Origin of the sequence: Bradyrhizobium jicamae (genome assembly GCF_018130215.1) — a bacterium.
In the GTDB taxonomy this organism is placed as follows: Bacteria; Pseudomonadota; Alphaproteobacteria; order Rhizobiales; family Xanthobacteraceae; genus Bradyrhizobium; species Bradyrhizobium jicamae_A.
Genome location: NZ_JAFCKQ010000014.1, coordinates 56,015 through 112,674, shown reverse-complemented (window position 1 = coordinate 112,674; position 56,660 = coordinate 56,015). Strand labels below are relative to the sequence as shown.

The 56,660-nt window shown below is 64.3% G+C and carries 53 protein-coding genes and 1 pseudogene (1 of these 54 cut by a window edge); 35 read left to right on the top strand and 19 right to left on the bottom strand.

Annotated elements, in window-relative coordinates:
• Positions 1-173: 173 nt before the first annotated feature.
• The 12 genes from JQ586_RS17720 to JQ586_RS17665 all read left to right on the top strand — a co-directional run bounded on the left by JQ586_RS17720 (position 174) and on the right by JQ586_RS17665 (position 11,954).
• Positions 174-512 (top strand): P-II family nitrogen regulator, encoded by a 339-nt coding sequence (locus tag JQ586_RS17720; RefSeq protein WP_212395884.1) that lies wholly within the window; start codon positions 174-176, stop codon positions 510-512.
• 75 nt (positions 513-587) lie between these two features.
• Positions 588-1,907 (top strand): ammonium transporter, encoded by a 1,320-nt coding sequence (locus tag JQ586_RS17715; protein WP_409334509.1) that lies wholly within the window; start codon positions 588-590, stop codon positions 1,905-1,907.
• Between the two features lie 91 nt (positions 1,908-1,998).
• Positions 1,999-2,313 carry a helix-turn-helix transcriptional regulator gene (locus JQ586_RS17710; protein WP_212395883.1) on the top strand — a complete coding sequence of 105 codons (315 nt, stop codon included), beginning with the start codon at positions 1,999-2,001 and terminating at the stop codon, positions 2,311-2,313.
• Positions 2,310-2,666, top strand: coding sequence for an SRPBCC domain-containing protein (locus JQ586_RS17705; RefSeq protein ID WP_212395882.1), 357 nt, complete (start codon positions 2,310-2,312; stop codon positions 2,664-2,666). The genes JQ586_RS17710 and JQ586_RS17705 overlap by 4 nt, the downstream gene beginning before the upstream one ends.
• A gap of 37 nt (positions 2,667-2,703) precedes the next feature.
• The gene (locus JQ586_RS17700) at positions 2,704-3,309 is read left to right on the top strand and encodes an ATP-dependent Clp protease proteolytic subunit (protein WP_212395881.1); all 606 of its coding nucleotides are present in this window, start codon (positions 2,704-2,706) and stop codon (positions 3,307-3,309) included.
• Between the two features lie 343 nt (positions 3,310-3,652).
• Positions 3,653-3,991: a P-II family nitrogen regulator gene (locus JQ586_RS17695; protein ID WP_212395880.1), complete on the top strand. Its 339-nt coding sequence runs from the start codon at positions 3,653-3,655 to the stop codon at positions 3,989-3,991.
• A 34-nt stretch (positions 3,992-4,025) separates the two neighbouring features.
• Positions 4,026-5,474 carry an ammonium transporter gene (locus JQ586_RS17690; RefSeq protein WP_212395879.1) on the top strand — a complete coding sequence of 483 codons (1,449 nt, stop codon included), beginning with the start codon at positions 4,026-4,028 and terminating at the stop codon, positions 5,472-5,474.
• A gap of 195 nt (positions 5,475-5,669) precedes the next feature.
• On the top strand, positions 5,670-6,074 hold the full coding sequence (locus tag JQ586_RS17685) for a GFA family protein (protein ID WP_212395878.1): 405 nt from the start codon (positions 5,670-5,672) through the stop codon (positions 6,072-6,074).
• Positions 6,075-6,378: 304 nt separating this feature from the next.
• Positions 6,379-7,605: an aminotransferase class I/II-fold pyridoxal phosphate-dependent enzyme gene (locus tag JQ586_RS17680; RefSeq protein WP_212395877.1), complete on the top strand. Its 1,227-nt coding sequence runs from the start codon at positions 6,379-6,381 to the stop codon at positions 7,603-7,605.
• 16 nt (positions 7,606-7,621) lie between these two features.
• Positions 7,622-10,102: a DNA translocase FtsK gene (locus tag JQ586_RS17675; RefSeq protein WP_212395876.1), complete on the top strand. Its 2,481-nt coding sequence runs from the start codon at positions 7,622-7,624 to the stop codon at positions 10,100-10,102.
• Positions 10,103-10,199: 97 nt separating this feature from the next.
• Positions 10,200-11,009: an outer membrane lipoprotein carrier protein LolA gene (locus JQ586_RS17670; protein WP_212395875.1), complete on the top strand. Its 810-nt coding sequence runs from the start codon at positions 10,200-10,202 to the stop codon at positions 11,007-11,009.
• A gap of 129 nt (positions 11,010-11,138) precedes the next feature.
• Positions 11,139-11,954, top strand: coding sequence for an exodeoxyribonuclease III (locus JQ586_RS17665; RefSeq protein ID WP_212395874.1), 816 nt, complete (start codon positions 11,139-11,141; stop codon positions 11,952-11,954).
• A 6-nt stretch (positions 11,955-11,960) separates the two neighbouring features.
• On the opposite strand, the gene JQ586_RS17660 is transcribed toward JQ586_RS17665, so the two are convergent.
• Positions 11,961-12,401, bottom strand: a complete 441-nt coding sequence (locus JQ586_RS17660; RefSeq protein WP_212395873.1) for a cyclic nucleotide-binding domain-containing protein — start codon at positions 12,399-12,401, stop codon at positions 11,961-11,963.
• A 55-nt stretch (positions 12,402-12,456) separates the two neighbouring features.
• Positions 12,457-13,143 (bottom strand): response regulator transcription factor, encoded by a 687-nt coding sequence (locus tag JQ586_RS17655; protein ID WP_044539278.1) that lies wholly within the window; start codon positions 13,141-13,143, stop codon positions 12,457-12,459.
• A gap of 244 nt (positions 13,144-13,387) precedes the next feature.
• On the opposite strand from JQ586_RS17655, the gene JQ586_RS17650 reads away from it, so the two are divergent.
• Positions 13,388-13,927: a L,D-transpeptidase gene (locus JQ586_RS17650; RefSeq protein ID WP_212395872.1), complete on the top strand. Its 540-nt coding sequence runs from the start codon at positions 13,388-13,390 to the stop codon at positions 13,925-13,927.
• An 89-nt stretch (positions 13,928-14,016) separates the two neighbouring features.
• On the top strand, positions 14,017-14,802 hold the full coding sequence (locus tag JQ586_RS17645; RefSeq protein ID WP_212395871.1) for a 2-keto-4-pentenoate hydratase: 786 nt from the start codon (positions 14,017-14,019) through the stop codon (positions 14,800-14,802).
• A gap of 9 nt (positions 14,803-14,811) precedes the next feature.
• On the opposite strand, the gene JQ586_RS17640 is transcribed toward JQ586_RS17645, so the two are convergent.
• A complete protein-coding gene (locus JQ586_RS17640) occupies positions 14,812-15,516 on the bottom strand; it encodes a YggS family pyridoxal phosphate-dependent enzyme (RefSeq protein ID WP_212395870.1) in 705 nt (234 codons plus the stop codon).
• A 107-nt stretch (positions 15,517-15,623) separates the two neighbouring features.
• Between JQ586_RS17640 and JQ586_RS17635 the strand changes: the two genes are divergently transcribed.
• A complete protein-coding gene (locus JQ586_RS17635; RefSeq protein WP_212395869.1) occupies positions 15,624-17,315 on the top strand; it encodes a diguanylate cyclase domain-containing protein in 1,692 nt (563 codons plus the stop codon).
• A 226-nt stretch (positions 17,316-17,541) separates the two neighbouring features.
• Positions 17,542-20,778 (top strand): efflux RND transporter permease subunit, encoded by a 3,237-nt coding sequence (locus JQ586_RS17630; RefSeq protein WP_212395927.1) that lies wholly within the window; start codon positions 17,542-17,544, stop codon positions 20,776-20,778.
• Positions 20,779-20,811: 33 nt separating this feature from the next.
• On the opposite strand, the gene JQ586_RS17625 is transcribed toward JQ586_RS17630, so the two are convergent.
• The gene (locus tag JQ586_RS17625; protein ID WP_212395868.1) at positions 20,812-21,993 is read right to left on the bottom strand and encodes an ABC transporter substrate-binding protein; all 1,182 of its coding nucleotides are present in this window, start codon (positions 21,991-21,993) and stop codon (positions 20,812-20,814) included.
• 118 nt (positions 21,994-22,111) lie between these two features.
• Here JQ586_RS17625 and JQ586_RS17620 point away from each other — a divergent pair, with 118 nt between their 5' ends.
• The 4 genes from JQ586_RS17620 to holA all read left to right on the top strand — a co-directional run bounded on the left by JQ586_RS17620 (position 22,112) and on the right by holA (position 28,013).
• Positions 22,112-23,002, top strand: a complete 891-nt coding sequence (locus JQ586_RS17620; RefSeq protein WP_212395867.1) for a LysR family transcriptional regulator — start codon at positions 22,112-22,114, stop codon at positions 23,000-23,002.
• A gap of 787 nt (positions 23,003-23,789) precedes the next feature.
• On the top strand, positions 23,790-26,438 hold the full coding sequence (leuS, locus tag JQ586_RS17615) for a leucine--tRNA ligase (protein ID WP_212395866.1): 2,649 nt from the start codon (positions 23,790-23,792) through the stop codon (positions 26,436-26,438).
• Positions 26,425-26,976: an LPS assembly lipoprotein LptE gene (gene lptE, locus JQ586_RS17610; protein ID WP_212395865.1), complete on the top strand. Its 552-nt coding sequence runs from the start codon at positions 26,425-26,427 to the stop codon at positions 26,974-26,976. The genes leuS and lptE overlap by 14 nt, the downstream gene beginning before the upstream one ends.
• 8 nt (positions 26,977-26,984) lie before the next feature.
• Complete coding sequence (gene holA, locus JQ586_RS17605) at positions 26,985-28,013, top strand: DNA polymerase III subunit delta (protein ID WP_212395864.1); 1,029 nt, start codon at positions 26,985-26,987, stop codon at positions 28,011-28,013.
• A 107-nt stretch (positions 28,014-28,120) separates the two neighbouring features.
• On the opposite strand, the gene JQ586_RS17600 is transcribed toward holA, so the two are convergent.
• The 7 genes from JQ586_RS17600 to hemJ form a co-directional block, all read right to left on the bottom strand.
• Positions 28,121-29,008 carry a ParB/RepB/Spo0J family partition protein gene (locus JQ586_RS17600; protein WP_212395863.1) on the bottom strand — a complete coding sequence of 296 codons (888 nt, stop codon included), beginning with the start codon at positions 29,006-29,008 and terminating at the stop codon, positions 28,121-28,123.
• Positions 29,009-29,152: 144 nt separating this feature from the next.
• On the bottom strand, positions 29,153-30,004 hold the full coding sequence (locus tag JQ586_RS17595; RefSeq protein WP_212395862.1) for a ParA family protein: 852 nt from the start codon (positions 30,002-30,004) through the stop codon (positions 29,153-29,155).
• 31 nt (positions 30,005-30,035) lie between these two features.
• Complete coding sequence (gene rsmG / locus JQ586_RS17590) at positions 30,036-30,701, bottom strand: 16S rRNA (guanine(527)-N(7))-methyltransferase RsmG (protein WP_212395926.1); 666 nt, start codon at positions 30,699-30,701, stop codon at positions 30,036-30,038.
• A gap of 122 nt (positions 30,702-30,823) precedes the next feature.
• Entirely contained in the window at positions 30,824-32,707 is a 1,884-nt protein-coding gene (gene mnmG, locus JQ586_RS17585) for a tRNA uridine-5-carboxymethylaminomethyl(34) synthesis enzyme MnmG (protein WP_212395861.1), read from the bottom strand.
• Between the two features lie 190 nt (positions 32,708-32,897).
• A complete protein-coding gene (mnmE, locus tag JQ586_RS17580; RefSeq protein ID WP_212395860.1) occupies positions 32,898-34,232 on the bottom strand; it encodes a tRNA uridine-5-carboxymethylaminomethyl(34) synthesis GTPase MnmE in 1,335 nt (444 codons plus the stop codon).
• A 310-nt stretch (positions 34,233-34,542) separates the two neighbouring features.
• Positions 34,543-35,808, bottom strand: a complete 1,266-nt coding sequence (gene rho / locus JQ586_RS17575; RefSeq protein ID WP_021078151.1) for a transcription termination factor Rho — start codon at positions 35,806-35,808, stop codon at positions 34,543-34,545.
• A gap of 250 nt (positions 35,809-36,058) precedes the next feature.
• Entirely contained in the window at positions 36,059-36,481 is a 423-nt protein-coding gene (gene hemJ / locus JQ586_RS17570) for a protoporphyrinogen oxidase HemJ (RefSeq protein WP_212395859.1), read from the bottom strand.
• Positions 36,482-36,926: 445 nt separating this feature from the next.
• Here hemJ and JQ586_RS17565 point away from each other — a divergent pair, with 445 nt between their 5' ends.
• Genes JQ586_RS17565 through dnaQ form a run of 4 tightly spaced genes read left to right on the top strand, consistent with a single transcriptional unit; the run spans position 36,927 to position 39,756 of the window.
• A complete protein-coding gene (locus JQ586_RS17565) occupies positions 36,927-37,763 on the top strand; it encodes a pyruvate, water dikinase regulatory protein (RefSeq protein ID WP_212395858.1) in 837 nt (278 codons plus the stop codon).
• A gap of 10 nt (positions 37,764-37,773) precedes the next feature.
• The gene (locus JQ586_RS17560; RefSeq protein ID WP_212395857.1) at positions 37,774-38,382 is read left to right on the top strand and encodes a Maf family protein; all 609 of its coding nucleotides are present in this window, start codon (positions 37,774-37,776) and stop codon (positions 38,380-38,382) included.
• Positions 38,383-38,412: 30 nt separating this feature from the next.
• Positions 38,413-39,012: a dephospho-CoA kinase gene (gene coaE / locus JQ586_RS17555; protein WP_212395856.1), complete on the top strand. Its 600-nt coding sequence runs from the start codon at positions 38,413-38,415 to the stop codon at positions 39,010-39,012.
• 27 nt (positions 39,013-39,039) lie between these two features.
• Positions 39,040-39,756 carry a DNA polymerase III subunit epsilon gene (dnaQ, locus tag JQ586_RS17550; RefSeq protein WP_212395855.1) on the top strand — a complete coding sequence of 239 codons (717 nt, stop codon included), beginning with the start codon at positions 39,040-39,042 and terminating at the stop codon, positions 39,754-39,756.
• A 20-nt stretch (positions 39,757-39,776) separates the two neighbouring features.
• On the opposite strand, the gene secB is transcribed toward dnaQ, so the two are convergent.
• The gene (gene secB, locus JQ586_RS17545) at positions 39,777-40,265 is read right to left on the bottom strand and encodes a protein-export chaperone SecB (RefSeq protein ID WP_212395854.1); all 489 of its coding nucleotides are present in this window, start codon (positions 40,263-40,265) and stop codon (positions 39,777-39,779) included.
• A gap of 423 nt (positions 40,266-40,688) precedes the next feature.
• Between secB and JQ586_RS17540 the strand changes: the two genes are divergently transcribed.
• The 3 genes from JQ586_RS17540 to JQ586_RS17530 all read left to right on the top strand — a co-directional run bounded on the left by JQ586_RS17540 (position 40,689) and on the right by JQ586_RS17530 (position 43,565).
• Positions 40,689-41,393 (top strand): Tim44/TimA family putative adaptor protein, encoded by a 705-nt coding sequence (locus JQ586_RS17540; protein ID WP_212395853.1) that lies wholly within the window; start codon positions 40,689-40,691, stop codon positions 41,391-41,393.
• Between the two features lie 145 nt (positions 41,394-41,538).
• Complete coding sequence (locus JQ586_RS17535; RefSeq protein WP_409410996.1) at positions 41,539-42,975, top strand: murein transglycosylase A; 1,437 nt, start codon at positions 41,539-41,541, stop codon at positions 42,973-42,975.
• The gene (locus JQ586_RS17530; RefSeq protein ID WP_212395851.1) at positions 42,972-43,565 is read left to right on the top strand and encodes a Smr/MutS family protein; all 594 of its coding nucleotides are present in this window, start codon (positions 42,972-42,974) and stop codon (positions 43,563-43,565) included. Before JQ586_RS17535 ends, JQ586_RS17530 begins: the two co-directional genes overlap by 4 nt.
• On the opposite strand, the gene JQ586_RS17525 is transcribed toward JQ586_RS17530, so the two are convergent.
• The 4 genes from JQ586_RS17525 to hslV all read right to left on the bottom strand — a co-directional run bounded on the left by JQ586_RS17525 (position 43,562) and on the right by hslV (position 47,255).
• A complete protein-coding gene (locus JQ586_RS17525) occupies positions 43,562-44,692 on the bottom strand; it encodes a hypothetical protein (protein ID WP_212395850.1) in 1,131 nt (376 codons plus the stop codon). The genes JQ586_RS17530 and JQ586_RS17525 overlap by 4 nt on opposite strands.
• 149 nt (positions 44,693-44,841) lie before the next feature.
• Positions 44,842-46,146: an ATP-dependent protease ATPase subunit HslU gene (gene hslU / locus JQ586_RS17520; RefSeq protein WP_212395849.1), complete on the bottom strand. Its 1,305-nt coding sequence runs from the start codon at positions 46,144-46,146 to the stop codon at positions 44,842-44,844.
• Between the two features lie 63 nt (positions 46,147-46,209).
• Positions 46,210-46,695, bottom strand: coding sequence for a GNAT family N-acetyltransferase (locus JQ586_RS17515; protein WP_212395848.1), 486 nt, complete (start codon positions 46,693-46,695; stop codon positions 46,210-46,212).
• 2 nt (positions 46,696-46,697) lie between these two features.
• The gene (hslV, locus tag JQ586_RS17510; protein ID WP_212395847.1) at positions 46,698-47,255 is read right to left on the bottom strand and encodes an ATP-dependent protease subunit HslV; all 558 of its coding nucleotides are present in this window, start codon (positions 47,253-47,255) and stop codon (positions 46,698-46,700) included.
• Between the two features lie 172 nt (positions 47,256-47,427).
• Here hslV and hisB point away from each other — a divergent pair, with 172 nt between their 5' ends.
• From hisB to coaA, 7 genes are all read left to right on the top strand, one after another.
• Positions 47,428-48,021, top strand: a complete 594-nt coding sequence (gene hisB, locus JQ586_RS17505) for an imidazoleglycerol-phosphate dehydratase HisB (RefSeq protein WP_212395846.1) — start codon at positions 47,428-47,430, stop codon at positions 48,019-48,021.
• 40 nt (positions 48,022-48,061) lie between these two features.
• Positions 48,062-48,592: a DUF2628 domain-containing protein gene (locus tag JQ586_RS17500; RefSeq protein WP_212395845.1), complete on the top strand. Its 531-nt coding sequence runs from the start codon at positions 48,062-48,064 to the stop codon at positions 48,590-48,592.
• Entirely contained in the window at positions 48,589-49,239 is a 651-nt protein-coding gene (gene hisH / locus JQ586_RS17495) for an imidazole glycerol phosphate synthase subunit HisH (RefSeq protein WP_212395844.1), read from the top strand. Before JQ586_RS17500 ends, hisH begins: the two co-directional genes overlap by 4 nt.
• Positions 49,236-49,976 (top strand): 1-(5-phosphoribosyl)-5-[(5-phosphoribosylamino)methylideneamino]imidazole-4-carboxamide isomerase, encoded by a 741-nt coding sequence (gene hisA / locus JQ586_RS17490; protein WP_212395843.1) that lies wholly within the window; start codon positions 49,236-49,238, stop codon positions 49,974-49,976. The genes hisH and hisA overlap by 4 nt, the downstream gene beginning before the upstream one ends.
• A gap of 9 nt (positions 49,977-49,985) precedes the next feature.
• A complete protein-coding gene (hisF, locus tag JQ586_RS17485) occupies positions 49,986-50,762 on the top strand; it encodes an imidazole glycerol phosphate synthase subunit HisF (RefSeq protein WP_212395842.1) in 777 nt (258 codons plus the stop codon).
• Between the two features lie 82 nt (positions 50,763-50,844).
• Entirely contained in the window at positions 50,845-51,168 is a 324-nt protein-coding gene (locus JQ586_RS17480) for a phosphoribosyl-ATP diphosphatase (protein ID WP_212395841.1), read from the top strand.
• Between the two features lie 15 nt (positions 51,169-51,183).
• The gene (gene coaA / locus JQ586_RS17475) at positions 51,184-52,140 is read left to right on the top strand and encodes a type I pantothenate kinase (RefSeq protein WP_212395840.1); all 957 of its coding nucleotides are present in this window, start codon (positions 51,184-51,186) and stop codon (positions 52,138-52,140) included.
• Positions 52,141-52,190: 50 nt separating this feature from the next.
• Here the strand turns inward: coaA and JQ586_RS17470 are convergent, their stop codons facing one another.
• From JQ586_RS17470 to JQ586_RS17460, 3 genes and pseudogenes are all read right to left on the bottom strand, one after another.
• The gene (locus tag JQ586_RS17470) at positions 52,191-54,440 is read right to left on the bottom strand and encodes an ATP-binding protein (protein WP_212395839.1); all 2,250 of its coding nucleotides are present in this window, start codon (positions 54,438-54,440) and stop codon (positions 52,191-52,193) included.
• A 120-nt stretch (positions 54,441-54,560) separates the two neighbouring features.
• A complete protein-coding gene (locus JQ586_RS17465; protein WP_212395838.1) occupies positions 54,561-55,028 on the bottom strand; it encodes a hypothetical protein in 468 nt (155 codons plus the stop codon).
• Between the two features lie 117 nt (positions 55,029-55,145).
• Positions 55,146-56,048: pseudogene (locus JQ586_RS17460) on the bottom strand (YifB family Mg chelatase-like AAA ATPase); the annotation flags it as partial.
• 147 nt (positions 56,049-56,195) lie between these two features.
• Here JQ586_RS17460 and JQ586_RS17455 point away from each other — a divergent pair.
• A protein-coding gene (locus tag JQ586_RS17455) for a hypothetical protein (protein ID WP_212395836.1) crosses the window boundary here: on the top strand, positions 56,196-56,660 show its 5' portion. It continues 543 nt past the right edge of the window; 465 of the gene's 1,008 nt are visible here — the first part of the coding sequence; its start codon is at positions 56,196-56,198; the stop codon falls past the right edge of the window.

The following is a 56,660-nucleotide window of genomic DNA, read 5'->3' as shown; positions in this document are numbered from 1 at the left end:
CGTACAGTGACGCGGTTCACCGGCGGCATACGTTTTCCCCTTCAACCTGCAACTTTTTTGTGCCATTTGCCCAGAAAGATGCCAGATTTGACGGACGCAAATGTTGCTCTGCCGGCGGGTTCCGCACCGACCACCTCAAGAAGCCGACCTCCTCGAGAAATGAAGGCCTGACCATGAAGCTCGTCGTCGCGATCATCAAACCGTTCAAGCTGGATGAGGTGCGCCAGGCGCTGACCGCGATCGGCGTCCATGGCATGACGGTGACCGAGGTGAAGGGCTATGGCCGCCAGAAGGGCCACACCGAGATCTATCGCGGCGCCGAATATGTCGTGAACTTCCTGCCCAAGCTCAGGATCGAGATCGCCGTCAATTCCGAGCTCGCCGAAAAGGCCGTCGCCGTCATCACCCAGAACGCGCGCACCGGCCAGATCGGCGACGGCAAGATCTTCGTCACGCCGATCGACCACGCCCTGCGCATCCGCACCGGCGAGACCGATCAGGACGCGCTGTAAGATCCTTCCTATCGCGATCACCGCCGGCAACGACGCCGGTGGGACAAGAAACGATACACACGCCGGGGAACAATGATGGGGGCACGGGCTCTTCGTGCGGCTAAACTCGCTGCGCCGATCAATGCTGCAATGATGTTCGCACTGGGGACGCCCGCGTCAGCGCAGGATTCGACGGCCGGTTCAGCCATCAACCCCGCCGACACCGCCTGGATGATCGTCGCCACCGCGCTGGTGCTGATGATGACGATCCCGGGGCTCGCGCTGTTCTACTCCGGCATGGTGCGCAAGAAGAACGTGCTGGCGACGATGGCGCAGAGCCTCGCCGCGGTCGCGATCGTCTCGATCCTGTGGGTCACCTTCGGCTATTCGCTGAGCTTCGTCGGCGACGGACCGTGGCTCGGCGGGTTCGGCCGCTGGTTCCTCGCCGGCATGACGATGGACAGTGTCAACCCGGCGGCAAAGACGATTCCGGAAGCGCTGTTCATGCTGTACCAGATGACGTTCGCGATCATCACGGTGGCGCTGGTGGCCGGCTCGGTCGCCGACCGCATGCGTTTTTCCGCCTATCTGCTGTTTTCGATCGGCTGGTTCATCTTCGCCTATGTGCCGCTGGCGCACTGGGTGTGGGGCGGCGGCTTCCTCGCCCAGGCGGGCGTGATGGATTTCGCCGGCGGCCTCGTGGTGCACCTCTCCGCAGGCATGAGCGGCCTCGTCGCGGCCAAGGTGATGGGCAGCCGCCACGGCTATGGCAGTGACAACCTGTCGCCGTTCGACCTGTCGCTTGCGGTGATGGGCACAGGCCTGCTCTGGGTCGGCTGGTTCGGCTTCAACGGCGGCTCGGCGCTGGCGGCCAATTCGCGTGCGGTGATGGCGATCATCGCCACCCATCTTGCGGCCTGCGCCGGCGCGCTGACCTGGGGCGCGATCGAATGGGCCAAGCGGCGCAAGCCGTCGGTGCTCGGCATGATCTCGGGCGCGGTCGCCGGGCTCGGCACCATCACGCCGGCCTCCGGCTTCGTCGCGCCATGGCACGGCGTCATCATCGGCGTCATCGCAGGCCTCGTCTGCTACTGGGCCTGCACCTCGCTGAAGCACCGTTTCAAATATGATGACTCGCTCGACGTGTTCGGCGTCCATGGCATCGGTGGCCTGACCGGCACGCTGCTCGCCGGTATCTTCGCGAGCTCTGCAATCGGCGGCACCGCCGGCCTGATCGAGGGCCATCCGCAGCAGCTCCTGATCCAGCTCTACGGCGTCGCCGTCACCTTCGTGTGGTGCGGCGGCGTCACCTTCGTGCTGCTCAAGCTGGTCAGCGCTTTCGTGCCGCTGCGGGTTTCGCTGCAGCAGGAGCTCGAGGGCCTCGACATTTCGCAGCACGGCGAGGCGTTGCAGTAGAGCGCCTTGTGCCGGGCTGTTTCGCGACGACGGCCAACCTTCGCGTCGCTTCGGGCTTGCGCAACACATAAGCACGTGCTTATGTGTCGACATGATCGAAACCGACATCTTCAAGGCGCTGGCCGACCCGACCCGCCGAAAGGTCTTTGAGAAGCTCGCCGGCGGCAGCCTGAACGCCAGCGCCTTGCGCGACGGAATGGAGATCAGCCAGCCGGCGATGTCGCAGCATCTCGCGGTGCTGCGCGGGGCCGGGCTCGTGCGCGAACAGCGACAGGGCCGCTTTGTCAACTACGAGGTCGACCCGGACGGTATCGCCAGCATCGGGACATGGCTTGCGCGCTACCGCGCCTACTGGCCGAAGCGCATCGAAGCGCTCGCCGACCTGCTGAAGGACATGGATCAATGAGCGACGCAATCAAGCCTGATCACGCCGACGCGGCCCTGGTGCTTGAATACGACCTCGATGCACCGCCCGACAAAGTCTGGCGCGCCGTCACCATTCCCGCGCTTCGCGAGCGCTGGCTTCCCGATGCCGACCTCGCCGCAGCCGAGCCCGAATCGTCGGTGCCGGGCGAAGAGGTGCGCTATCGGCTGCGCGATCCCGAGCCACCGTTTCGCGAGAGCCACGTCACCTTCCGGATCGAACCGAACGAGGCCGGCGGCACCCGCTTTCGCATCATTCAGGACGCGCGCGACGAACGACGAAAGCTGCCGCAGGCGGCCAACACCAACGGTCGCGCCCTGATGCGCGCGGCCTGACAATCAGTTTCCTCCCCTGCTGAAACGGAGGTCGCCGATGCGCGACATGATGCAGCTCGTCCCCATGGTCGTTGAGCAATCCAGCCGCGGCGAACGCTCGTTCGACATCTATTCGAGGCTTCTGCGCGAACGCATCATCTTCCTGAACGGCGAAGTCAATGACGCCATGTCCGGGCTCGTCTGCGCGCAGCTGCTGTTCCTCGAGGCCGACAACCCGAACAAGCCGATCAACCTCTACATCAACTCCTATGGCGGCGTGGTCACCAGCGGGCTCGCGATGTACGACACCATGCAGTTCATCAAGGCGCCGGTACATACGCTGTGCATGGGCACCGCGCGCTCCATGGGGTCGTTCCTGCTGATGGCCGGCGAGCCCGGGCACCGCGCCGCCCTTCCCAACGCCAGCCTTCACGTGCATCAGCCGCTCGGCGGCTTCCAGGGCCAGGCGACCGACATCCTGATCCATGCCACCGAAATGCAGGAGACCAAGCGGCGCATCATCCGGCTCTATGCGCAGCATTGCGGACACTCCGAAGCGGACGTGGAGCGCACGCTCGACCGCGATCATTTCATGAGCGCGCAGCAGGCGCGCGAATGGGGCCTGATCGACAGGGTCCTCACGGTGCGCGACGCTGCCCAATAGGTCGGCGTCGTCGCGCCGGGGCACGAGTCCCGACCATTATCTAATTACCTCTTCTTTGCCACTGCTCTGGGCACGATTGTGTCCGGAGTCTGTCGCGCTCGCGTTTTAATCAGACGTGACCATATTTTAGGCGCGCCAGGATGTCGCAGCTGCGAAGGCCTCCCGCAAGGCGGGAAAAGGTCCGGATTCATAATCCATTAGCCGAGGCGGCCGATCTGGCACGGCATTTGATTCTAAGGGTCCCGGCTGTGCCCGCGTTGTGGAAGTTCTCCGCGTGGTGGGTGGATCTCAGTCGCAAATCTCCCGGTGTTCGTTGCGCCGGGCCCAAGCGGGGATAGGACTCATGAAAATTGTTATGGCGATCATCAAGCCATTCAAGCTCGAGGAAGTCCGTGATGCCCTGACCGCCATTGGCGTTCACGGACTCACGGTGACGGAAGTCAAAGGTTACGGCCGTCAGAAAGGCCACACGGAAATCTACCGCGGCGCCGAATATGCCGTGAGCTTCCTGCCGAAGATCAAGATCGAGGTCGCAGTCGGCTCCGATCAGGTCGACAAGACCATCGACGCCATCACCTCAGCCGCCAAGACCGGACAGATCGGTGACGGCAAGATCTTCGTCGTCAGCCTCGAGCATGCGGTGCGCATCCGCACCGGCGAGGCCGATGCCGCGGCCCTCTGATTTCAAACCTTTACGACCTCAGGAGTAAAACAACATGACGTTCAAGCGTCCCTATGGCGCGGGACTGGCGGCCCTCGCAATCGGCGTTCTCGCCGCCACCGCCGCCCACGCCGAGCCAACCGTCAACAAGGGCGACAATGCCTGGATGCTGACATCGACGGTGCTGGTGCTGTTGATGACCATTCCGGGCCTCGCACTGTTCTACGGCGGCCTGGTCCGCTCCAAGAACATGCTCTCGGTGCTGGCGCAGGTGTTCTACACCGTCTGCGTCGTCACCGTGATCTGGGCCCTCTACGGCTACAGCCTCGCCTTCACCGGCGGTTCCGACTTCATCGGCGGCTTCTCCAAGGCCTTCCTGATGGGCGTCACGACCGACTCGAAGGCGGCGACGTTCTCGGTCGATGCCAACATCTCGGAGCTGGTTTATGTCTGCTTCCAGATGACCTTCGCGGCGATCACGCCCGCCCTCATCGTCGGCGCCTTTGCCGAGCGCATGAAGTTCGCGGCGATCGCGCTGTTCATCCCGCTCTGGGTCACCCTGATCTACTTCCCGATCGCGCACATGGTCTGGTACTGGGCCGGTCCGGACGCGATCCAGGACGCCGCCAAGGCTCTTGCAGCTGCGGCTGACGGTGCCGCCAAGACCGCGGCGCAGGCCAAGCTCGATGAAGTCAACGCAGATGCCGGCTGGATCTTCAAGCAGGGCGCGATCGACTTCGCCGGCGGCACGGTGGTGCACATCAACGCGGGCATCGCCGGTCTCGTCGGCGCGCTGCTGATCGGCAAACGCACCGGCTACGGCAAGGAGCTGATGGCTCCGCACTCGCTGACCATGACCATGATCGGCGCCTCGCTGCTCTGGGTCGGCTGGTTCGGCTTCAACGCCGGTTCCAACCTCGAAGCCAATGGCGGCGCTGCGCTCGCCATGACCAACTCCTTCGTGGCGACGGCCGCGGCGGCGCTGGCCTGGATGTTCGCGGAATGGATCGTCAAGGGTCATCCCTCGCTGCTCGGCGCGCTGTCCGGCGCGGTCGCGGGCCTCGTCGCGGTGACCCCGGCGGCCGGCTACTCCGGTCCGATGGGCGCAATCGTGCTCGGCCTCGTGGTCGGCGTGGTCTGCCTGTTCTTCTGCACCGTCGTGAAGAACGCGCTCGGCTATGACGACTCGCTCGATGTGTTCGGCGTCCACTGCGTCGGCGGCATCATCGGCGCGCTCGGCACCGGCATCCTGGTCAACCCGGCGCTCGGTGGTGCCGGCATCATCGACTACACCGCGATCCCGCCGAAGGTCGCCGACTACGACTTCGCCGCACAGATGCTGTCGCAGTGCAAGGCCGTCTGCACCACGCTGGTCGTGTCGGGCATCGGTTCGGCGATCCTCTACAAGGTCGTCGACGTGATCGTCGGCCTGCGCGCCAACGTCGAGACCGAGCGTGAAGGCCTCGACATCACCGAGCACACGGAGCGCGCCTACAACATGTGATCTCTCCCGGGACTCTGGCTCCCTCCGGCGCCAGGTCCAGAACTACGGTTCGGGCACATACCCGGCAATGCCCCGACCGTTGAGGGGCTCCAGCGCAAGTTGGAGCCCCTTTCTTTTTCGCCTTCATGAGAAAATAATGTCGGGAAGGCCTGCCATCGCGGAGCGGCATGCCAAACCAATAAAAGGGAGGACGTCATGAAGCTCGAAGGCGGATGCTATTGCGGCCAGGTTCGCTACCAGGCCGAGGGCGAGCCGATGATGGCGGCGCAATGCCTGTGCCGCGAATGCCAGTACATCAGCGGCGGCGGCCCGAACATGTTCATGGCGATGCCGGTCGCGGGCTTCAAATACACCGCAAGCCAGCCCAAGCAATACACGCGCAAGGACCTCGCACGCGCCGTGACGCGCGAATTCTGCCCGGAATGTGGAACGCATCTGGTGACCAGGTCGCCCGGCCTGCCCGCCGCGATCCTGAAGGTCGGCACCTTCGACGATCCTTCGATATTCACCCCGCAACTGACCATATACACCTGCGACAAGCAGGCCTTCCACCACGTGCTCGAAGGCAAGCCGGCTTTCGAGAAGTTGCCGGGGCGGTAGGTAGAGAGCGAGCGAGCGAGCGAACGAAGCGTGTAGCCCGGATGGAGCGCAGCGCAATCCGGGGGCGCTCCATCATCGGATAGGCCTGTCCCGGATTTCGCTTCGCTTCATCCGGGCTACGGGATCCGGCATGGGGCGCAAGCAACCCCGGAACCACGACGCGTAGCCCGGACGTCCTCGCGGATCGCCACCCCGGGGCCGATGGTTAATCGCGTCTTAACCTCGCCCTATCTATGGTGATTTGATCGGTTTACGGTCGAATCTTCCCATCCCCGACCGCAGTGAAAGTGCTGGCGTTTCAACCATGGCAATGACCGCCTCATCCGGCGCGGCGCTGGGCGCCGGCAACCTCGCATCCGCCGGCCAGGCCGAGCGCTCGCCGTTCCTGCGCACAACCGAGCTGCTGGCTCCCTATCAGCCGGCCAAGCCATTGATTACGCTGTCGTTGGGCGAGCCACAGCACCCCGTGCCCGATTTCGTCGGGCCGGTCCTTGCAGGACATACTGCCGAATTCGGCCGCTATCCGATCGCCAAGGGCATCGAGCCGTTCCGCCGGGCGGTCGCGGCCTGGCTGTCGAGCCGGTTCCAGCTGGCCCGCCCGGTCGATCCGGAGAGCGAGGTCATGGTGCTGAACGGCAGCCGCGAGGGGCTGTTCTTCGCCGCGATCACCGCTGCCCGCTACGTCGCCCCGCGCAAGGGCCGGCCCGCGATCCTGATGCCGAACCCGTTCTATCCGGCCTATGGCGCCGGTGCCCGCGCCGCCGGCTGCGAGCAGATCTATCTGCCGACCACGCTCGCCAACGGCTTCCTGCCCGACCTCGATTCGATCGACGAGGCGACGCTGGCGCGCACGGTCGCGTTCTTCATCGCCTCGCCCGCCAACCCGCAAGGCTCGGTCGCCTCGCGTGAATACTTCACGCGGCTGAAGCAGCTCGCCGACCGCTACGGCTTCATGATCCTCTCGGACGAGTGCTATTCGGAGATCTACACCCGCGAAGCGCCGGGCAGCGCGCTGGAATGCGCCGGGCCCGACTTCACCAACGTGGTCGCGTTCCAGTCGCTGTCGAAGCGCTCCAACCTGCCCGGCATGCGGGTCGGGTTCGCCGCCGGCGACAAGACGTTTCTGGCCGCCTTCCACGAGCTGCGCAATGTCGCCGCGCCACAGGTGCCGGTACCGCTGCAGCACGTCGCGGTCGCCGCCTACAGCGACGAAGCGCATGTCGAGGAGAATCGCAGGCTCTACCGGGTCAAGTTCGATTTCGCCGACCAGATCCTCGGCAACCGCTACGGCTACAAGCGGCCCGCCGGCGGTTTCTGCGTCTGGCTCGACGTCTCCGACCGCGGCGGCGACGAAGCCGCTTCCATCAGGCTCTATCGCGACGCCGGTGTACGGGTGATCCCCGGCAGCTACCTGGCACGCGAGCAGGCCGACGGTTCCAATCCGGGCGCGGGCTATATTCGCCTCGCGCTCGTCTCCGACAGTCAATCAACGGCCGAGGCCATGCACCGGCTGGTCGAAACCCTGGGTTAATCGCCAAGCGCGAAGATTGAGCATGCCAGCGATCGAACGTGTCATTCCCCTGGTCGGCCATCTGCCGCACTCGCTCCGCGAGTCGCTGGCGCGGCGGTTACGCGAGCTCATGGGGCTCGGCCTGATCGCGCTTGCCGGCATCCTCGCCGCCGCGCTGATGACCTGGTCGGTGCAGGATCCCTCGCTGAGCCACGCCACCTCGCGCGCGATCCGCAATGTGCTCGGCTATCCCGGCGCGATCGGCGCCGACCTGTTGATGCAGATCCTCGGTCTCGGCGCCATCATGCTGATCCTGCCGGTCGCAGTGTGGGGCTGGCGGATGCTGACGCACCGCCCCTTCGATCGCGAGGCGCTGCGGCTGGGCTGCTGGATCCTCTGCACCGTGATCGCGGCGGGCTTTGCCAGCTGCTGGCCGCACAACACCGCCTGGCCGCTGCCGACCGGGCTCGGCGGCGTGGTCGGCGATGCGCTGGTGCGCGCGCCGGCCGTCGTGCTTGGGCCGCCCGGCTTCTTCTATCGCTTCGTGCTCGGCATCATCCTGTTTTCGGCGATGACGGTGACTTTCCTGTTCGCCTCCGGCTGGGGCGCCAAGGAAAGCGAGCCGGAGCTGGCGTCCATATCGGACGAGGACGAGCCGTTCGTCGAGGAAACAGACGACGATCGCAGTTCGGTCTCGCTGGGCTGGCTGTTCCATGCGCTGATGAGCGCCAAGGCGCGGCTCGGCTGGCTGTTTGCGACCGCGTATAAGTCGCTGGTGTCGAGCGCGCCGCAGGGCCGCGCTGGGGCCTTCGAGCGCCAGGAGCCGAATATCGGTGGCGGCCGCGCCGCGCCGTCGATCGCGCCCCACGCCGAAGACGATGACGACGCACACGAGCCTGCGGAAGACATCGACGATGATGATGACGAGGAGGAAGAGGAAGCTCCCGTCGCCCGCGCGCCGCGCAAGAAGGCGGAACCGCGCGTCAAGAAGAAGTCCTCCGACAGGTTCGAGCTGCCGTCGGTCTCGGTGCTGACCGCGCCGAAGGCAAGCGATCGTCAGCCGCTGAGCAAGGCGGAGCTGGAGGCCAATTCGCGCGCGCTCGAAGGCGTGCTGCAGGATTTCGGCGTGCGCGGCGAGATCGTCAAGGCCAATCCCGGCCCGGTCGTCACGCTGTACGAGCTCGAGCCCGCCCCCGGCATCAAATCGTCGCGCGTGATCGGACTGTCCGACGACATCGCGCGCTCGATGAGCGCGCTGTCGGCGCGTGTCGCCGTCGTGGCCGGCCGCAATGCGATCGGCATCGAGCTGCCGAACGCGCATCGCGAGAAGGTCTATCTGCGCGAGCTGCTGGTCGCGAAGGAAAGCACCGAGTCGGTGGCCAAGCTGCCGCTCTGCCTCGGCAAGACCATCGGCGGCGACCCCGTCATCATCGATCTCGCGCGCACGCCGCACATGCTGATCGCCGGTACCACCGGCTCCGGCAAATCGGTGGCGATCAACACCATGATCCTCAGCCTGGTCTACCGGCTGCGCCCCGATCAGTGCCGCCTGATCATGGTCGATCCGAAGATGCTCGAACTGTCGGTCTATGACGGCATTCCGCACCTGTTGACGCCCGTCGTCACCGATCCGAAGAAGGCCGTCGTCGCGCTGAAATGGGCCGTGCGCGAGATGGAGGAGCGCTACAAGCGGATGGCCAAGCTCGGCGTGCGCAACATCGACGGCTACAATGCGCGCCTCGTCGAGGCCAAGGGCAAGGGCGAGGAGCTGACGCGCACCGTCCATACCGGCTTCGACAAGGAGACCGGCAAGGCGATCTACGAGGAAGAGAAGCTCGATCTCGAGCCGCTGCCCTACATCGTCATCATCGTCGACGAGATGGCCGACCTGATGATGGTCGCCGGCAAGGACATCGAGGGCGCGGTGCAGCGCCTCGCGCAGATGGCGCGTGCCGCAGGCCTGCACGTGATACTCGCGACGCAGCGTCCCTCGGTCGACGTCATCACCGGCACGATCAAGGCGAACTTCCCGACCCGCATCGCCTTCCAGGTGACGTCGAAGATCGACAGCCGCACCATTCTCGGCGAGATGGGTGCCGAGCAGCTGCTCGGCCAGGGCGACATGCTCTACATGGCTGGCGGCGGCCGTATCAGCCGTGTGCACGGCCCGTTCGCTTCCGACGAGGAAGTCGAGAAGGTGGTGCGCCATTTGAAGACGCAAGGCGCACCGGAATATCTCGAAGCGGTCACCGCGGAAGAGCCGACCGACGAGGACGGCGCGGTGTTCGATGCCACCGGCATGGGCGGAGACGGCGGCGGCGACCTGTTCGCGCAGGCGGTTGCGATCGTCAAGCGCGACCGCAAGGCGTCGACGTCCTACATTCAGCGCCGGCTGCAAATCGGCTATAACCGCGCCGCGTCGCTGATGGAGCGGATGGAACTGGAAGGCATCGTCGGTCCGGCGAATCACGCCGGAAAACGTGAAATCCTGGTCGGAGAAGAAGAAGGTCAGTTCTGATCGGGCCCATCATCACGGAAAAGCCATATCTCCTTCGGAAGAGGCGCGATAAAGTCGGGCGAAGCGGGTCGCGTCGAACAGAGACCAGACACATCTGATGGAAAAGCACCTCATTCACCGCCGCTTGCGCCATGCGCTGGCCCTCCTCGTCGCAGCCGCGATCACCGGCGTTGCACATCCCGCCGCAGCGCAGAACGTGCCGACGCCGAAGCCCGCGCCGAAGGGCCGCGACGGCGGCACGCAGATGAGTGCGCAGGACAAGGGCCCGTCGACCACAGGCGCGACCCAGCCGCCGCCGACACCGGTCATTCCCGATCCGCGCCGCAACGTGCCCGCCAATATCTTTCAGACCTTCGACGCCAACCAGAAGGCGCAGGCCGCCAAGGTGTCGGCCTACCTGTCGTCGTTGCAGTCGCTGGTCGGAAACTTCGTCCAGGTCGGCCCCGACGGCACCAAGACCAAGGGCGATTTCTACATCCAGAAGCCGGGCAAGCTGCGTTTCGAATATGACGATCCGAGCCCGATCGAGGTGATCGCCGACGGCTCGTCGGTCGCGGTGCGCGACCGCAGGCTCGCGACCCAGGACATCTATCCGCTGTCGCAGACGCCGCTGCGCTACCTGTTGTCCGATCGCATCGACCTGATGAAGGACACCAATGTCGTCAGCGTCACCGCCGACGACGTCTTCGTCAGCATCACCATCGAGGAGAAGCAGGCGCTGATCGGCACCAGCCGCTTCCTGCTGATGATCGGCGCCAAGGACGGCAAGCTCAAGCAGTGGACCGTCACCGACCCGCAGGGCTACGACACCACCGTCGCCGTCTACAATCTCGACTCGACGCAGAAGCCAGATCCCAGTCTGTTCAAGATCGACTTCACGACCTATCCCGGCGCCTCGCCGGGCTAGAGCATGATCTTTTCGGAGAAACCGCTACACGCTTTTCCGGATCTCTCTGCGCACTCCGCTCTCCCCATCCAACGGCGCTGTGGACAATCGGAATTCGCCGGTCGCGAACCGTGCTAAGACGCGATCCTCATGCGTTTCTCCGTCACCACCTGGAACATCAACTCGGTGCGCCTGCGCATCGACATCGTCGCCAAATTCCTGAAGAGCGCGCGGCCGGATGTGCTGTGCCTGCAGGAGACCAAATGCATCGACGATGCGTTTCCGCTGAAGCGCTTCAAGCGGCTCGGCTACGAGCATGTCGCCCTGAACGGGCAGAAGGGCTATCACGGCGTCGCCATCGTCTCGCGATTGCCGTTCGAGAGCACCGACATCAGGACGTTCTGCGACAAGATCGATTCGCGGCACATATCCGTTTCGTTCGGCGAGAAGGCGCAGCTGGCAAAGCCGCTGGTGCTGCATAATTTCTACGTGCCGGCCGGCGGCGACATTCCCGATCCCGCGCTTAATCCGAAGTTCGAGCACAAGCTGCAATTCCTCGACGAGATGAAGGCCTGCGAACCGCTGCATCCGCGCGGCGATGATCGCCACATCCTGGTCGGCGACCTCAACGTCGCGCCGCACGAGAACGACGTATGGTCGCACAAGCAGCTCCTGAAGGTGGTCTCGCACACGCCGGTCGAAACCGAGAAGCTGCTCGCCGCGCAAACGCACGGCGAATGGTTCGACATCGCGCGCGAGCGGATTGCGATGTCGGAGAAGGTCTACACCTGGTGGAGCTATCGTGCCGCCGACTGGACCGTCGGCGACCGCGGCCGCAGGCTCGACCACATCTGGGTCTCGCGCGCGCTGAAGGACCAGGTCAGCGATTTCAGGATCACCCGCGACGCCCGCGGCTGGGAGCGCCCGTCGGACCATGTGCCGGTGACGGCGGTGCTGGAGGTGTGAGGCGAACTACGTGCTCAGCTTCGCGCCGGCCATCAGAATATCGCTGGCGAGCTGGCTGGTGCGCATCGCGAGTTCGTCGCGCAGGCGGCGGGCGGCGGCGGGGTCGCTTTCCAGCACGCGTTGGAACAGGCTGCGCGCAATGCGGATGACGGAGGTGCGCTCCATCGCGGTTGCGGTCGACGGCCGCTTCATCGCCACGATCAGCGCCAGCTCGCCGATCAGCGCGCCGGGACCGGCGACGATCTCGGCGCCACCTTCCTCGACCCGGAATGCACCGCGCTGCACGACATAGCCGGCATCGGCGTCGTCGCCGGCCTTGAACAGCAGGTCGCCCTGGTTGAAATCGCGTTGCTCGGAGCCGATCGCCAACATGCGCAACGAGGTATCTCCCAACAGACGCATCGTCGGGACCCGCTCGAGCAGGGCTACATCATCGTCGATCGACATTCAGGCCGGGAACCGGGGTGCGCCTCGATTTCACGAATCGTTGAGCGCGAACGTATCACGGCACCAGCTTGTAGCCACCGGCTTCCGTGACCAGGATTTCCGGATTGGCGGCATCCTTCTCGATTTTCTGCCGCAGACGGTAAATGTGGGTCTCCAGCGTGTGGGTGGTCACGCCGGAATTGTAACCCCAGACCTCCTGCAGCAGGGTCTCCCGCGATACCGGCATCTGGCCCGCGCGGTAGAGGAAGCGGAGGATCGCGGTCTCCTTCTCGGTCAGCCGCACCTTCCGGGCGTTGGCCCCGGTAAGCATCTTGGAGCCGGGCCGGAAGGAATAGGGGCCGACCGAGAACACGGCGTCCTCGCTGGCCTCGTGCTGGCGGAGCTGGGCCCGGATGCGGGCCAGCAGCACCGCGAAGCGGAAAGGCTTGGCCACATAGTCGTTGGCGCCGGATTCGAGTCCGAGAATGGTGTCCGAATCGGTGTCATGGCCGGTCAGCATGATGATCGGCGCCTTGAAACCGCCCTTGCGCAGGGAGCGGACCACCTCGCGGCCGTCGGTATCGGGCAGGCCGACATCCATCAACACCAGATCGGGGGAATTGGCTTTGGCGGCGCTGGCGCCCTTGGCGCCGGTGTCGACTGCGGAGGCTTCGAATTCCTCGTGCAGCGACAACTGCTCGACCAGCGTATCGCGCAGATCGGTATCGTCATCCACGATCAAGATCTTGCGGGCATTGGCCATAGGTACGATCCTTCGGGGGCAGCAGGGGCGGACAGAAGCAGACAGCGCCTATGGCCGCAGTTGGGCTAGATAGGGCTTCAGGTAGGCGATTGTTACCGATTCACAAGGCACTGCAGTCTATCCCAAAATCGGCAGGGGCGAGGTGAATGTCCTGTAATGCCGGGGGATAGAACGGGTCGGCCGCTTAAGGCAAGTCAGGATTGGAGCGATTCTGAAAGGAAGGCAAGCTATTTCAATCACTTATATGATAGAAGCCCGTGATCGCCCGCTCTCCGCCATTTGCGTCCGCCCCGCCGCCGGCAACCCGCGCCGGGGTTGGCTGACGGCCGACGGCTGGACCGTGCCGGTGGCGCTTGGCCGAGGCGGCATCCTCGCCAACAAGCGCGAGGGCGACGGCGGCACACCGCGCGGCACGTTCCATCCCCTGCAGCTGTGGTGGCGCGCCGACCGCCACCGGCGGCCAAAATCCCTGCTGCCGAGCCGGCCGATCCGGCCCGAGGACGCCTGGTGCGAGGATCCGGCCGACCGCCACTACAACCAGCCGATCAGGCTCGGTCCGGGCCAGGGCGGCGACCGCCTGGCCCGCGAAGATCATCTCTACGACTTCATTGTCGAGATCGACCACAACGCCGCGCCCCGGATCGCCGGCCGCGGCAGCGCGGTGTTCCTGCATCTGGCGCGTACGAACTTTTCGCCGACGGCAGGTTGCGTCTCCATGACCAAGGCATCGATGCTGCGCCTGTTGCGACGGATGAGCCCGCGGACCAGGATCATCATCGGATAGGTTTACGTACGGCTGCATCACCGTCATTGCGAGCAATGACGGTGATGCAGGTCCAGGACGCAACAAACGACACAGCCCGGAATTCGCCCATGCTTGACACCAGCCAGATCGCCGCAGCGTCAAAAATCCTCCACGACCACTGGCGAGCCGGCACCAAGCTCCGTGCGCTCGTTGATGCGATCCGGCCGCGCGATCGCGCCGACGGCTACGCCGTGCAGGCCGCACTGGAGAAAACCTCGCGCGAAAAATTGTTCGGCTGGAAGATCGCGGCGACCAGCGAAGCCGGCCAGAAGCACATCAACGTCGCGGGGCCGCTGGCCGGGCGCATCCTCGCCGAGACCGTGATCGCCGACGGTGGCATCGCGTCGATGACCGGCAACGAAATGCGCGTCGGCGAGCCGGAATTCGCCTTCCGCATGGCGCACGACCTGCCGCCGCGATCATCGGCCTATTCGGTGCAGGAGGCGCTCGACGCCGTCGGCACGCTGCATCCGGCCATCGAGATCCCGGACTCGCGCTTCGCCGACTTCACCGCCGCCGGTGAGGCGCAACTGATCGCCGACAATGCCTGCGCGCATCTGTTCGTGCTGGGACCTGCGACCTCGGCCGACTGGCGAACGATGGATCTCGTCGAGGAGCGGCCGACGATCACGCTGCGCGGCGAGCGATACACGGGCCACGGCAGGAACGTGCTGGGCGATCCCCGGGTCGCGCTCGCCTGGTGCGTCAACGAGCTGCGCGGGCTTGGACTGATGTTGCGGGCCGGAGAGGTGATCACAACGGGCACCTGCCACCCACCGCTGCCGATCGCGGCGGGTGATGACTTCGCCGCGGATTTCGGCGTGCTCGGAAAGGTGTCGGTGCGGTTCGCGTAAAGCCGATGACTAAGCGTGCGGTACCGTCCTTGTCCCGAAGATCGCCGAGCCCACGCGCACATGCGTAGCGCCCATCTGGATCGCGGTCGCAAAATCCGCGCTCATCCCCATCGACAGATTCTTCAATCCGTTGCGCGCGGCGATCTTGGCGCAGAGCGCGAAGTGCGGCGCCGGCGCCTGCTCGACCGGCGGGATGCACATCAGCCCGGAAATCTGCAGGCCGTACTTCTCGCGGCACGCGGCGATGAATTCATCGGCGTCCTGCGGCGCGACGCCGGCTTTCTGTGGCTCCTCGCCGGTGTTGATCTGGACGAACAGTTCCGGCTGCTTGCCGCGGGATTTGATTTCCCTGGCCAATGCTTCGCAAATGCTGGGCCGATCGACCGAATGGATCGCATCGAACAGCGCGACCGCTTCCTTGGCCTTGTTCGACTGCAACGGCCCGATCAGGTGCAGCGCGATGCCGGGACGGGATTGCAGCAGCGCCGGCCACTTGCCCTTGGCCTCCTGCACGCGATTTTCGCCGAACACAAGCTGTCCGGCGTCGATGATGGGTGAAATGGCGCCGGCGTCGAAGGTCTTCGAGACGGCGATCAGCGTCACCGAGGCGCGATCGCGCCGCGCTTCCTTGCAGGCGCGCGCGACCTCCTCCTGGACGGCGGCGAGCCCGCTTGGTGAATGGGCTGATAATGGCGTGGTCGAGCTTTGCATCATGCTTGTGCCGATTTCTGACAGATAGTGATGTTGGGTCGAATTTTACCAAATTCGGGAAAGGCTTCTTGAAGCCTGCATTCTACCTTGGCGCACGGGCAAGGGAAAAAATGTCTGGCGTCACTTTCAACCGCAACCGGGTCAGACTCAAGACGGTTCTGGGCATACGTGCCCGGCTGACCCTGCTTGCATTGCTGCTGGTCGTCCCCCTGATGCTCGACCGCGTCCGCATGCTCGAGGATTTCAGGGCCAAGCAGATCGCACAGGCCGCCGAGAGTTACGCCAATCTGACCAGCCACGCCGCCGAAACCCAGCGCGAGGTGGTGTCGTCGGTCGAGACCATGCTGAAATCGGCCGCCTATATCCGCGCCTCCGGCGGCATCGCCCGGAGCTGCGAGGTGCTGCGCGCCAGCCTGCCGACCAATTTGCCGTGGATCCTCAGCATCATGTTCGTCTCCAGGGACGGTCTCGTGCAGTGCTCGACCCTCAACGTCCAGGTCGGCCTCAATCTCGGCGATCGCGACTATTTCAAGAAGGCGCAGGACACCCGCAGCTTCGTGTTCAGCGACTATCTGTTCGGCAAGACCAACGGGCGGCCGATGATGATGGCTGCCTATCCCGTGGCCGCGATCAACCCGGAAGAGGACGCGGTCGTCGTCGCCGGCATCAACATCGACTGGCTGTCGCAGATCATGGCCAATCTCGGCGGCCAGCCGGGCATGACGGCCGTGCTGGTCGACTCGACCGGCGTCGTGATCGCCGCGCCGGCGGATCATGCGAACCTGATCGGCCGCTCGCTCGACACCATCCCGCTGATGTCGGCGATCGCGGAGAAGGCGCTGAGCTATGATGCGCCGTCGGGCTCGGTCTCGTTCACGGCATCCGATGGGTCCGATCGCACGCTGAGCTTCGCCAAGATCTCCGGAACGGAGTCGCGGCTGATCGTCAGCATGGATGAAGCCAAGGTGACGGAGGCGATCCGTCAGCAGATCCGCACCGCCTATCTTCAGCTCGGCTTCGTCTGCCTCTTCGTTTTGCTGGGTGCGCTCGTCGGCGCGGAGAAGCTGATCATCAATCCGATCGAGCTGATGACCGGAATGGCCCGACGCTTCGGCGAGGGTGACTGGTCGGCGCGCGTCGCCAAGCGCAAGCTGCCGTCCGAGTTCGTTCCGCTGGCGCGCGCCTTCAACGCAATGGCCGCGCAGCTCAGCCAGCGCGAGCGCGAGCTGCTGGCTTCCAATGATCGCCTCACCGTGATGGCCTCGATCGACGTGCTGTCCGGCCTCGCCAACCGCCGCGGCTTCCAGAGCCGGCTCGACTTCGAATGGATGAAGGCGCAGCAATTAGACTGCGCGCTGTCCCTGCTGATGATCGATGTCGATCACTTCAAGCTCTACAACGACACCTACGGCCATCCCGAGGGCGACGCCTGCCTGACCCGTCTCGGCGAAACGCTGTCCGCCATCGCCGCCGACACGATGGGCTTTGCCGGCCGCTATGGCGGCGAGGAATTCTGCCTGATGCTGCCCAACACCGACGCCGCGCATGCGCTTGCGATCGGCGAGACGGTGCGCACCGCGGTCCTCGGCCTCGGCCTGCCGCATGCGACCTCGAGCCACGGCATCGTCACGGTCAGCGTCGGCGTCGCGACCACGAAGCCGAACGACGTCCAGCGCCCCGGCGACCTGATCGAAGCGGCCGATGCCGCCCTCTATGCCGCCAAGCGTATTGGCCGGAATGCGGTGGTCGAGCATGGCGCCGTCAAGGTCGCAGGTGAAGCCGGGATGGCGCTTGCGAGCTGAAGCCCGATCCACGGGGCGTGGAGCCGTTGGCGCACAACCCTGACCTGATAGACGAAAGTTCAACGAATGCAGCGCCACTGGCGGCGCGCTCGGCAGGATCGTCCAGCGTCCGGCCAATTTGAACTTCAAGACAGAGCCAAACTTCTCTACCATTCAGCGATTGGATGCGTTCGGGGATGCGATTCTCGCCCCCTCCTCGCAGGGTGCTTGGATCCGGAGATAATCTCTGCTCAAGGGGCTTCTCACTTTCAGCCTGACCCGACGCCCGCTGGTGCTGTTGGGCTTGCTCGCCTTTATTGGCGCCGGCGCGTTCGCGTTTTCCAGGCTCAACATCGAGGCCTATCCCAATCCGGCACCGGTGATCCTGGAGATCACTGCGCAATCTGCGGGCCTGTCGGCCGAGGAGATGGAACGCTACTACACGATCCCGATCGAGGTTGGCCTTGCAGCGACGCCCGGCGTCGACGTCATTCGTTCGACCTCATTCTACGGCCTGTCCTTCGTTCGCGTCGTGTTCCAGTACGGCGTCGACTACTACTTTGCCCTCACGCAGACTGCGATCAACCTTCAGCAGAACGTCAGTCTCCCCGGCGGGGTGACGGCGCAAATCCAGGCGACCAGCCTCGTCGGCGAAATCTACCGCTATGAGGTGGTCGGACCGCCGCATTTCGGGCTGAGCAATCTGCGCACGGTCCAGGACTGGATATTGCAACGGCGGCTCCTTTCGGTTCCCGGTGTCGTGCAGGTCAACACCTGGGGCGGCACGACCAAGGAATACGACGTCGACGTCGACCTGGAGAAGCTTGAGACCTACGGCGTGACGCTGCCACAGGTGATTACCGCACTCGGCAACGCCAACATCAATGTGGGCGGTCGCACCATCAACGTGGGGAAGCAGTCCGTGAATGTCCGCGGCGTCGGACTGATGGACAGCGGCGGCGAAACGGATTTGACCCAGGGCTACAAGGTCCAGGACATCGAGAACGTCATGCTCTCGTCGACCAAGGGACTGCCGATATTCGTGAAGGATGTCGCAAAGGTCTCGGTGGGCTATGTGCCGCGGCTCGGCAAGGCCGGTCGCGACCATGACGACGACGTGGTCGCCGCGATCATCATCATGAATCGCACGCTGCACACCAATGACGTCATCGAACGCGTCCGGGCGGAGATCCGGAAGATCAACTCCGACGGCAGCCTGCCTCCCGGCGTGAAACTGGTTCCGTTCTATAACCGCAGCACGCTGGTCGCCGTCACCACCAGCACGGTCCTGCACAATCTGTTGTTCGGCTGTCTGCTGATTTTCTTCATTCAATGGCTGTTTCTCGGCGACCTGCGCAGCGCCATCATCGTGGGCGCCAATGTCCCCTTCGCACTGTTCTTCAGCATCATCATCCTCGTCTTGAGGGGCGAAGACGCCAACCTGCTGTCGGTCGGTGCCGTCGACTTCGGTATCATCGTCGATTCCGCCGTCATCCTGGTCGAGAATGTCTATCGCAACTTCCAGACGGGCGCCCCGGGACAGCAGCAGCTATTCCAGCACCTTGCCGAAAAGCGATGGGGCGACGATCCCACGGGAACCGGACTTCGATCGGCCGACCAGGTATGGACCGACCGGCTGCGGCTCATCCTGATCAGCGCGCTGCAAATCGACAGGGCGGTATTCTTTTCCACGGCGATCATCGTCGCGGCCTTCATCCCGCTGTTCACGATGCAAGGGGTCGAGGGCCAGATCTTCGGTCCGATGGCGCGGACCTACGCCTACGCGCTGGTGGGAGCGCTGATCGCGACATTTACCGTGACGCCGTGTCTCTGTTCGCTGCTGCTCCCGGAACATGTGAGCGAGGCGGAAACGGTGGTGGTACGCAGTCTGCGCCGGATCTACCGGCCGGCGCTGCACTGGTCGCTGCGGAACAGGCCGGTGACGATCGCGATCGGGCTCGTATTCCTCGTCGTCAGCGGCGTGCTCGGCTCGCGCCTCGGCAGCGAATTCCTGCCGACGCTCGAAGAAGGCAATCTGTGGATTCGCGCCGCGTTGCCGCCGACGATGTCGCTCGAAGCGGGCATGCCGATCGTGACCGAGATCAGGGAGATTCTGCTGCGCCATCCCGAGGTCATCACGGTGGTCTCGCAGCATGGCCGTCCCGACAACGGCAGCGATGCGGCAGGGTTCTCCAATGCGGAGTTCTTCGTGCCGCTGAAGCCATTCGACGAATGGCCGGCGGGGGTAACCAAGGAAACGCTCGTCGAGGAGCTGCAGGCCGAATTCGCGCAAAGATTCGTCGGCATCAACTTCAATTTCTCGCAATATATCCAGGACAACGTCGAGGAAGGGCTGTCGGGCGTCAAAGGCGCCAATTCGATCAAGATCGTGGGTCCCGATCTGGCGACCCTCGAACGGATCGCCAGAGAGGCGATGGCCGAAATGGCCAAGGTGCCGGGCATTACCGATCTTGGCGCGTTCTGGGTCCTCGGGCAGGCCAATCTGAATATCAAGCCAGATCGCGAGAAGGTGGCGCGCTACGGCCTGAGCGTCGGCGACGCCAATGCCGTCGTTCAAGCCGCCCTTGGCGGAACGACGGCGACCACACTTCTGGAGGCGGACCGCCAATTCGGCGTGGTCGTGCGGCTCGCACCCCAATATCGCAGCAGCATCGACAGTGTACGCAATCTCAAGGTCGGGGTTCAGACCCCCAATGGCAATGCGTACATTCCCTTGAGCGAGATCGCCTCCATCACGCTCGACACCGGCGCGTCCTATATCTTCCGCGAGCGCAACCAGCGCTTCGTGCCGATCAAATTCAGCGTGCGTGGCCGCGACCTCGCGGGCGCGGTCGAGGAAGCCCAGGAGCGTATCGCCCAGAATGTGAAGCTGCCGACCGGCTATCGGATCGATTGGGCCGGAGAATTCGAATGGCTGCAGCAGGCCAAGAAGCGGCTTGCCATCATTCTTCCGGTCACGTTCGCCTTCATCATGGTGCTGCTCTACGGGCTGTTCAATTCGTTCCGTAACAGCCTGCTGGCGCTGCTCGGGCTTCCGTTCGCGATGAGCGGCGGCATTTTGGGCCTGTACATTTTCGGATTGAATTTCAGCATCTCGGCCGCGATCGGGTTCATCTCGCTGTTCGGCGTGTCGGTGATGAGCGGCATTCTCATCATCCACGGTTATTATCGGGTCGCCGGCAGGGGGGTGAACCCGGCCGACGCCATGTTCGAGGCCGCCGACCAGCAGCTGCGGCCGATCCTCATGATGACGCTGTCAGCCTGCATCGGCTTGCTGCCGGCCGCGCTTTCGACCGGAATCGGCAGCCAGGTTCAGCGACCGCTTGCGACGGTCATCGTGGGCGGAATGCTGATCGGCCCGATCATGCTGCTTGTGATCGTGCCTGCGTTGCAGAGCTACTTCCTCGGACGAGACGAGGTCCATGAACCACGGACACCTCGGGAAGATGCCGAGCCGACATAGCCGGTTGCACAGGCTCGAGAGATTGCGTCATCGCTATCTGTTTGCCAGCTTTGTCGGGTCTGCGACCTCCTTGAACGTTTCGAATTCGACGCTGTAGAGCGCACCCTCCACCTTCTCGACGCGTCGGATATAGATGTCCTGAACGACGTCCCGCGTCTTCGCATCGATCGACATCGGGCCGCGCGGACTTTCCCACGCCATCCCCTTCATCGCCTCCACCAGCGCCGGGCCGTCGGAATTGCCTGCCGTCTTCTTGAGCGCCTCGTAGATCAGATGCATGCCGTCATAGGCGCTGACGCTGATGAAGTTCGGACGCACGTTCGAATTGGCCTTCCGGAACGCAGCCACATAGTCCCTGTTGATCCTTGAGGGATGGTAGGCGGAGTAGAAGCCGGCCGTCACCATGCCGACCATGGCCTCGCTCATGCCCGGCAGGTCTTCATCATCGGCGATGTCACCCGGGCCGATCAGCTTGATGCCGGATTTGTCGAGCCCCCGCTCGACGAACTGCTTGGCGAGGATCGCAGCCTGGCTGGCGGGAACGAAGACAAAGAGGGTGTCCGGATTGGCGTCATGTGCCCGCTGCAAGAACGGCGAGAAGTCCGGATTGACCAGGGGGACCTTGAGGGTCTCGACGACGGAGCCGCCCGCTTGCGTGAATGTCGACGCGAAGACGCCTGACGCCTCGTGCCCGGGAGCCCAGTCCGACGCGATGATGGTGACCCGCTTCGAGCCATTCCGGGCCGCCCATTTGGCCAGCACGCTCGCCTGTTGCGCATGGGTCCAGCTGGTGCGGACGAAATAGGGTGAGCGCTCCGTGACGATGGACGTCCCCGATACCATGACCACGGTGGCGGTCTTGCTCTCGGTGACCAGCGGCGCGATGGCCAGGACGTTCGGGGTCAGGCCGCCGCCGAGAATGGCGACCTTGTCGGTAACGAGCATTTCCTGAGCGATGCGCTTGGAATTGTCCGGGAGACTTGCGTCATCCCTCACGATCAATTCGATCTTGCGACCGGCGACCACGTCGCCGTGCTGTGCCACATAAAGGCGGGCGCCAGCCACGGCCTGCTTGCCGACGGGCCCCAGGACCCCCGTCATCGGCATGATAAGCCCTATCTTGACGACTTCTTGCGCTGCAACCGTGCCGACAGACGGCGCTCCAAGCGCGATGGCTGCTGACAGAGCGAGCAAATGCAAAGATTTCCTGCGCATGGCGGCCTGCCTCCAATAATATGAAAAATATGAGCAATTATCGGGGCCAGCTTGGACTTTCCTGTCCGTCCCTGGCAGCCGCAAGATTGCGTTTGGTGCAGTCAAGAGTGAATAGCTCATGTTCGACTGGGACGATCTTCGGCATTTCCTGGCCGTTGCCCGCCAGGGCAGCACGATCGCGGCCGCAAAGTCGCTTCGCCTGAGCCAATCGACCGTCCATCGCCGGCTGGCCGAGTTGGAGAAGCGGATCGGGCGTCACATCGTCGTCCGTCATGCGACCGGCTATCGGCTGACCGAGTTCGGAGCCGAATTGCGCCCTCTCGTCGAACAGGTTGAGAAGGCGGTCGGCGCGATCGAGCGCTATCTTGCAGCCGCCGATGAAAAGCCAGGCGCCGTTCGAGTCACCTGTTCGGAATCGATCGGCTATCGGCTGGTGCAAACCCGATTGCTCGAGACCTTTCAGGACCGGCATCCCGGAATGCGGGTGGAGCTGGTGATGAGCGACCATTTCCTCGATATCGCCAAGGGCGAGGCCGACGTCGCGATACGAGCCGGGATCCCCAACGAAGAGACGCTGGTCGGGCGCAAGATCGCCGACGTACCGTGGGCGCTCTATGGCAGCCGCGCCTATCTGGAACGAAACGGACGCATCACGGGGATCGAGGATCTCGCCGCTCACGCGGTGATCGGTTTCGATGGCGACATCAAGGACCATCACGCAGCCAAGTGGCTTCGCTCAGTTGCACCCTCGGCAAGAGTCGTGGCCAGCAGCGACACCGTGCCGGGATTGCTCATGAGCGTGAAATCGGGGGCGGGTTTGGCACCCTTGCCGATGCCGCTTGCGGCGAGAGAAACCGACCTCGAGCGCGTGCTTGGGCCGCTGCCGGTGTTGTACTCTCCAATCTACCTGCTGACCCACCCCGATCTCCGGCACGTCCCGCGCGTCAGCGCGTTCTTCGACTTCATCGTCACTGACATCGAACAGGTGCGCTCGGTCTTGACGGGATAGCCGGGGCGGCCGGCGCGCGACTGTGGTACGGAGCGGGCCTCGTCCTATCGTTGATGCGCAAATCACGATCATTGATTTGCCCGACGGCGCAAGCCCCCGTCGCAAAAATAATTCGGTTTATCGTAACGGCAAATCAGTGTATAGAATTTGCCGTCTCACCCGATCGAGGGGCGCTCGCGATCGTCACGAACGTGGTGGTGGGATGCGGTGGACGCCGCATGCGTGACTGACGAGAGCGCATGAGGTGGACGGCGAAATCGTGCAGGCCTGACGCCCTGGTGGCAGGTGTCCTGTCAGCAAGAGACCAAGGTCTCTTGCTGACGGCGGTGACAAGCAAGCCCAGTCTCGCCGGGGAGAGCACGTATAAGCCGTAACCCATCGCGCAGGGAAAGCCGGATTGCTCCGGTTACACCTGTGGTCCTACCCCCGTGCTTTCTACATTGCACGGGGCCCATGGGTGCGATCGGCACCCGGCTTTCCCTGCGCCCTCAGTTCAAGGAGAGGGCGGAACGAGATGCAAAGCTCGGGCAATTCATGTCGCGAGGGTATGAGCGCATGAGTCACTGGCTGCGCCCGAGATTCAGTGTCGTTCCGGCGGCAGTTCCTCAACGGGCCCTAAACCGAGACTTCGGTCAGCGCCCCACCCTCCCCCGCACCATCTGCAGGGGCCCCGTCCCAGCGATGCTCCTTTTGGCACGTCCCAAGCCGTTGACCCCATGGGCGTTTCTGTGGCCTAGTCCGCCGTCCCCAATGGGACCCGAAAACCACCCAAAAACCCTGCGATTTCATGACCTCCGAACGCTACAACGCCCGTGAATCCGAGCCCCGCTGGCAACGCGAGTGGGATGAGAAGGCGATCTTCGCCTCCAAGAACGACGATCCGCGGCCGAAATACTACGTGCTCGAGATGTTCCCCTATCCGTCCGGGCGCATCCATATCGGGCACGTCCGCAACTACACGCTGGGCGACGTGCTGGCGCGGTTCATGCGCGCCAGGGGATACAACGTGCTGCATCCGATGGGCTGGGACGCGTTCGGCCTGCCGGCGGAGAACGCCGCGATCGAGCGCAAGGTGGCGCCGAAGGCCTGGACCTACGACAACATCGCCGCGATGAAGAAGCAGCTCAAGTCGATCGGGCTGTCGCTCGACTGGAGCCGGGAGTTCGCGACCTGCGACCCACGCTACTACAAGCATCAGCAGAAGATGTTCCTGGACATGCTGCGCGCCGGCCTCGCCGAACGCGAGAAGCGCAAGCTGAACTGGGACCCCGTCGACATGACCGTGCTCGCCAACGAGCAGGTGATCGACGGCCGCGGCTGGCGGTCGGGCGCCGTTGTCGAACAACGGGAAATGAGCCAGTGGGTCTTCAAGATCACGAAATACTCACAAGAACTGCTGGATGCGCTCGACACGCTGGATCGCTGGCCCGACAAGGTGCGGCTGATGCAGCGCAACTGGATCGGCCGTTCCGAAGGCCTGTTGATCCGCTTCGCGCTGGATGCGGCAACCACGCCGGCCGGCGAGAGCGAGCTGAAGATCTTCACCACGCGGCCGGACACGCTGTTCGGCGCCAAATTCATGGCGATCTCGGCCGATCATCCGCTGGCGCAGGCCGCAGCCGCGAAGAACCCCAAGCTCGCGGAGTTCATCGCCGACACCAAGAAGATCGGCACCGCGCAGGAGATCATCGACACCGCCGAGAAGCAGGGCTTCGACACCGGCATCAAGGCGCTCCACCCGTTCGACCCGAGCTGGAAGCTGCCGGTCTATGTCGCGAACTTCGTGCTGATGGAATACGGCACCGGCGCGATCTTCGGCTGCCCGGCGCACGACCAGCGCGACCTCGACTTCGTCAACAAATATGCCCTCGGCAACGTGCCGGTGGTCTGCCCCGAGGGCCAGGACCCGAAGACGTTCGTGATCACCGACGTTGCCTATGACGGCGACGGCCGCATGATCAATTCGCGCTTCCTCGACGGCATGACCATCGACGCAGCCAAGGAAGAGGTCGCGAAGCGGCTGGAAAGCGAGTTGCGCGGCAATGCGCCAGTGGCCGAGCGGCAGGTGAACTTCCGCCTGCGCGATTGGGGCATTTCGCGCCAGCGCTACTGGGGCTGCCCGATCCCTGTGATCCATTGCCCCAAATGCGACGTGGTGCCGGTGCCTGACAACCAGCTGCCGGTGACGCTGCCGGAGGATGCGACATTCGACAAGCCGGGCAACGCGCTGGACCATCATCCGACCTGGAAGCACGTCAGCTGCCCGCAATGCGGCGGCAAGGCCGTGCGCGAAACCGACACGATGGACACCTTCGTTGACTCATCGTGGTACTTCGCGCGCTTCACCGATCCCTGGAACGAAGCGGCGCCAACGACGCCCGCGATCGTCAACCGGATGATGCCGGTCGACCAGTATATCGGCGGCGTCGAGCACGCGATCCTGCATCTGCTCTACAGCCGCTTCTTCACCCGCGCGATGAAGGCCACCGGCCATATCGACATGGCCGAGCCGTTCGCCGGCCAGTTCACCCAGGGCATGGTGGTGCACGAGACCTACCAGAAGGCCGACGGCACCTGGGTCACGCCGGCCGAGGTGAAGGTCGAGGTCGGCGGCAATGGCCGTCGCGCGGTGCTGCTGGCCACCGGCGAGGACATCTCGATCGGCCCGATCGAGAAGATGTCGAAGTCGAAGAAGAACACCGTCGACCCCGACGACATCATCGCGAGCTATGGCGCCGACGTCGCGCGCTGGTTCATGCTGTCGGACTCCCCGCCGGACCGCGACGTGATCTGGAGCGACGAGCGGGTGCAGGGCGCCGCGCGCTTCGTGCAGCGGCTGTGGCGGCTGGTGAACGAATCGGCCGAGATTGCGAAGTCGGCACCGGCGGAACGCCCGGCGTCGTTCGGCCCCGAGCCTCTGGCGCTGCGCAAGGCGGCCCATGGCGCGCTGGACAAGGTGTCGTCCGGGATCGAGCGGCTGCATTTCAACGTGTGTCTCGCCCATATCCGGGAGTTCACCAACGCGCTGGCCGATCTGCTGGCCAGGGAAGCCGACAGGCAGGCCGCGAAGGGCGGCAAGCCGGTCCCCGACATCGCATGGGCCGTCAGGGAAGCTGCAACCATCCTGGTCCAGCTGGTTTCGCCGATGATGCCGCATCTTGCCGAGGAGTGCTGGGTGGTCCTCGGCCAGGACGGGCTGGTGTCGGAGGCGGATTGGCCCCAAATCGAACGCGATTTGCTGGTCGAAGACAACGTGACCATGGTGGTCCAGGTCAACGGCAAGAAGCGGGGTGATGTTACCGTGCCACGCACCGCCCAAAATGCGGATATAGAGGCTGCCGTTTTGGCCCTTGATGCGGTAAAGCTGGCCCTGGGCGGCAAAGCCGTCCGCAAGGTGATCGTAGTGCCCATGAGGATCGTCAATGTCGTCGGCTAGGATCAGGATCGTCGCCCGGCTGGTTGCCGTGGCCGCCTTGGCCGCGATGACGGCCGGCTGCTTCCAGCCGATGTATGCCGAGCATACCGACGGCACTCCCGGCCTGCGCGAAAGGCTGATGGGCGTCGAGGTTCCGCCGGTCGACAAGGCCAATGCCTCGCGCGAGGCCCGCGTCGGCGTCGAGATCCGCAATGCGCTCGCCTTCAAGCTTTACGGCAACGCCACCGGAATGGCGCCGACCCACCGGCTGGTGCTGAGATTCAACAGCGGCCGCTCGTCGCTGATGATCGATCCGAATACCGCCTTGCCGACCAGCGAAAACTACAACATCGACGCGCAGTTCAACCTGGTCGAGATCGCAACCAACAAGTCGGTCATGACCGGCACGACCTTCTCGCGCGTGTCGTATGACATGCCGGGCTCCTATCAACGCTTCGCCCGCGCGCGCGCCCTGCGCGATGCCGAGGACCGTGCCGCGCAGGAGATCGCCGACAACATCCAGACCCGGCTCGCCTCCTATTTCGCCACCGGAACCTGATCGCCGCATTGGTCGCGCTTCGCGGAAAAGAGATCGACAGCTTCCTCGCCCGGCCCGACGCCGGCCGGCCGATCATCCTGCTTTACGGACCGGACGCCGGCCTCGTGCGCGAGCGCGCCGACGCGCTGATGGCCTCGGCCGTCGACGATCCCAACGATCCCTTTTCGCTGGTGCGGCTCGATGGCGACGAGCTCGCCGCGGAACCGTCGCGCCTGGTCGACGAGGCAATGACGGTGCCGCTGTTCGGCGGCCGCCGCGCCATCCGCGTCCGCGCCGGCTCGCGCAATTTTGCCAGCGGCGTCGATACGCTCGCCGATTCGCCGTTGAAGGATTGCCGGATCGTCATCGAGGCCGGCGAGCTGCGGCCGGAATCGCCGCTGCGCAAGGCCTGCGAGCGCGCGAAAAACGCCGTCGCGATCGGCTGCTATCCCGACACCGAGCGCGACCTGGCGAAACTGATCGAGGACGAACTGCGTGTCTCGAATCTGCGGCTCTCGCAGGACGCGCGCGCGGTCCTGATGTCGCTGCTCGGCGGTGACCGCCAGGCCTCGCGCAACGAGCTGCGCAAGCTCGCGCTGTTCGCTCACGGCAAGGGCGAGATCACGCTCGACGATGTCATGACTGTCGTCTCCGACGCCTCCGACCTGAAGCTCGACCCGATCGTCGACGGAGCCTTCGCCGGCAACGCCGCGCTGGTCGAGAGCGAGTTCGCGAAAGCGATGGTGGCCGGCACCTATCCCGGCGTGATCATCTCGGCCGCGCAGCGCCAGGCGGCATGGCTGCACAAGTCGGCGCTCGCGATCGCCGATGGGACGCCTGCATCGGCCGTGCTCGAGGGCGGATTTCCGCGACTGCACTTCTCGCGCAAGCCGGCGGTCGAGATCGCCCTGCGCAATTTCAGCGCGCCGCGCCTGGTCACGATCATCGATCAGCTCGCGACTGCGGCGCTCGACATGCGCAAGCAGGCCTCGCTCGCCGCCGTGATCGGACAGCGCGCGCTGCTCTCGATCGCGGCGAATGCGAAGCGAAGGGGGTGAGTTTGAATGAGTCATTCCGGGACATGCGAAGCATGACCCCGGAATCCAGAGGTAATGGCGCGAGATTCCGGGTTCGCGCTGACACGTACCCCGGAATGACAGAATGGCTAACCGCCCTCCAGCCGCCGCACCACCTCGTCGAGCTGCTCGAGGTTGCGATAGCTGATCTGGACGGTGCCGCCGGGATCGCGATGGCTGACGGTGACGGCAAGGCCGAGCGCATCGCTGACGCGCTTCTCCAGCGCGATGGTGTCGGCATCCTTGCTGGCCTTGGCCGCGGCGCCAGAGCGTGCCTTCTGCGGCTTGCGCTCCGGCACACCCTCTTCATGCGCCAGCGCCTCGGCCTGGCGGACGTTGAGGCCTTCGGCGACGATGCGCTTCGCTGCAGCCAGCGGATCGGGCACGCCGATCAGCGCGCGGGCGTGACCGGCGGAGAGATCTCCCCTGGCGATCAGCGCCTGCACCTCGGCCGGCAGCCTGGTCAGCCGCATCATGTTGGCGACGTGGCTGCGGCTCTTGCCGACGATCCGGGCGATGTCCTCCTGGCTGCGTTTGAACTCGTCGGCGAGCGCGTGATAGCCCTGCGCCTCTTCCATCGCGTTGAGGTCTTCGCGCTGGACGTTCTCGATGATCATGATCTCGAGCGCGTCGGAGTCGCCGACCTCGACCGGCACGATCGGCACTTCGTGCAGGCCGGCGAGCTGCGAGGCGCGCCAGCGGCGCTCGCCGGCGATGATCTCGTAGCGATCCTGCACACCCTTGATCGCGCGCACCACGATCGGCTGGATCACGCCGCGCTGCTTGATCGACTCGGCGAGCTCGCCGAGTTCGGCATCGGCGAAGGTGCGCCGCGGGTTGCGCGGATTGGCCTTGAGGAATTCGATCGGCACCTTGCGCTGCGTACGCGGCCGCTCGACATGCGCGGCCTCGCCGCCGACATCCCCGATCAGGCTTGCAAGCCCGCGTCCCAGTCGCGAACGCGCTTCATCAGCCATTGTTGCCAGCTCCCTTGGATTCACGCGCAGTACTCCGGACTTAAATCTAGGAATCGTAGGATGGATAGAGCGAAGCGAAACCCATCGCTCTGTTTGCGGGCGGCGAGGACGGGTATCGCTTCGCTCCACCCATCCGACGCATCATCAGTGCGTGCGCAGCTCGCGCTCGCGCTGGATCACCTCGGTCGCGAGCTTCAGATACGCATCGCTGCCAACGCATTTGAGATCGTAGACCAGCACCGGCTTGCCGTAGGACGGCGCTTCCGAAATGCGGACGTTGCGCGGGATCATGGTGTTGTAGACCTTGGCGCCCATGAACTGGCGCACGTCGGCGACGACCTGGTTGGAGAGGTTGTTGCGCGAGTCGAACATGGTCAGCACGATGCCGTGGATCGACAGGTTCGGATTGAGCGTCGAGCGCACCTGCTCCACGGTCTGCAGCAATTGCGACAGGCCTTCGAGCGCGAAGAACTCGCACTGCAGCGGCACCAGGATCGCATCCGAGGCCGCCATCGCGTTCACGGTGAGCAGGTTGAGCGACGGCGGGCAGTCGATCAGCACATAGGTGTAGTCGGAGTCCGGCGAGACGTTGGTGTTGAGCGCCGCGATCGCATCGCGCAGCCGGAAGGCGCGGCCGGGCGTGGTGCCGAGCTCGAGCTCGAGGCCGGAGAGATCCATGGTGGAAGCCGCGATGTGCAGCCGCGGTACCGCGGTCGCGACCACGGCGTCGCGCAGCGGCGCCTCGCCGATCAGCACGTCATAGGTCGAGCAGTTGCGGTTGCGACGGTCGATGCCGAGGCCGGTCGAGGCGTTGCCTTGGGGATCGAGATCGACGACCAGGACGCGTTCGCCAATCGCAGCGAGTGCCGTGCCGAGATTGATCGCTGTGGTGGTCTTGCCGACGCCGCCCTTCTGGTTGGCGAGCGCGAGGATGCGCGGATGGGCTGGCGCTCGGGGCGCCCTATCCTCTTGATAAACCTCGTCCATCACGGTCATACCAAAATACCATTTGCTGGTGCGGAGCCCCCTAGCGCCGCTCGATTGACCCGAGCTCGACGATCCAGCCGTGTCCGCCGGTGCGGCTGGCATGAAGTTCTGGCTGAATATTCCAATATTTAGTGGCCTCGGTCAATTCAGCCTCTACATCTTGACCTTTCAAAAACAGCGCTCTCGCGCCCCTTCTGACCCACGGCTCCGCGAAGCCGATGAGTTGATGTAATGGAGCCAGCGCCCGCGCGGTGACGCAATCGATCGGACCAGAGATTCTATCCACAGTATCCCCGATATCAGCCAGATGCACAGTCCCCGGCGCGGCGGTGACGCGAATCGCTTCGCGCAGGAAGGCGGCCTTCTTGGCGATTCGCTCGACCAGGTGGATCGAGGCACCGGGCACCTCAGCCAATGCGCAGGCCAGCACCACACCCGGAAAGCCGCCGCCACTGCCGAGGTCGACCCAGGATTTGGCCAATGGCGCCAAGCTCAGGAGCTGCAGCGAGTCGGAGATATGGCGGGTCCAGAGATTTGGAAGCGTCGATGGCGCCACGAGGTTGGTCTTGGCCTGCCACTCCAGGAGGAGCGCGACGTACCGGTCCAGCCGCGCTTCCGTTTCACGTGAAACAGGGGTGAGCGCGAGCGCCGCGCCTTTGTCGGGCGCCGAGACAGCAACAGTTGCGGGATGCGATGTTGGAGCCATTCGTTCGATCGCCGATCCGTTCGAAAGCGTAGCGAAACAATCCATGATGGCCGTTCCGGGGAACGATGGACCTCGCAATGACCTCTGATAGGCCAGGGGCCTACCGTGTTTCACGTGAAACGTCAGGCCGACGCCCTGGCACCCTTGCGCCGCGCCTCGCGTCGCAGATAGGCCGCCAGAATCCCCAATGCCGCCGGCGTCATGCCGTCGATGCGACCCGCCTGCCCGACCGTCCGCGGCTGCGCCTTCTGGAGCTTGGCACGCGCTTCGTTCGAGAGGCCGGGGACGTCGGCATAGTCGATGTCGGTCAGAACCAGCCCCTCGTCGCGACGGAAGGCATCGACGTCGGCGGTCTGGCGCTTCAGATACACATCGTATTTGGCATCGATCTCGAGATGCACCGCAATATCAGGCTCAACGGCCGCCAGTTCCGGCCAAATCGCCTGGACCGCGGACCACTCGATCTCCGGATAGGCCAGCAGCTCAAAGGCCGAGCGGCGGTGGCCATCCCGGTTCAGAGACAGGCCGTGCTTTGCGGCTTCGTTCGGCGTGATCGACAGCGACCGCGCCAGCATCTTCGCTGTCTCCAGCGCCGCCATCTTGGCCCGATGGCGCTCCGTGCGCGCCGCCCCGACGCAGCCGAGCGCAATGCCTTTGCTGGTCAGCCGCTGATCCGCATTGTCAGCCCGCAACGTCAGCCGATACTCAGCCCGCGAAGTGAACATCCGATAGGGCTCAGTGATCCCGCGGGTCACGAGGTCGTCGATCATCACCCCGAGATAGCCATCCGCACGATCAAACACGATCGGATCGACGCTGCCAGCGGCCAATGCAGCATTGAGCCCCGCAACGATGCCCTGCCCGGCTGCTTCTTCGTACCCCGTGGTACCGTTGATCTGACCCGCCAGGAAAAGGCCCTTGAGCCGCTTGGTCTGCAGGGTCGGATCGAGCTCCCGCGGATCAACGTGATCATATTCGATCGCATAACCTGGTCGCACCATCTTCACCCGCTCAAGGCCGGGAATGCTGGCGAGGATCGCGAGCTGAACCTCCTCCGGCAGCGAGGTCGAGATGCCGTTCGGATAGACCGTGGTGTCGTCGAGCCCTTCCGGCTCCAGGAAGATCTGGTGGCCGTCGCGATCTCCGAAGCGGACGATCTTGTCCTCGATCGACGGACAATAGCGGGGTCCGGTGCTCTTGATCTGGCCGGAATACATCGGTGAGCGATGGACATTGGCCCGGATCACGTCATGGGTGGCGGGTGTGGTCCGGGTTATGCCGCACTGGATCTGCGGGTTCGTGATCCGGTCAGTCATCACCGAAAACGGCTCCGGAGGATCATCGCCCGGCTGCATCTCGACCACCGACCAGTCGATCGTGGTCCCATCGAGTCGCGGCGGTGTTCCGGTCTTGAGCCGTCCCAAGGTGAACCCGGCCTGCTCGAAAGACTTGGAAAGACCCATCGCCGGCGCCTCGCCGACCCGGCCGGCCGGCCAATTCTCCTCGCCGAGATGGATCAGGCCGCGTAGAAAGGTCCCGGTCGTGATCACGACGGCGCCGGCAGCGAAGAGACGTCCATCACCAAGGCGAATGCCGGTGACGCGGCGCTCCGCGACGATCAGCTCGTCGGCCTCGCCCTCAACCACGCTCAGATTGGCGGTTTCTGCAATCGCGGCCTGCATCGCCGCGGCATAAAGCTTGCGGTCCGCCTGCGCCCGAGGCCCGCGGACGGCCGGACCCTTCCGCCGATTGAGCATCCGGAACTGAATGCCTCCGGCATCCGCAACCCGGCCCATCAGGCCATCGAGCGCATCGACCTCACGTACCAGGTGCCCCTTTCCAAGCCCGCCGATGGCGGGGTTGCAGGACATCGCGCCGACGGTCGCGAACCGGTGGGTCACCAGTACCGTCTTCGCGCCCATCCGGGCAGCAGCGCTCGCGGCCTCGCAGCCGGCATGGCCGCCGCCGATGACGATGACATCAAATGTGTCCGCCCGAGAGTTCATGGCGGGACTTCTATCGCGGAGTGATGAATGCCGGAAGAACGAAGTTGAAAGGTCGACTGTTTCACGTGAAACAAAGGGCACCCAACTTGGACCTCAGATGCGTTTCACGTGAAACACGGAACTTTCCAAGCCCTTCCGAGGCCGATGTTTCACGTGAAACGAAGCCGTCCGAGCTGCGAATGAAGTATTATTACTTGCCTACACAGAATTCCCGGAAAATCACGTCGAGGATGTCCTCGACGTCGACCCGGCCCAGCAGCCGGCCGAGGGACATAGCCGCCCGGCGGAGCTCTTCGGCGGCGAGTTCCTCGCCCAATTCGATCACATCGAGGCTGCGGCTGAGCGACTCAGCTGTCTCCTGCAGCAATTTGCGCTGTCGGGCTCGGCCAATCAAGCCGCCCTCGCTCGTGCCAAAATAATCGTGGGCGAAGCCAACCAGGGCCTTGATCAGTTCCGGAAGACCGTCGCCGCGCGCCGCCGAGATCCCGAATTCGGGCCGTACACTCCCCTCGCCCGGCTCGTTCGGCCGCATCGCGTCAAGATCGATCTTGTTGCGCACCAGCCAGACCGGCGCCGCTCCGTCATGCGCACCCACCTCACCTGCACCGTCCGCCAGCCACAGCACGAGATCGGCTTCGTCGGCGCGTAGCCGTGCGCGACGCACGCCTTCCTGCTCGACTGGATCATCCGTCTCGCGAATGCCGGCGGTATCTATGACCGTGACGGGATAGCCGTCGAGATCGAGCTGCACTTCGATCACGTCGCGCGTGGTTCCGGCATGCGGCGAGACGATCGCGACGTCGCGCCGCGCGAGCTGGTTGATGAGGGTCGATTTGCCGACGTTCGGTGGACCAGCAATGGCGACCACCAGTCCGTCGCGCAGCCGTTCACTTTGACCCTGGGCGGCAAGCACATTCCGGATCTCGTCGCGCAGCGATTCGACCTTCGCCAGCGCCGGCGCGATCAGCTCGGCGGGCACGTCGCCCTCGTCGGAGAAATCGATCCCGGCCTCGATCAGCGCCGACGCCGCAATGATCCGCTCGCGCCAGTCGCGCGCCCGATCGCCAAGCAGGCCTTTCAACTGGCGCAGAGCCTGGCGCCGCTGCCGCTCGGTGTCGGCATGGATGAGATCGTCCAGGCCTTCGGCCTCGGTCAGATCGAGCTTGCCATTCTCAAAGGCCCGGCGGGTGAATTCACCGGGCTCGGCGGCGCGCACATTCTCAAATGCCGCGAGCGCATTGAACAGTGCGGCGAGGACCGCACGCCCTCCGTGGACATGGAATTCGGCGACGTCCTCGCCGGTCGCACTCGCGGGACCTGGAAACCACAGCACGACGGCGTCATCGATCGGCCGCTGATCCTGACCGTGGAGAAGCGCGCGCGTCGCCATGCGTGGCACCGGCATCCGGCCAGCCAGCCGGGAAACGACCGTCTCGGCCATTGGCCCAGAAACCCTGACGATCGCGATAGCGCTCGGCGGTCGCCCAGAGGACAGGGCAAAGATGGTTTGGTCACGCGGATGCATCGCCTATTTGTTCCCGAGCCGTTGCGAAGGCAACGCGATTGTGGTCCCAATCTGTCCCGCGATATGTTGCATTGCAACAGAACGAATTTCAGCTGCAACAAATCTGCAGCAATTATGTTGCAGGCGCCGCGCCTCGATCGCCCCCCAATTCCTTCCACCTACTGAAATATATAAATAATTCAATATCTTAAAATGGACGGTTGTCCGAAACCGCTCTCCAATTCATGCTGCACTCAGCTGCAGCAAAACCGCAGCATGAAAAAAGGCGCCCCGTCTTCGCGGAGCGCCCTTTTCATTCGAGACCCTGGCCTCAGGTGTTCATGGAATCGAAGAACTCCGAATTGCTCTTCGTATTCCGCAGCTTGTCGAGCAGGAAGTCGATCGCATCCATGGTGCCCATCGGATTGAGGATGCGGCGCAGAACATACATCTTCTTGAGCACCTGCGGATCGGTGATGAGCTCCTCCTTGCGGGTGCCGGATCGCGCAATGTCGATCGCCGGGAAGGTCCGCTTGTCCGAGACCTTGCGGTCGAGGATCAGTTCGGAGTTACCGGTGCCCTTGAACTCTTCGAAAATGACTTCGTCCATGCGGCTGCCGGTATCGACCAGTGCGGTCGCGATGATGGTCAACGAACCACCCTCCTCGATATTTCGGGCCGCACCGAAGAACCGCTTCGGCCGCTGCAACGCATTGGCGTCGACGCCGCCGGTCAGCACCTTGCCGGATGACGGCACCACGGTGTTGTACGCGCGGCCGAGGCGCGTGATCGAATCGAGCAGGATCACGACGTCGCGGCCATGCTCGACCAGGCGCTTCGCCTTCTCGATCACCATCTCGGCGACCTGGACGTGACGCACCGCCGGTTCGTCGAAGGTGGACGACACCACCTCGCCCTTCACCGAGCGCTGCATGTCGGTGACTTCTTCAGGACGCTCGTCGATCAGGAGCACGATCAGGTAGCAATCGGGATGATTGGCGGTGATGGAGTGCGCGATGTTCTGCATCAGCACCGTCTTGCCGGTACGCGGCGGCGCCACGATCAGGGCGCGTTGGCCCTTGCCGATCGGAGCGACGATGTCGATGACGCGGGCGGACAGGTCCTTCTTGGTCGAATCCTCGAGCTCCATGCGGAAGCGCTGATTCGGGAACAGCGGCGTCAGGTTGTCGAAATTGACCTTGTGCTTCGACTTCTCGGGATCTTCGAAATTGAGCGTGTTGACCTTGAGCAGCGCGAAATAGCGTTCGCCTTCCTTCGGACTGCGAATATGGCCTTCGATGGTATCGCCGGTGCGCAGGCCGAAACGGCGGATCTGCGAGGGAGAGACGTAGATGTCGTCGGGGCCGGGCAAATAGTTCGCATCGGGCGAACGAAGGAAGCCGAAGCCGTCAGACAGAACCTCGACGACGCCCTCACCGATGATGTCGGTCTCAGCGATCGCGAGCTGCTTGAGGATAGCGAACATCAGCTCCTGCTTGCGCATGGTGCTGGCATTTTCGACCCCGTTCTCTTCCGCGAACGAGACGAGCTCGGCCGGCGTTTTCGATTTGAGGTCCTGGAGTTTGATTTCCCGCATTGGGGTAGTCCTGTGAGGAAGTAAGTAGGGAAGGGATGCGAGGTGGCTTGGAAAAAGCGGACGCCAAAGGAAGGTCCGCAGGTCTCAGCCAGGAAAGTGCCGTTGGGGCTTCAAACCTGATGCGGCGCCGATCCAAAAAGAACCGGAACGCGACCACATCCGCCTGCGTAGGGTGGGACAACATCTATATAGAAAATCGATCCAACCTCCGCAAGAAGGACTGAAGCACGCTTCTTGAGCATCAACGCGCCTAGAATGGCTTCACGACCACGCAGATCACGATCAGGATCATCAACAGCGTCGGTACCTCATTGATAATACGGTAGAATTTCTGCGTACGCCGATTTCGGTCGGCGGCGAAATCCTTCACGCAGCGGGAAAAAAAGCCGTGGACGCCCGACAGGATCAGCACCAGCGTCAATTTGGCGTGAAACCAGCCGGAGAGGTACCAGTGTCCGGCCCATACCAGATAGAGACCGGCGAGCCACGTCACGATCATCGCGGGGTTGATGATCGCCTTGAGCAGCCGCCATTCCATCACCTTGAACGTCTCGGACTGCTTCGAGCCAACCTCGGCCTCGCAATGATAGACGAACAGCCGTGGCAGATACAGCATGCCCGCCATCCAGGAGATAACGGCAATGATGTGCAGCGCCTTGATCCACTCATACATCGAGGGGGTGCCTTTCAGGGAACAGCTCGGACGGTCTTGGCGTTGCAAGCGAAGCCGTCCTGGCGAGGGACGGATACATATCCGCAAGCTCGGCTCTCCTAAACCTATTAATTTTAGAATCTAAGGTTTGAGTCTGAATGGCGGTGGATTTGACTCATGCAAGGCGATCCCGTCGTTGGTGCCGGCTTGTTCACATCCCTCAACATTCTGCCTTGCCGGCACCCTCGTTCAGTTTTGGCCGTTCGACTCAATTGCTTGCGCAGGCCCGTGGCCAGCTTATGAAGAGACAAATCCACATCTTCTCACTATCATCACGGCCATGACGTGGACTTATCCTTTTGCGAGGTGCTGTGAAGAAAGGGATGAGATATCCCGGGGCCGGGCGGTCGGCTCGGATTCTCGTCCCCGACCTCCACAGGGACTCACAGGATAGACAGGGGTTTTGGTGGCGACGAACTCCAATTATTTTCATTTGCATCTGGTGTCGGACTCGACCGGCGAGACGCTGATCACGGTGGCGCGCGCGGTCGCCGCGCAATATGCCAATGTCACTGCGGTCGAGCATGTCTATCCGCTGGTGCGCAGCCAGAAGCAGCTCGATCGCGTGCTTGACGAGATCGAGGAGTCACCCGGCATCGTGCTGTTCACGCTGCTCGAGAAGGACCTGGTCGGCCGGCTCGAGGCGAAGTGCAGGGAGATCAACGTCCCGAGCCTGTCGATCATCGGGCCGGTGATGCAATTGTTCGAGGCCTATCTCGGTGCAGCGACCACCGGGCGTGTCGGCGCCCAGCACGTGCTCAACGCCGAATATTTCCGCCGCATCGATGCGCTGAACTTCACCATGATGCATGACGATGGTCAGCATGTCGAAGGCCTCGAGGAGGCCGATGTCGTGCTGGTCGGTGTATCGCGCACATCGAAGACGCCGACCTCGATCTATCTCGCCAACCGCGGCATCCGTACCGCCAACGTGCCGCTGGTGCCGGGCATTCCGCTGCCGCATCAACTCGAGACCTTGACGAAGCCACTGGTGGTCAGCCTGCATGCAACTCCGGAACGGCTGATTCAGGTCCGGCAGAACCGCTTGCTCACCATGGGTGACCGCGACAACGAAACTTATATCGACAAGCAGGCTGTCGCCGACGAGGTCGCTTTCGCGCGGCGACTCAGCGCGAAATTCAACTGGGCGCTGCTCGACGTCACCCGTCGCTCGATCGAGGAGACGGCCGCGGCGGTGATGAAGCTCTATGCCGACCGCCAACGGGCGCGGCCGTCGGAGTGACGATCCCGTCATGAGCATCTGGCGCGGCCAAAGCAGACTGATTCTCGCGTCGCAAAGCCGCACGCGGAAGATGCTACTCGAGAATGCCGGCCTCGATTTCGAGGCGCTGCCTGCCGATATCGACGAGCGCGCCGTGCAGCGGGATTCCGGGCTTTCGGCACCGGGCGAGGTCGCCTCTCTGCTGTCGCGTGAGAAGGCGCTGTTCATTTCGAGGCGGCGGCCTGGACACTTTGTCGTCGGCGCCGACCAGACGCTGGCGCTGGGGTTGCGGATGTTCAGCAAGCCGTCCGGACGAGCCCAGGCCGCCGAGCAGCTGCACCTGCTTGCCGGCCAGGTCCATGAGCTGCATTCGGCCGTCTCGGTCGCGTGCGATGGCAAGATACTGTTTGCGGATGTGAGCGTTGCGCGCATGACGATGCGGCGGCTCAGCGCCGGTGAGATCGATGCCTATCTGGATGCGGCGGGCGACGCGGTCACCACCAGCGTCGGTGCCTATCAGCTCGAAGGCCTCGGAGTGCATCTGTTCGAGCGCATCGAGGGCGACCATTTCACCATTTTGGGCCTGCCGCTGCTTTCCTTGCTCGCCTTCCTGCGCGGCGAGAAGCTGCTTGCAGTGTAGGCTGCTTTCAAGAGACATGGCGGCGCAAAGATGTTGATCCTTGGACTGACCGGCTCGATCGGGATGGGGAAATCCACCACCGCAAAGCTGTTTACGGAAGCCGGCGTTCCCGTTTACGACGCCGACGCTTCGGTGCATCAATTGTACGAGGGCGAAGCCGCGCCGGCGATCGAGGCCGCATTTCCCGGCACGACGGCCAACGGCAAGGTCGATCGTGCAAGGCTCTCGGCGCGCGTGGTGGGCGATGCCGCCGCGATGAAGCAGCTCGAGCAGATCGTGCACCCGATGCTCGGGGCGTCCCGCCAGAAATTTTTTGCCGAAGCCGAAGCCGCCGGCGCGCCGGTCGTCGTCGTCGACATTCCCTTGCTGTTCGAGACCGGTGGCGAGAAGCGCGTCGACGCTGTCGTTGTCGTCACCACGTCGCCGGAGCTGCAGCGCGAGCGCGTGCTGGCCCGTGGCACCATGGATGCCGCAAAGCTCGACGCCATCATCGCCAAGCAGATGCCGGATGCCGAGAAGCGCAAGCGCGCGGATTTCATAGTGGATACCTCGCACGGGCTTGATCCGGTGCGCGCTCGCATCCGCGACATTCTGGGCGAGGTTGCTAAGATGCCGAAGCGGCGCGCCTGATTCGCCGCGGTCTGGTCCTTACACTCCATGCGTGAAATCGTTCTCGATACCGAAACCACCGGCCTTGATCCGTTGCGCGGCGACCGGCTGGTCGAGATCGGCTGCGTCGAGATCTTCAACCGCATGCCGACGGGACAGACCTACCACGTCTACATCAATCCCGAGCGCGACATGCCGGCGGAAGCGTTCGCCGTGCACGGTCTGTCGACCGAATTCCTCGCCAGCAAGCCGCTTTTCAGCGAGGTGGTCGACGAGTTCCTGGCCTTCATCGGCGATACGCCGCTGGTGATCCACAACGCGTCGTTCGACGTCAGCTTCATCAATGCCGAACTCGACCGGATCAAGAAGCAGGCGATCCCGAAGGACCGCCTGGTCGACACTCTGCTGCTCGCGCGCCGCAAGCATCCCGGCGTGTCGAACCGGCTCGACGATCTCTGCTCGCGCTATTCGATCGACAATTCCCGCCGCACCAAGCACGGCGCGCTGCTCGACGCCGAGCTGCTCGCCGAGGTCTATATCGACCTGATCGGCGCCCGGCAGTCCCAGCTCATCCTGGCATCGGAGACGTCGGATACGCGCGCCGGCAGCTATGGTGATTCACCGCGGCGGCAGCGCGAAGTTCCGCTCGTCGCGCGGGTCAGCGACGCCGATCGCGACGCACACCGGGCGTTCGTCGCTACGCTCGGCGACAAGCCGATCTGGAACGACTATTTGCCGGCGCCGGCTGCTGCGCCGGCCGCCTAGATCTCACCCAAACGCGCCGATCAGCTCGGCTTGACGCCGGACGCTGCCTGGGCGGCGGCCTGCCGTTCCATGTTCTGGCGGTAGAGACCGACGAAATCGACCGGATCGAGCATCAGGGGCGGGAAGCCGCCGTCGCGGACCGAGGTCGCGACAATCTCGCGCGCGAACGGGAACAGCAGGCGCGGGCACTCGATCATGACCAGCGGATGCAGGTTTTCCTTCGGAACGTTCACGATCCGGAACACGCCGGCATAGGCGAGGTCAAAGCTGAACATCACCTTGCCCGCGCTCTCGGCCTTGCCCTCGATCGACAGGATGACCTCGAACTCGTTCTCCGAGAGGTTGTTGGCGCCGACATTGATCTGGATGTTGATCGCCGGCTGCTGCTGTTGCGGGCCGAGCGAGGACGGGGCGTTCGGATTCTCGAACGAGAGGTCCTTGGTGTACTGCGCCAGGACGTTGAGCTGGGGAGGGGCCTGTTCGACGGGTGCGCCGTTGCCGTTGGTCATGAAATGTCTCCTGAAGCGGCGTTCGATGGACAGGGTGTCCGACGGCACGCGTTAAGGTGTTGGAAGTCGATGCCGCGCGAGTGGCTATCATAGGCCCGGCTCGGTCGACAAGGACGACGAACCGAAACTGCGCCCGGAGTATTTGCGGCGCGGGAGGTTGCCAAGCTTCTGGCGCAATCCCTTAACGACTTCCTAAATTATTGAATATGCGCGATTTCCGGGCAGTAACGGGTTTCCCCCCACCATTAAAACGCGCTACAATTGGGCGCGCCAAAAAGCGCCATTGGCCGGGCATAGTTTCGTGCCTACATGCTGCGGACTCAATCGGCGATGTAATCTCTGCCGTTCCTGACCGGGAACGTTTGACCGGAAGCACTTGGACGGCCGGCCGGTTGCCGGCAGAGACCAGAAAGCGAATTCGACGTGGACATCTACACCATCATCTTCCTGGCGCTGGCTGTCTTTATCTTCCTGCGCCTGCGCAGCGTCCTCGGACAGCGCACGGGAAGCGAGCGGCCGCCTTATGATCGTGCCGCGCCCAACGTCGTGCAGCGCAGCCAGGATAACAATGTTGTCCCGATGCCGGGCTCGGTGATCGACCAGCCGCCGATGGCTCCGTCAGCCGAGCCGGCTGAACCGTCGGATCGCTGGAAGGGCGTTGCCGAGCCGGGAACGCCGCTGGCGCAGGGCCTCGACGCGGTGGCCGCCCAGGACTCCTCGTTCGATCCGCGGCATTTCCTGTCGGGCGCGCGCTCGGCCTATGAGATGATCGTGCTGGCCTTTGCCAATGGCGATCGCCGCGCACTGAAGGACCTGCTGTCGACCGAGGTCTACGAAAGCTTCGAGACCGCGATCAAGGATCGCGAGAAGCACGAGCAGAAGACCGAGACACGATTCGTGTCGATCGACAAGGCCGAGATCGTCGGCGCGGAAACACGCGATCGTCTGGCCCAGCTCACGGTCCGTTTCGTGTCGCAGATGATCTCGGTTACGCGCGACAAGGCGGCCACGATCGTCGACGGCAGTCCGGACAAGGTTGCCGACATCACCGATGTCTGGACCTTCGCCCGCGACGCGACATCCCGCGATCCGAATTGGAAGCTGGTTGGTACTGGAAGCGCTCACTAGACGTCTCAGCTATGGGCGCCTCGCCATTGCGTGTTGCGCGCTGGCTGTTCTGTGTTCCACGGCGGCGATAGCCGCGCGCTACAGATTGAATCGTCACGCGTCGCCACACGAGCATGCGCGCCAGATTCCCTATCCCAATCTCGAATTGCCGCTGCAGGTGAACGGCAGCCAGTACCAGCCGGTCTCCTGGGCGGAACTCCAGGGCTGGAACGACGACGATCATCTTGCGGCCTACAAGGCGTTCCGCGCCAGCTGCAAGCCGATCGCAGCCCAGCAGGGCACGCCGGCCGAACCGAAAGCGCTCGGCAGCTCGCTGCGCGACCCCTGCCGGATCGCCAAAGCGCTCGAGCTCAGCGACAGCGCCGAGGCCAGGGATTTCTTCGAACAGAACTTCGTGCCGCTGCGTATCTCGCGGCTCGGCGAGGATGCCGGCTTTGTCACCGGCTATTACGAGCCGGTACTCGAGGGCTCGCGGACGCAGACCGACGTGTTCAACGTACCGGTCTATCGCCGCCCGTCCAACCTGTTCGTGCGCGGCAAGACGCAGGATTCGGTCGGCCTGCCCAACAGCGGTCCGGTGTACCGCAAGATCGGCCGGCGCAAGCTCGTGCCTTATTACGACCGCGCCCAGATCGAGGATGGTGCGATCGCCGGCCGCGGCCTCGAAATCTGCTGGCTGAAGAGCCAGACCGATTTGCTGTTCGCGCAGATCCAGGGCTCGGCGCGGATCAAGCTGACCGACGGCACCACGCTGCGCATCAATTACGACGCCCATAATGGCTATCCCTACACGCCGGTCGGACGCATCCTGATCGACCGCGGCATCATCCCGAGGGACCAGATGTCGATGCAGAAGATCAGGGAGTGGATGGACCAGAACCCTGACGGCGCCAAGGAACTGCGGCGGCAGAACCGCGCCTATGTCTTCTTCCGCGAGGTCCCGCTGTCGGACAAGGACGAGGCCGTTGGCGCCCAGGGCGTGCCGCTGACGCCGGGCCGTTCGATCGCCGTCGACAAGGCGCTGCATGTCTACGGCACACCGTTCTTCATCGCGGGCGAGTTGCCTATTGAATCGGAGCAATCGAAGACGCCGTTCCACCGGCTGATGATCGCACAGGACACCGGCTCGGCCATCGTCGGTCCGGCGCGCGCCGATCTCTATTTCGGGGCGGGCGCCGATGCGGGAAAGGTCTCGGGCCGGCTTCGCCACAACATGCAGTTCGTGATGCTGGTGCCGAAGGGCCTCGACCCCGTCGCGCGCGGGCGCAAGCTGCCGGTGCCGGATGCGCGGCCGTCGGCCAGGATCGCAAAGCTGTTTCCGCAGACCGATCCGCAGAAGGACAGGTCCGCGGATACGCAAGCCGTGTCCGCCGCCAAGACGACGGCCAAGGATGCGGTCAACCCGGCGGTTCCGGCAAAGGGTGCCGCGCCTGCCAGGCCGGCGGCACCTCCTGCGACGACCCCTGTTGCGCAGGCTGCCCCTGTGGCAGAACCGGTGCCGCTGCCGGCCGCCCGGCCCGACATTCCGCAAGTCCAGGAGAAGCGGCGTTTCCGGCGCTATCGCCATCACCGCTACCAATGAAGCGCCCCGCACCGATTCCCGATCTCTCCGCCCCATCGCGGCGCAAGCGTGCGCTGAGCGAGGAGGAGCGCGCGCTGTGGGAGAGCGTTGCGAAACAGGTCAAGCCGCTGCGCAAGAAGCCCGCGCAGGCGAAAGCTCATGCCGCATCCCACGACGCGGCCACGCCCCACATTGCGGCCAAGCCCGTGCCGGTCAAACCGCAAACGCCCGTGAAGGCCGTCCCGGTACCGCGGCCGCAAGTGCCGCCGCTGGCGCCGATCGGCCGCCGCGAGCGCGCGAAACTGTCGCGCGGCAGGCATGAGATCGACGCAAGGCTCGATCTGCACGGGATGACGCAGACGCGCGCGCATCGGGTGCTGTTCGACTTCCTGCAGCGCGCCCATCACGACGGGCTGACCTTCGTGCTCGTCATCACCGGCAAGGGCAAGGTCGGCGGGGCGGACCCGGAGCGCGGCGTGCTGCGGCGCCAGGTGCCGGAATGGCTCAGCCTGCCGGAATTCCGCTCGCTGGTCGTCGGCTTCGAGGAAGCCCATATCGGCCACGGCGGCGAGGGCGCCCTCTATGTGCGCGTGCGGAGAGCCCGCGGCTAGAACGGTCGCACGATCCCGACGCGCGGGATCAGCGTGACGACCCAGCCGAAGGTGTTCGTGCCGCGATCGTCTGGCGGGATCATCGGCACGTCCTTCGACGACGGCAGCATCTTCACCGCATGCAGCATCAGGAACATGCAGACCGCCCAGTTCGAGATCCAGCGCGAATAGTCGAACACGACCGCGAACATGATGAGGTAGCCGGCGCTGATCATCATGATCGCCGCTATCACGACTTTCCGATGCAAGTCGCTGCCGAGCGCGCCGATCAGCCGTGCGAAATAGCGCCACAGCGGTGCGTGCAGCCAGATCAGGAGCGCAAACACCGGGATGCCGAGGATGTTCGAGGGCATGCGGGCCCAGGTATCGGTGATCTCCTTCGACAGCGGCTGATACCAGATGTAGCCGAACTGAAGCAGATCGGTCCGCGATGGATCGACCATCCGGTCCCGCAGATGGCGAAGGAATTCGTCATAGGGCACATCGACCGTGCCGGCGAATTGCGCGACCAGGAACAGGATGCCGACTGCTGCCAGCGCCACGATCCCGGCCGCGGCATTGCGCGGCGTCACACCCTGCACGAGGTAGAGGCGCAGCACCACGATGGCCGCAATGGTCGGCACGTACATCAGGACGAAGATGTGATGGATCAGGATCAGCACGACCGACATCAGCGCGGCCACCAGCACATAGGCGATGGAGCGCGCCGGGATCAGCAGCAGCACGATCGTCAGCGCGCAGCCATAGATGTCGAAATGGCCGAGCGTGTGCATGAAATTCTTCAGGAAGAACGGCGATCCCGCGATGAAGACGAACAGCGGCAAATGCGCATCGTCAAAGCCGAAGGTGCGGCGAAACAGCTTTGCGAACAGGCCGAGCGTCACCAGCCAGATCGCGCCGGCGAGCGCAAACACCAGCCACACCGGCACCTTGTCGGTGAACAGTGAGACGATGGCGCCGACCAGCGCGCGCTTGGTGAAGCCGTAGTGATAGTCGACCAGCAGGTGGATGTAGGGGACGTATGGCGGCAGCCGGATCTTGACCAGAAACACCCCGAGCATGACGGCGGCGTTGATGGCCAGCAGCAGGCGCCAGGGGTTTTGCCAAAATCTCAAATCAAGACTCATTGTCGTCCCGGCCAGGCGAAGGGCGAACCGGGACCCATGACCACCAGCCTGCATTTGGCGAAGGCCGGGGCCGCTACGCGCTTCCATAATGGTCGCCGGTGGTTATGGGTCCCTGCTTGCGCAGGGACGGGCGATCTTAGCTGCAAGGCCTACAAAATAAACCGGCTGAGATCGGTGTTCTTGGCGAGGTCGCCGACATGCCGGGTCACGTAATCGGCGTCGACCTGGATGGTCTCGCCGTTGCGGTCGGGCGCGGTGAAGGAGATGTCGTCCAGCACCCGCTCCATCACGGTCTGCAATCGCCGCGCGCCGATGTTCTCGACCGTCGAATTGACGGCAACGGCGATGTCGGCCAGCGCGTCGATCGCGCCATCGGTGATCTCGAGCGTCACGCCCTCGGTTTTCATCAGCGCGACGTATTGCTTGATCAGCGACGCCTCGGGCTCGGTCAGGATCCGGCGCATGTCGTCCCGCGTCAGCGCCTGCAACTCGACGCGGATCGGCAGGCGGCCCTGCAACTCGGGCAGCAGGTCCGACGGCTTTGCGATGTGGAATGCGCCCGAGGCGATGAACAGGATGTGGTCGGTCTTGACGGTGCCGTGCTTGGTCGAGACCGTGGTCCCCTCGATCAGCGGCAGCAGGTCGCGCTGCACGCCTTCGCGCGAGACGTCGCCGCCGGCGCGGTTCTCGCGCACGCAGATCTTGTCGATCTCGTCGAGGAACACGATGCCGTTGTTCTCGACCGCGCTGATCGCTTCCAGCACCAGCTGGTCGGTGTCGAGCAGCTTGTCGGATTCCTCGTTGACCAGGATCTCGTGCGAGCCTTCGACCGTGAGGCGGCGCGTCTTGCTGCGCCCGCCCATCTTGCCGAAGATGTCGCCGAGCGAGATCGCGCCCATCTGGGCGCCGGGCATGCCGGGGATCTCGAACATCGGCATGCCGCTGCCGGACGACTGGGTCTCGATCTCGATTTCCTTGTCGTTGAGCTCGCCTGCGCGCAGCTTCTTGCGGAACGATTCGCGCGTCGCAGGGCTGGAGGACGCACCGACCAGGGCATCCAGCACGCGCTCTTCAGCCGCGAGCTGGGCACGTGCCTGGACGTCCTTGCGCTTGCGCTCGCGGGTTTGCGTGATCGCAACCTCGACGAGGTCGCGGACGATCTGCTCGACGTCGCGGCCGACATAGCCGACCTCGGTGAACTTGGTGGCCTCGACCTTGAGGAACGGCGCGCCCGCGAGCTTGGCCAGCCGCCGCGCGATCTCGGTCTTGCCGACGCCGGTCGGCCCGATCATCAGGATGTTCTTGGGCAGAACCTCCTCGCGCAAGGAACCGGCAAGCTGCAGCCGCCGCCAGCGATTGCGCAGGGCGATCGACACCGCACGCTTGGCGTCGCCCTGGCCGACGATAAAGCGGTCAAGTTCGGAAACGATTTCACGGGGGGAGAAGTCGGTCATGGGCTCTAGCTAGGTTGAAAGAAAGCCGTCGGCAAGCGCTGTTCCGTGCCTGCGACCTTGGTGTCATGCGTCGCGGACCATCAAGAGCGCCGGTCCGTCTGGTGTCTCGACCATGCGCGTCCTGCGGAAGCCCGCCTTCTCATAGGCGCGGACCGCACGTTCGTTCGCCGGGCTGGGATCGGTGAGGATTCGCGGGACGCCTTGCGCCAGCCGCTCCTCGACGAAGCTGCGGATCAGCGCGGCACCATGACCAAGCTCGATCATGCCGGGTTCGCCGATGAACAGGTCGATGCCGCGCGCTCCCCCGGGCTGGCGGCCGAAGCCGGAATCCCACGCGGTCAGGTCATAGCACTGGATGTAGCCGAAATCGCGCTCCGTGGTCGTGACGATGAACTGGTCCATCGCCGGCTCGTCGAGGTCGCCGCTGACCAGCGCATATTGCTCTGCCGGATCGCCCCACCACTCCCGGACATGCGGCAGCGTGAGCCACCGCTTGACCAGCGGCAGGTCGTCCGTCGTCATCGGGCGAAAGCGATAGGGGCCAGCCATGCTCAGCCGCCGATCGTCTCGATCGTCACGTTCCTGTTGGTGAAGACGCAGATATCGGCCGCGATATCGAGCGCGCGGCGCACGATGGTCTCGGCGTCCTTGTCGGTGTCGATCAATGCGCGGGCGGCGGCGAGCGCATAGTTCCCCCCGGAGCCGATCGCCATGACGCCGGATTCAGGCTCCAGCACGTCGCCGGTGCCGGTCAAGACCAGGGAGACGTCCTTGTCCGCGACGATCATCATGGCCTCGAGCCGGCGCAGATAGCGGTCGGTACGCCAGTCCTTGGCGAGCTCGACGGCCGCCCGGGTCAACTGCCCCGGATATTGCTCCAGCTTGCTTTCGAGCCGCTCGAACAGGGTGAAGGCATCGGCGGTGGCGCCGGCAAAGCCGCCGATCACGTCGCCCTTGCCGATCCGGCGGACCTTTTTTGCATTGGCCTTGATCACGGTCTGGCCGATCGAGACCTGCCCGTCGCCGCCGATCACGACCTTGCCGCCCTTGCGGACGGTGCAAATCGTGGTGCCATGCCAGACCGGCAGCTCGTTTGGGGATGCTTGCATAGGTTACCTCTCTCTGGGGGCAGATTTAGGCGGTCGGGCAGGGGGTTACAATCGGGGGATTTTGCTCACCATGGCCGGAAGTTTTGGGCTTTTCGGCGTCATCCCGCAGTAGCGAAGGTGACATCGGCCTGTTAAAAGACCGGCGTTTTCGGCACGGGAAAGCTTAATCTTCATGCGCACCGCAACCATCAGGCGCAAGACCAAGGAGACCGACATCGAGGTGACGGTGAACCTCGATGGAACGGGCGTGTCCACGGTTTCGACCGGAATCGGCTTCTTCGACCATATGCTCGACCTCCTGGCCCGCCATTCGCGCATCGACATCACGGTGAAGGCGGATGGCGATCTCCATGTCGATTACCACCACACCACCGAAGACGTCGGAATCGCGCTTGGTCAGGCCGTGAAGCAGGCGCTCGGCAACATGGCCGGCATCACCCGCTATGCCTCGATCCACATGCCGATGGACGAGACGCTGTCGCGCGTCGTGATCGACATTTCCGGCCGTCCGGTGCTGGTGTTCAAGGCCGACTTCCCGCGCGACAAGATCGGCGAGTTCGACACCGAGCTGGTGCGCGAGTGGTTCAACGCATTCACGATGAATGCGGGCGTGACTTTGCACGTCGAGACCCTATATGGCGAGAACAGCCATCATATCGCCGAATCCTGCTTCAAGGGTTTGGCCAGGGCGCTCCGGGCAGCTGTCGCGATCGATCCGCGCGCCTCGGGCGAGGTGCCCTCGACGAAGGGTCAGCTCGGCGGCTGACCATCTACCATTTCGGCCTACCAATTCGGCGGAGTTCCGGATGCCGGTCTACACAGTGCATGCCCCGACGGGGAACGGTGCCGATCTTGCGGCGACCGACAAGTTCGCCTTCGTGCGCGACGGCTTCCATTTCTGGGCCGCGGTCGCGAGCGTGATCTGGCTTGCCTGGCATCGGCTGTGGCTGGCGCTGTTCGGCTGGATCGTCCTGACCTTTGCGATCGATTTCGCTCTTGCCTGGCTCGGCGTCGGGCGCGGTGCGATCTTTTTTGTCGACCTGGTGCTGGCACTGCTGATGGGGTTGGAGGCGGCGAGCCTGCGGCGCTGGACGCTGTCGCGGCGCAAATGGCGCCAGCTCGACATCGTGGTGGCGGACTGCGAGGAGGCCGCCGAGCGCCGCTTCTTCGAGCGCTGGACGGCGGGGCATCGCGGCCTCGTCAACGATCAGAGGTCGGTCGACCGCGGCGCACCGCCGCCGACCCGGACCATTCCCGGCCAGCCGTTCTCGAAAGCACCGCCGCTGCCGCAGGGCGGCATTATCGGATTGTTTCCAGAGCCAGGAGGATCGCGATGACTGTTGCAATCATCGATTACGGCTCCGGCAATCTGCATTCCGCGGCGAAAGCCTTCGAGCGCGCCGCCCGCAGCATGGAGGATCCGCAAGCCATCAAGGTGACCCGTGATCCCGATGCGGTGTATCGCGCCGACCGCATCGTGCTGCCCGGCGTCGGCGCCTTTGCCGACTGCCGTCGTGGTGTCGACGCGGTCGACGGCATGCTGGAGGCGCTCACCGAAGCGGTGCGTGTCAAGGCGCGGCCGTTCTTCGGCATCTGCGTCGGCATGCAGCTGATGGCGACGCGCGGCAAGGAGCACGTCACGACCGCGGGTTTTGACTGGATCACGGGCGATGTCGTGAAGATCGAGCCGCGCGATGAAGGCCTCAAGGTCCCGCACATGGGCTGGAACACGCTCGACCTCGTCCGCGAGCACCCGGTGGTGGAGCGGCTGCCGCTCGGGCCGAAGGGGCGTCATGCCTATTTCGTGCACTCCTATCACCTCAACGCCGCCAATGAGGCGGACGTGCTGGCACGCGCCGACTATGGCGGTCCAGTCACCGCGATCGTGGCCAAGGACACCGCTGTTGGCACCCAGTTTCACCCCGAGAAAAGCCAGCGCTTCGGCCTCGCTTTGATCTCGAATTTCTTGAAGTGGAAGCCGTGATCCTCTTTCCCGCGGTTGACCTGAAGAACGGCCAGTGCGTGCGCCTGGAGCAGGGCGACATGGCGCGCGCCACCGTTTTCAATCTCGATCCGGCGGCGCAGGCGCGGGCCTTCGCTGCGCAGGGCTTCGAATATCTCCATGTCGTCGATCTCGACGGCGCCTTTGCCGGCAAGCCGATGAACGCGCATGCGGTCGAGGCAATGCTGAAGGCCGTCACCATGCCGGTGCAGCTTGGCGGCGGCATCCGCGATCTCCAGACCATTGAGGCGTGGCTCGACAAGGGCATCACGCGCGTGATCATCGGCACCGCCGCGGTGCGCGATCCGGAGCTCGTGAAGGGCGCAGCGAAGAAATTCCCCGGCCGGGTTGCCGTCGGTCTCGATGCGCGCGACGGCAAGGTCGCGGTCGAAGGCTGGGCGGAGACGTCGCATGTCACGGCACTCGAGATCGCGCAGCGCTTCGAGGACGCCGGAGTCGCCGCGATCATCTTCACCGACATCGCGCGCGACGGCCTGCTCAAGGGTCTCAACCTCGATGCGACGATAGGGCTCGCCGAGCGCATCTCGATCCCGGTGATCGCCTCCGGTGGCTTTGCCTCGATCGACGACGTCAAGGCGCTGCTGGAGCCGCGTGCCAGGAAGCTGGCCGGCGCAATCGTGGGCCGCGCGCTCTATGACGGCCGCCTCGATCCGGCAGCCGCGCTGGCCCTGATCAAGAACGCTCGAACCGCGGCCTAGGAGAGGAATATGTTCAAGGTTCGCGTGATCCCCTGTCTCGACGTGAAGGACGGGCGCGTGGTGAAGGGCGTCAATTTCGTCGACCTGCGCGATGCCGGCGATCCGGTCGAGGCTGCGATCGCCTATGACGCCGCCGGCGCCGACGAACTCACTTTCCTGGACATTACCGCCACCCATGAGAACCGCGGCATTATCCTGGATGTGGTGCGCCGGACGGCGGAGGCCTGCTTCATGCCGCTGACGGTCGGCGGGGGCGTCCGCACGGTCGAGGACATCAAGACCCTGCTGCGGTCCGGCGCCGACAAGGTCTCGATCAATTCGGCGGCGGTCAGCCGCCGGGAGTTCGTGAAGGAAGCGGCGGAGAAGTTCGGCGAGCAATGCATCGTGGTCGCGATCGACGCCAAGCGGGTCAAGCGCGCCGGCGGCTCGGACCGGTGGGAGATCTTCACTCATGGTGGACGTAATGCCACCGGGATCGACGCCATCGAATACGCCCAGGAGGTGGTTGCGCTCGGCGCAGGCGAGATCCTGCTGACCTCGATGGACCGCGACGGCACCCGGCAGGGGTTTGACCTGCCGCTCACCCGCGCGATCGCCGACAGTGTTCCCGTACCGGTGATCGCGTCCGGCGGGGTCGGCAACCTCGATCATCTGGTCGAGGGCGTTCGCGAAGGCCACGCCACCGGCGTGCTGGCCGCCTCGATCTTCCACTTCGGGGAGTTCACCATCCGCCAGGCCAAGGATCACATGGTACGCGCCGGGCTGCCGATGCGCCTCGATCCCTAGGACTCCTTGTGACGGAAATGCTAAAATCCCACGTTGGGGATGGCGCCGGCACGGTGCCGGCGCTCATGCGTGAGTTGAGTTGATGTCGCGTTTCACGGTCCACGATCTGGCCGCCACCATCGATGCCCGCGCTGCGACGGGCGGCGAGGCGTCCTACACCCGCAAGCTGCTCGACAAGGGCGCGGAGCACTGCGCCAGGAAGCTCGGCGAGGAGGCGGTCGAGACCGTGATCGCCGCGATCGGGAATGATCGCGATCATCTCGTTGCCGAGAGCGCCGACCTCGTATTCCATCTCCTGGTTCTTTTGAAATCGCGTGGCGTGAAGCTGGAGGATGTCGAGGCGGCGCTAGAGAAGCGCACGTCGATGTCCGGACTGGAAGAGAAGGCGTCGCGCAAGCGCGACTGAGCAAGGGGCGGCCTCATGGACATCCGGGCACCTGAACAGCAATACAACCCCTATCGCGTCTTCACGCGTCAGCAGTGGTCGCATTTGCGCGACGACACGCCGATGACGCTCGAGCCAGGCGAGTTCGACCGCCTGCGTTCGATGCATGACCGCCTCGACCTGCAGGAGGTCGAGGACATCTATCTTCCGCTGTCGCGGTTGCTCTCGATCTATGTCGATGCGACGCAGCGGCTTTACTATTCACAGCGCCAGTTCCTCGGCATCCGCGACCGCAAGATGCCCTACATCGTCGGCGTCGCAGGTTCGGTGGCGGTCGGCAAATCGACCACCGCGCGCGTGCTGCAGGCGATGCTGGCTCGCTGGTCGCCGCGGCCGAAGGTCGACCTGATCACGACGGACGGCTTCCTGTTTCCGAATGCGGTGCTCGAGCGGCAGGGCATCATGCAGAAGAAGGGCTTTCCCGAGAGCTACGATCTGCCGACGCTGCTGGCGTTCCTCAGCGACATCAAGGCAGGGCGCCGCCACGTGCGCGCGCCGGTCTATTCGCATCTGACCTACAACATCGTGCCGAACCAGTATGTCGAGATCGATCAGCCCGACATCCTGATCGTCGAGGGCGTCAATGTGCTGCAAGCCGGACGACTGCCCCGTGACGGCAAGGCGGTGCCGTTCGTCTCGGACTTCTTCGATTTCTCCGTCTATATCGACGCCGACGAATCGGCGTTGCGGCAATGGTACATCAAGCGTTTCCTGACGCTGCGCGACACCGCGTTCACCGATCCCAGGTCCTATTTCCACCGCTACGCGCCGCTGTCGGACGAGGAAGCAACTGCGACCGCGATCGCGATCTGGGAGCGCACCAACCTCGCCAATCTCGAGGACAACATCCTGCCGACCCGTCCGCGAGCGACCTTGATCCTGAAGAAGGGCGCGGACCACGTGGTGGAATCCGTCGCGCTTCGACGGTTGTAGCGGCACGCCGCCTCGGTCGTCATTGCCGATGACGACGGGATCGGCTGCAGCTAAGCCGCGATATGCCGTGACGCGGCTAGACCTGCGAGTGCCTCTTCGAGCTTTTCGCGATCGAGCGGCTTGATCAGGAAGCCATCCATGCCGGCTTCGAAGCAGGCATAGCGATCCTCAACCAGCGTGTTGGCGGTCAGCGCCAGGATCGGTGTGCGGCGGCCGGATTGGCCGGCCTCGAGCGCGCGGATCTGCTTGGTGGTTTCGATGCCGTTGAGGCGCGGCATCTGGATGTCCATCAGGACGAGATCATAGGGCGTACCGGCTGATGTCGCGGACAGCCAGGATTCCATCGCCTGTTCGCCGTTGGTGGTGATGACCGCCTGGTGGCCGAGCCTGGAGAGCAGCGAGCGCATCAGGAGCGCGTTGATCTCATTGTCTTCGGCGACCAGGATCGAAAGCCCCTTGTCCACCGCCGCAGCGGGAGCGGTCGCGGGTGCAGGCTCGGTCAGTGCATCGATCGCAAGGCTCGGCGCCGCGATGTCGGGCGAAGCGGTCAGCCGCGCGGCAAGCGAGGCCGCGCGCAGCGGCTTGACCAGATATCCGGTGAAGGTCGCAGCCGAGGACGCCAGCAGCTCCTGACGGGTCGCCGGCGTGAACATCACGATCCGATGGGTCGCATGGGTGCGTGCGGCATTGGCCAGTGCCTCCATCACCGTGGTGCCGAGCCCATGGTCGATCAGCACCGCGTGCCATGTCCGCTCCGGCAGCAGCGCCTCGGCCACGCCGGGATCCGGTACCATGCAGGTCTGCGCGCCCCAGCGCTGCAGCCGCCGCGAGATCAGCGAGGTTTCGATGCCCTGCGGCGCGACCAGCATGATCGACCGGCCGGAGAGGTCGGGCGCGGCGAAGCCGGCACTTTCGCCGGTGTCGGCGGCGGCAAGCGGAATCGAGACCTCAAAAGTCGAGCCCGCGCCAGGCGTGCTTGCGAGCGCGATCCGCCCGCCCATCCGCTTGACGATGCGATCGCTGATGGACAGGCCGAGGCCGGTGCCGCCATAGCTGCGCGCGATGCGTTCGTCGGCCTGCTCGAACTCGCGGAAAATGCGCTGCTGCGCCTCGGGCGCGATGCCGATGCCGGTGTCGCGAACCAGCAAGCTGATCTCGTTCGGCCAGATGCCCGGCTCGACGATCAGCGCCACGCCGCCGGTCGCAGTGAATTTGATGGCGTTGCCGGCGAGGTTGAGCAGCACCTGCCGCAGTCGAGCGGCATCGCCGATCACCTGCGGCGGCAGCTGCTCGTCGACATAGGCGGCGATCTCGATGCCCTTGGCCTGCGCGCGTGGCGCCAGCAACTCGGTGATCTCCTCGATCAGGCCTGACAATGCGAAGGCGCGATGTTCGAGGTCGATCTTGCCGGCCTCGATCTTGGAATAGTCGAGCAACTCCTCGATCAGCGCCAGCAGCGCGTCGCCTGAGCTCTTGACCGCCTTCACGTAGGTCGCCTGCTCCGGTGTCAGCTGCGTATCCATCAACAGCCCGCTCATGCCGATGATGCCGTTCAGCGGCGTGCGGATCTCGTGGCTCGCCATCGCGAGGAACCGCGACTTGGCACGATTGGCGGCATCGGCCTGGTCGCGCGCTTCGCTCAGCGCGCGCTCGCTTTCGGTCCGGTCGGTGACGTCGCGGCCGACACCCTGCATTTCCGCCGGCCCGCCGGCGTCGTTGCGCACGAGACCCTCGCGCCAGGCGATCCAGCGCGGCCCGAGCGCACCCTCGATCTTCTGGTCATGCACGCGCGTGCCGTTGGATTCGAGTGCGGTGTCGCCCTGCTCGAGCACCTTCAGCACGCTCTTGCTGCCGATCAGGTCGTCGCGCGGGATCTGCGCGAGCTCGCAATACGCGTCGTTCGCGTAGGTGATGTGGCCCTCGGCGTCGCGCAGCACGATCAGGTCGCCCTGCGCCTCAAACAAATTGCGGACGCGCTGTTCCGCCTCCTGCAGTTCCCAGTTGCGGTCGGCCATCGCTTCATTGTGCGTGGCGATCGTGCGCAGCTTCCGGCGCAGCAGCCGAAGGCGAATGCCGAGCGTCACGATCCAGAGGCAGGCGAGCGCGAACAGGAAGCTGACCCCGATCGCGAACGTATTCGGATCGTAGTCTTTCCGCTGCGACAGGATGCCCGATATGAATCCAAACGCGCCGCCGAACGCGGCGGAGAAGATCGTGAAGGAGCGGACGATCAGCGTGATCCAGCGATGGCGCCGCAGGAACCGGAGAAAGCGCAACTTGATCCTGAAGAAACGCCCCATCGACAGTAACCCTGAGATAGCCTGGTCGGTCGACGATGCGTCGCCCACCTTGCAAAGTGCTTGAGGCAGACGGCCATTTGGCGCTGCCCTGAGAACAGGGTTAACGACCGGTTAATCGGGTTAAAGGGAGGCTGCGTCGAGGCGGCGATGGCCACCATGGGCACTGACGATGAGGGCCGCGGCATCGCGTGCCGAGAATGTACTCGACTGCACGAAGACGCGGTAGTCGAACGGACCGTCATGGGACAGATAGATGACCGGATCAGACGTCGATGGACTGCGCAAGATCGCGATCAACTGCGGAACCGCGTTGCTCTCGCATGCGCCGGACTCAACGTCGTCGGTGTCGTCGATCACGGCGAAGTCGGCGGTATCAGCGCGGTCGGCGATCTGCACCCGGACGGTGGCAAGAGCGGGGTCGTCGGTGAAGCTGACATGGAGCTGCGCCAGCCACGGGATCGAGGCGATCTGCATCGCCGCGCCGCCAACCTCGATGCAGGGCCGTGGACCAGGCAGGATCTCGGCGTGGGCAAACACTGCGGCGACGGCGAGCGGGATCACCGAGGCCAGGACCTTGAAACGCAACATGACGCAACTCGCTTCCACCAAAGCCCCGCCGACCGCGGTGCTTATGGTTTGCGGAGCGTAAATGAGAGTGGTTACCGTCACGTTGACGTGGCTGACGACCGACCCGAGGCAGGGAAATCAGGCGGCGCGCCTGAGATCATCGGCCAATGCACGATAGGACAGCGCCTCGGCGAGATGCAGCCGGCCGATCTTGTCGGCGCCGTCGAGATCGGCGAGCGTCCGCGCCACCCGCAGGACGCGGTGATAGCCGCGCGCGGTGAGGTGCATGTTTTCGGCGGCCTCGCGCAGCAGTTTCTGGCCGTGGCTGTCGGGCTGCGCGATGGTTTCGAGCAGTGCGCTCGGGGCTTCCGCATTGGTGCGGACCTGCGGCATGCCGGCGGCGGCATAGCGCGCGAGCTGGATGTCGCGCGCCGCCGCGACCCGGGCGGCCGCTTCGGCCGAGCCTTCCGACGGCGGCGGCAGGATTAAGTCGGCTGCGGTGACCGCAGGCACCTCGATCCGCAGGTCGATGCGGTCCATCAACGGACCCGAGATCCGCATCTGGTAGTCGGCGGTGCAGCGGTCGACCGGCGCGCGCTTGCAGGAATAGCCGGGCTCATAGGCGCGACCGCACCGGCACGGATTCATCGCCGCGACCAGCATGAAGCGCGCAGGATAGGTGACGCGGTGGTTGGCGCGCGACACCGCGACCTCGCCGTTCTCCAGCGGCTGTCGCAGCGAGTCCAGCACGCGCGGATCGAACTCCGGCAATTCGTCGAGGAACAGAACGCCCTGGTGCGCCAGCGAGATCTCGCCCGGCTTGGCGCGCATGCCGCCGCCGGTCAGCGCGGCCATGCTGGCGGAATGATGGGGGCTGCGGAACGGGCGCCGCGCAGTGAGCGCGCCGTCGCGGATCTCGCCGGCAACGGAGGCGATCATCGAGACCTCGAGCAGTTCCGACGGCGACAGCGGCGGCAGGATCGAGGGCAGCCGCGCGGCCAGCATCGACTTGCCGGCGCCGGGTGAGCCGATCATCAGCATATCATTTTTTCAATGTCAATCAGAGTGAGTTTCCTTGATGTCATAACTAAATCACATTTGTGATTTCTTTACTGGATTGACTTTGAAATAGATTGCCAAAGTTAAGAAACTGTGCTGTAGTGGTTCCCGCTACAGGAACAACCTAGTATGGCCATCGACGAAAGCATCGCTTTGCAGGCTCTCATTGCGCGGTTCATGGGCGCCGCCGAGCGGCGCGATTTTGCTGATCGGGTCGCCGCCGAAGCCGGCAAGCGTGGAGCGGAAGAGCGCAGGTTGATCACTAACATCCAGGCGGCGATGACCGTATTCGGCCTAGACCCCCACAAGGACGAGGTTTGGAAAGAAGTAACGGCCCGTATTGGCTCTGCTGCCTACGCCGAGGCGATTGCTGAAGGAAAGGCTTCAGCCCGTAGCATTGCTTGGGACTACGAAGTCAAAACTAACTCGGGGACGGCCTTCATGGTCGAAACAAAGGGCGCTGTTCCGCCCCCACCACCGCCTCCACCCCCGCCCCCGCCCCCCTATGCGCAGGCCGAAGTCGCTGAGACCGCCGAAGCTCCCGATAACGCGGAGACCACCGGCGCCAACACCGAGACCACCAACACCGAGACC

Bases quoted from the DNA above. Each gene is read 5' to 3' on its own strand.
- JQ586_RS17720 (WP_212395884.1), top strand. From the start codon at position 174: ATGAAGCTCGTCGTCGCGATCATCAAACCGTTCAAGCTGGATGAGGTG.
- JQ586_RS17715 (WP_409334509.1), top strand. From the start codon at position 588: ATGGGGGCACGGGCTCTTCGTGCGGCTAAACTCGCTGCGCCGATCAAT.
- JQ586_RS17710 (WP_212395883.1), top strand. From the start codon at position 1,999: ATGATCGAAACCGACATCTTCAAGGCGCTGGCCGACCCGACCCGCCGA.
- JQ586_RS17705 (WP_212395882.1), top strand. From the start codon at position 2,310: ATGAGCGACGCAATCAAGCCTGATCACGCCGACGCGGCCCTGGTGCTT.
- JQ586_RS17700 (WP_212395881.1), top strand. From the start codon at position 2,704: ATGCGCGACATGATGCAGCTCGTCCCCATGGTCGTTGAGCAATCCAGC.
- JQ586_RS17695 (WP_212395880.1), top strand. From the start codon at position 3,653: ATGAAAATTGTTATGGCGATCATCAAGCCATTCAAGCTCGAGGAAGTC.
- JQ586_RS17690 (WP_212395879.1), top strand. From the start codon at position 4,026: ATGACGTTCAAGCGTCCCTATGGCGCGGGACTGGCGGCCCTCGCAATC.
- JQ586_RS17685 (WP_212395878.1), top strand. From the start codon at position 5,670: ATGAAGCTCGAAGGCGGATGCTATTGCGGCCAGGTTCGCTACCAGGCC.
- JQ586_RS17680 (WP_212395877.1), top strand. From the start codon at position 6,379: ATGGCAATGACCGCCTCATCCGGCGCGGCGCTGGGCGCCGGCAACCTC.
- JQ586_RS17670 (WP_212395875.1), top strand. From the start codon at position 10,200: ATGGAAAAGCACCTCATTCACCGCCGCTTGCGCCATGCGCTGGCCCTC.
- JQ586_RS17665 (WP_212395874.1), top strand. From the start codon at position 11,139: ATGCGTTTCTCCGTCACCACCTGGAACATCAACTCGGTGCGCCTGCGC.
- JQ586_RS17660 (WP_212395873.1), bottom strand. From the start codon at position 12,401: ATGTCGATCGACGATGATGTAGCCCTGCTCGAGCGGGTCCCGACGATG.
- JQ586_RS17655 (WP_044539278.1), bottom strand. From the start codon at position 13,143: ATGGCCAATGCCCGCAAGATCTTGATCGTGGATGACGATACCGATCTG.
- JQ586_RS17650 (WP_212395872.1), top strand. From the start codon at position 13,388: ATGATAGAAGCCCGTGATCGCCCGCTCTCCGCCATTTGCGTCCGCCCC.
- JQ586_RS17645 (WP_212395871.1), top strand. From the start codon at position 14,017: ATGCTTGACACCAGCCAGATCGCCGCAGCGTCAAAAATCCTCCACGAC.
- JQ586_RS17640 (WP_212395870.1), bottom strand. From the start codon at position 15,516: ATGATGCAAAGCTCGACCACGCCATTATCAGCCCATTCACCAAGCGGG.
- JQ586_RS17635 (WP_212395869.1), top strand. From the start codon at position 15,624: ATGTCTGGCGTCACTTTCAACCGCAACCGGGTCAGACTCAAGACGGTT.
- JQ586_RS17625 (WP_212395868.1), bottom strand. From the start codon at position 21,993: ATGCGCAGGAAATCTTTGCATTTGCTCGCTCTGTCAGCAGCCATCGCG.
- JQ586_RS17620 (WP_212395867.1), top strand. From the start codon at position 22,112: ATGTTCGACTGGGACGATCTTCGGCATTTCCTGGCCGTTGCCCGCCAG.
- leuS (WP_212395866.1), top strand. From the start codon at position 23,790: ATGACCTCCGAACGCTACAACGCCCGTGAATCCGAGCCCCGCTGGCAA.
- lptE (WP_212395865.1), top strand. From the start codon at position 26,425: ATGTCGTCGGCTAGGATCAGGATCGTCGCCCGGCTGGTTGCCGTGGCC.
- JQ586_RS17600 (WP_212395863.1), bottom strand. From the start codon at position 29,008: ATGGCTGATGAAGCGCGTTCGCGACTGGGACGCGGGCTTGCAAGCCTG.
- JQ586_RS17595 (WP_212395862.1), bottom strand. From the start codon at position 30,004: ATGACCGTGATGGACGAGGTTTATCAAGAGGATAGGGCGCCCCGAGCG.
- rsmG (WP_212395926.1), bottom strand. From the start codon at position 30,701: ATGGCTCCAACATCGCATCCCGCAACTGTTGCTGTCTCGGCGCCCGAC.
- mnmG (WP_212395861.1), bottom strand. From the start codon at position 32,707: ATGAACTCTCGGGCGGACACATTTGATGTCATCGTCATCGGCGGCGGC.
- mnmE (WP_212395860.1), bottom strand. From the start codon at position 34,232: ATGCATCCGCGTGACCAAACCATCTTTGCCCTGTCCTCTGGGCGACCG.
- rho (WP_021078151.1), bottom strand. From the start codon at position 35,808: ATGCGGGAAATCAAACTCCAGGACCTCAAATCGAAAACGCCGGCCGAG.
- hemJ (WP_212395859.1), bottom strand. From the start codon at position 36,481: ATGTATGAGTGGATCAAGGCGCTGCACATCATTGCCGTTATCTCCTGG.
- JQ586_RS17560 (WP_212395857.1), top strand. From the start codon at position 37,774: ATGAGCATCTGGCGCGGCCAAAGCAGACTGATTCTCGCGTCGCAAAGC.
- coaE (WP_212395856.1), top strand. From the start codon at position 38,413: ATGTTGATCCTTGGACTGACCGGCTCGATCGGGATGGGGAAATCCACC.
- dnaQ (WP_212395855.1), top strand. From the start codon at position 39,040: ATGCGTGAAATCGTTCTCGATACCGAAACCACCGGCCTTGATCCGTTG.
- secB (WP_212395854.1), bottom strand. From the start codon at position 40,265: ATGACCAACGGCAACGGCGCACCCGTCGAACAGGCCCCTCCCCAGCTC.
- JQ586_RS17530 (WP_212395851.1), top strand. From the start codon at position 42,972: ATGAAGCGCCCCGCACCGATTCCCGATCTCTCCGCCCCATCGCGGCGC.
- JQ586_RS17525 (WP_212395850.1), bottom strand. From the start codon at position 44,692: ATGAGTCTTGATTTGAGATTTTGGCAAAACCCCTGGCGCCTGCTGCTG.
- hslU (WP_212395849.1), bottom strand. From the start codon at position 46,146: ATGACCGACTTCTCCCCCCGTGAAATCGTTTCCGAACTTGACCGCTTT.
- JQ586_RS17515 (WP_212395848.1), bottom strand. From the start codon at position 46,695: ATGGCTGGCCCCTATCGCTTTCGCCCGATGACGACGGACGACCTGCCG.
- hslV (WP_212395847.1), bottom strand. From the start codon at position 47,255: ATGCAAGCATCCCCAAACGAGCTGCCGGTCTGGCATGGCACCACGATT.
- hisB (WP_212395846.1), top strand. From the start codon at position 47,428: ATGCGCACCGCAACCATCAGGCGCAAGACCAAGGAGACCGACATCGAG.
- JQ586_RS17500 (WP_212395845.1), top strand. From the start codon at position 48,062: ATGCCGGTCTACACAGTGCATGCCCCGACGGGGAACGGTGCCGATCTT.
- hisH (WP_212395844.1), top strand. From the start codon at position 48,589: ATGACTGTTGCAATCATCGATTACGGCTCCGGCAATCTGCATTCCGCG.
- hisF (WP_212395842.1), top strand. From the start codon at position 49,986: ATGTTCAAGGTTCGCGTGATCCCCTGTCTCGACGTGAAGGACGGGCGC.
- JQ586_RS17480 (WP_212395841.1), top strand. From the start codon at position 50,845: ATGTCGCGTTTCACGGTCCACGATCTGGCCGCCACCATCGATGCCCGC.
- coaA (WP_212395840.1), top strand. From the start codon at position 51,184: ATGGACATCCGGGCACCTGAACAGCAATACAACCCCTATCGCGTCTTC.
- JQ586_RS17470 (WP_212395839.1), bottom strand. From the start codon at position 54,440: ATGGGGCGTTTCTTCAGGATCAAGTTGCGCTTTCTCCGGTTCCTGCGG.
- JQ586_RS17465 (WP_212395838.1), bottom strand. From the start codon at position 55,028: ATGTTGCGTTTCAAGGTCCTGGCCTCGGTGATCCCGCTCGCCGTCGCC.